The sequence below is a fragment of the Streptomyces sp. NPDC098101 genome (genome assembly GCF_044760185.1).
Classification (GTDB): Bacteria; Actinomycetota; Actinomycetes; order Streptomycetales; family Streptomycetaceae; genus Streptomyces.
In genome coordinates, this window is the sequence record NZ_JBIWAS010000003.1 from 956,874 (window position 1) to 1,014,544 (window position 57,671).

Below are 57,671 nucleotides of genomic sequence, written 5' to 3' on the forward strand. Positions count from 1 at the left end.
ACCACTCTGCTCGTGAGCGCCCTCGCCGCCGCGCTGCTCGCCCCGACCGCCGCCCGCGCGGAGCCCCGCGCCGGGGCCGTGGGACTCCATGCGGGCGGTGGCATCCCCGCCCTCACCGACGAGCACGGCCGCGTCCTCACCCTGCGCGGCTGGAACGTCGAGGACAAGGCGAACCGGGGCGACGCCGCCCTCTCCGCCGTCACCGAGAAGCACTTCCGCGACATGCGGGCCAAGGGCTTCAACTTCGCCCGCCTCCTGGTCTTCTGGGACGACCTGGAGCCCCGGCCCGGACGGTACAGCCAGACCTATCTGCGGAAGATCGAACGGATTCTGGACTGGGCCGAGAAGCACGACGTCAAGGTCCTCCTCGACGCCCATCAGGACGTCTTCGGGCCCGCGTTCGGCCACCGGGGCATCCCCGAGTGGGCGACCAGGACCGACGGGCTGCCCTTCACCCCGCGCCCGGACGACTGGTTCTCCGAGTACTTCGAGCCCGCCGTCCAGCGGGCCTTCACCCATCTGTACGAGGACGAGGACCTGAGGCGCGCCCAGGCCCGCATGTGGCGGGTGCTCGCCGACCGCTTCGACGACCATCCGGCCGTCCTCGGCTACGACCTGATCAACGAGCCGATGGGGGAGGTCCGGGAGGGCGAGGACCTGGCGACGGCGGCCCGGCGCATCGAACGGGACCAGCTCACCCCGCTCTACAACCGGCTCGCCGACGCGGTCCGCTCGGTCGACCGGGACGCCTGGATCTTCGTCGAGCCGACCCCCATCGTGGGGGAGGGGGTGCCCACCGGACTCGGGCGGATCGACGACCCGAAGGTCGTCTACGCCCCGCACTTCTACAACACCGCCATGGAGGCGGGCGCCGACTACGACCCCGCCGCCGGCTGGATCGAGAGCTACGAGCGGGCCGTCACCCGCTACCCCGAGCAGTACAAGGTGCCCGTGGTGGTGGGGGAGTGGGGGCCGCTCAACAACTCCCTGCCGAACATGAACCGCTTCTACCGCGACGCGATGTCCTCCCTCGGCCGCTACGGCTCCGGCTGGGCGGGCTACGTCTGGTGCTACGGCGGCGGCTACTGCGCGGTCGACGGCACCGGGACCTTCCGCGCCAACAAGGAGCTGACCGCCGAGCCGTACGCGGAGGCGGTCGCGGGCCGGGTCCGCTCCACGACGTACGACCCGGGGGCCGGGGTCTACCGCCTCACGTACGACGCCGCCGGGCGCCGCGGCTCCCGGGTCACCGAGCTCTCCCTGCCGCCCGGCGACTGGCGGGTGACGGCCCGCGGCGCGGCCCTCGTCCTCCGCAAGGACCGCGGCAGGACCTGGATCCTCGCGGCCCCGGACACCCGCGTCACGGTCACGGCCACCCGCGGCTGACGCCGGGGGAGGCGGGCGCGGAGGGGGGTGGGGCGGCGGGCGCCGGGCAGGACCCCGGTGTCAGCGGGGAGCCGGCCGCCCCGGCCCGTACGGGCGCCGGGCACCTGCCCGCACGAGCTGGGCCGTTGGCCGAGGGCCCTGAGCCCGTACGGGCCCGAGGGCTCTGGGCCCGTACGGGCCCGGAAGGTCCTGAGCCCGTGCGGGCCGGAAAGCCCTGAGCCCGTATGGGCCCAAGGGGCCCGAGCCCGTACAGGGCGGCCCCTACAGGCCGTTAGGCCCCCGTCCCCTCACGCCTTCCGTTCCGGGTGCAGCAGGTTCGTGACGTGGTGGGCCGCCGTCGAGAGGTGTCGGCGGGTCTCGGCGAGCTGTTCCGGGGTCACCCCGTGGTCGCGGGCCGCGTCCCGGATCTCGTCGCGGAAGCGGTCGAGGAGCCGGTCGAGGTCGCGGGCCGGGTCGCCCGAACCCTCCACGTCCCGCGCCCACTCCGGCGCCTCGGCCGGGGGCGCCGTGAACGGCGGCTCCCGGTCGGCGCCGGCGGCCTTCGGATGGGTCGTGCCCGTCACCAGGTCCCCGAGCTGGGCCGTGATGCCGGAGATCCCCTCCCAGACGCCCTTGGGCCAGTCGCCGCGCGAGAAGCGGTCCTGGACCTCCTCCTGCACCTGCTGGGCGATCCGCTGGAACTCCTTCGCCTGGCGGCGCGCGGACCGGGCCTCCTCGCGGGCCTCGCGGGCCTGCTGCTTCCACTCCTGTCCGACCCGGCGCAGCTCCTCCTTGGCGTCGGCGAACGAGGAGGGCTCCGCCGTCCGCGTCCGGCCCGCCGCCGCGCGCATCTCGCTGCGGACCCGGCCGGCCGCGCCGCGCACGTCGTCGCGGATCTCCGCCGCCAGCTCCGACACCGACTCGCGGATCTCCCGCTCCAGGTCGTCCAGCTCGGCCCCGCGCCCGTCCAGCTCGGCGCGGCCCGCGTCGGTGATCGAGTACACCTTCCGGCCGCCCTCGCTGGCGTGGGTGACGAGCCCCTCGGCCTCCAGCTTGGCCAGACGGGGGTAGACCGTCCCGGCGGAGGGCGCGTAGAGGCCCTGGAAGCGCTCCTCCAGGAGTCTGATCACCTCGTAGCCGTGGCGCGGGGCCTCGTCGAGCAGCTTGAGCAGATAGAGGCGCAGGCGGCCATGGGCGAAGACGGGCGGCATGTCAGAGCACCTTTCCGGTCGCGGAGGGGGCGGAGGAGGGGCCGGCGCCGGTGTCCTCGTCCGCCTCGGGGCGGCGGAGCAGGGCGATGGAGCCGGAGACGGTGGTGGCCTTGAGCGTGCCCCGGCCCGAACCGAGGGTGCCGGTGACGGTCTTGGTGCCCCACTGGCCCCCCACCCGGAGGTCCTCGAAGGCGTTCGACACGGAGCCGCTCGTGGTGCTCGCCTCGACCCGGGCGTCGGCCGGGTGCGGGAGCCGGATGGCGACCTCGCCGGAGACGCTGGTGAGCCGGATGTCGGCGGGCGGGCCGTCGAGCCCGGCCGGGTCCAGGTCGACGACCATGTCGCCGCTGACCGTCTCGGCCCGCACCGAGCCGCCGGCGCCCTCGATCACCGTCACGTCCCCGGTCACGGAGTTGGCCCGCAGGGCGCCCGTGACCGACTGGGCCTCCAGGTTTCCCGAGACGCTCTCGGCGCGGACCGGGCCGGAGAGCCCGAGCAGGGTGGTGTCGCCGCTGACGCCGCGCACCTCCGTACGCCCTCTGACGCCGGAGACGACGGCCTCGGCGCCGACCACGCCGACCTCGACGTCGGCACCCGCGGGGACGGCGACGGAGACGACGGCCCGGCGCCGGTACTCCTTGCGGTCGAACCACTTGAGGACGCTCTTCCACTGGAGGTCCTCGTACCCCACTGTCAGGGTGGAGCCGTCCTGCGAGACGACCAGCGGCGGGCCGTCGATCTCGGAGATCTCCACGCGGGCGGAACTCTCGTCCGTCCCCACCACGTTCACCGTGCCGTTGACGACGCGGATCCGCAGGCGCGTCACGGGGTCGGCCGGCGCGAGCTTCGTCGGCTCGGTGACGGACCACTCTGTCATGGTGCTGACCTCCCGTATCGGCAACGCAACATATCGCGTCTCTCGAACAACACGATATATCGCGGTTCGGTGAAGTCAACCCTGACTCGTCCCTGAGGCAAGGGGGGGCAATCACCCCCTTGTGTGGACAAATTGCCCTAGCGTAGGGGCATGAACGCGACATCCGGACCGAACCCCGTCGGGGCGCTGCTGCTCTGCCGCGCCGAGCCCCCGGCGGTCCGGCCGCCGGCCCGGCTGCTCGGGGAACACCTGCTCCTCGCCCCCGCCGGCACCGGCTGGAGCGTGCTCGTACCGGAGGGGAAGCCCTGGCTCCACGGCGGGGAGTCCGTCGAACAGGTCGTCACCGGCTGGGCCACCGCCCTCGCCGTCCCGGCCGCCACCTGGCCCGTCGTCGCGCTGTGGTGGGACCGCGACCGGGCCGGGCTCACCCTCGCGGCGGGCTTCCGCCGCACGGTCGGCTACACCTGGCTCGCGGACGGCACCCCCGTCGGCGAGGACGAGGCCATGCGCACCTTCGCCGCCCGGCTCGCCCTCGACCCCGTCCTCGACGTGCAGGCCCTCGAACCCCTCACCGGGCCCGACCCGGAGGCCGACGCGCACAGCCGGCTCGTCGGGGTCGTCGCGGTCCTCGCCCGCGCCGGGCTCGCGCTGCCCACCGGCCTCGCCCCCGGCGACAACGCCGACCGGCTCCGCTCCGTCGCCCTCGCCCAGGGCGCCGAACCGATCGAAGGAGCCGCCTGGAGGGACGCGGTCCGCGCCGAACTCGACGTGGTGGAGGAAGGGCCCCTCGGCCCGTACCTGCGCGGCCCCAGGGCGCGCGTGCTGGGCGGGGCGCAGCTCCTGGCGGGGGTGCCGCTGCTGCTCTGGGGCGCCGGCCGGCGCAGCGGCGGCTGGGCGACGGCCGGGGCCCTGCTCGTCGCGCACGGCGCGCTCGGACTCGCCTACGACCGGCTGCGGGAGCGGTGACCGCGGGCCGGGAGCCGTGAGCGGCGACCGTACGCCCGGGGGCGGCGCGCGTACGCCCGCGTCCTACTCCTCGTCGTCGTCCTCGTCGTCCAGACGGGCCAGCCAGGTCGCGAGGCGCTCGACCGGCACCTCGAAGTCGGGGTTGAGGTCGACGAACGTCCGCAGCTGCTCGGCGAGCCACTCGAAGGTGACCTCCTCCTCGCCTCGCCGCTTCTCCAGTTCCTCGATGCCACGGTCGGTGAAGTACATGCGATCAGGATAGGCCGTGTCCCCGGCGTGCCCCGCCGTCTCCTCCCGTCCCCTGTCGCCCGTCAGTCCCACCGATTAGCCTTCTGGATCCAACAACGCTTCGGGGAGCGGGGGCCGCTGTGGCGCAGGGGATCGCTCGGATTCGGCTGGACGACGGCACGCCCGTGTGGGCGCGGGTCGGGGACGCGGAGGAACTCGGCGGGGGCGGCGGGTTCCAGGACACCGGCGTCAGGGACCGGGTGGTCTCCATGGCCGGGGGACTCACGGACGTCGTGCGCGGGGTGGTCGGCTCGCTGCGCGCCGGGCTCGACCCCCAGGGACCCGTCGAGGTCGCCGTCAGCTTCGGCATCGAACTGACGGCGCAGTCCGGCAAGGTGATCGGCGTCCTCGCGGACGGGTCGGGCACGGCCTCCGTGAACGTCTCCCTCACCTGGACCGAACCGGGCCCCCGGCCCGCGCCGGACGAGACCACCGGCCTTGAAGCGGCCCCGACTCCTGACGTGGCTCCGGCTCCCGGCGCGGCTCCGACTCCCAACGTGGGCTCGACTTCCGGTACGGCCACGACTCCTGGCGCGGACTCGACTTCCGGCGCGGCCGCTACTCCTGGCGCCACCCCCGTGCCGGGCACTACCGCCGCCACCCCGGGCCCGGCCTCCGCCGCGAGCACCGCGCCCGCCCCCGCCCCCGCGTACCGGCCGCCCGTCGTGCCCCCGGTCCCCGCCTCGCCCCCCGTACCCCCCGCGCCCACCGTCCCGCCGGCGCGCGCCCCGCTCCCGGAGGGGGCCGCGCCGCCGCCCGGGAGCGGTCCGCACGCGCGCGTGGCGGACGACGGAGCCGCATGAGCGCCTTCGACGCTCTCGTGCGCCCCGCACTGGTACGCATCGCCGCTCCCGGCAGCGGGTATGACCCGCACGGCGACCGGTACTGGGGCACCGGCTTCTTCATCGCCCCCGGCTGGGTGCTGACCTGCGCCCATGTCGTGGCCGAGGGGGGAAGCGCGGTGTGGAGGAGCGAGCCGGTCGTCGGCGTCACCTGGGAGGACGGCAAGACCACCCGCGAGGCCACCGGCACCGTCGTGCTCGCCCTGCCCCGCCCCGAGCGGCCCGAGGACCCGCCCGACCGGTGGGCCTTCCCCGACGTCGCGCTCCTGCGCGTGCCCGGCACCCAGCAGGCGTCCTGCGTGCGCCTCGGCGAGCGCCCGCCCGTCCCGCCGACCGCCGTCGGCCTGCACGGCTGGTCCCGCGAGACCGGCGAACTCGGCGTCCGGCACGTCCAGGGGCAGCTGATCGGCAGCGACGGACAGGCCCTGATCACCGACTGGGTCATGCCCGTCGAGGGCTGCTCCGGCGGCCCCGTCGTCGACCTCGCCCAAGGGGCCGTCGTCGGCCTCAACAAGGGACGCGGACGCGACGGCGGGGCCGTCGTCCCCGTCACCGCCCTGCGCCGGCTCCACGACCTCCCCGGCGGCGGCGCGATGGGCGAGGCGCTGCGCGCCCACGACCGCCACCACCTCGCCCGCTACCGCTCCCTCGACGACCGGCCCGACTGGACCCGCGCCCAGCGGCTGCTGCCCGCCTCCCACGGCGTCAGCCCCGGCCTGCGCACCCAGCTGTACGGGCACTTCGCCGAACTCCCCGCGCCCACCGCCCCCGGCGAGGTCATGGACCTCATCGACCAGGTCAAGGCCTGGATCAGGGACGACGACCTGCCGGACGCCCTGGAGGACGACCCGCGCACCTGGAGCGAGGGCGCCGGACTCCTGCGCGGCCTGCGCGCGCCCCGCCGGGACGGCGTCCGCGACCTCGACCTCGACGCCGTCCTGCTGTACGCCGCCCACGTCGTCCGGCACGTCTCCGGGCGGTACGGCGAGCGGGCCGACACCGCCGCCCTCACCCGCTGGATCGTCGACGAGTCGGGCGACGCCGACCGCCACCTGAGGCGCGCGATCGACCGGCTGGTCGGCCCCGGCCGGGCCGCGCCCCTCTCCGTGCGCGAACCCCGCGCGCGTGCCGACGTCCTCCTGGAGATCGACACCCCCCGCTACGACCGGCGCTACCCCTGGCGGGTCAAGCTCCTCCTCGACGGGCACACGGTCAGCCCGCTCCACTGCGACGACCGGGGGGTCGAGCGGGCCCGGCTCCGGGAGACCCTGCGCGAACCGCTCGCGGACGCCCTCCGGCGCGGCGACAGCGGACCGCACCTGGCCGCCGTGGAGGCCGTGCTGCCCCGCGAACTCTTCGACGAACCTCTCGACACCTGGCGGCTCGAACCGCCCCAGGGACCCGAGGACACCTGGGCCGCCACCCTCGGCCAGCGCCGGATCGTCGTCATCCGCGACGCCCGCCGCCACGACCGCGAACCGGCCCCCGAATGGCGCGAGCGCTGGGAGGCGGGGGAGCGCGGACCGCTGCGCGCCGCCCCGCTGCGCGCCGAGGTGCCGGGCGCGGGCCCCGGCGCCCACACCGCGCGCGTGCGCCGGGAGACCTGGGCGGAGGCGTACGACCGGCTGCGCGACGCCGAGGGCGGCACCGTCCCCGTCTACTGCGGCCCGGTCGGCAGCGGCGACGGGCTCATGGCGATGAACGCCGCCCTCGCCGCCGGCCACCCCCTGGCCCTCTGGCGGACCGGCGCCCACGACCACACCGACTGCGCCGAGTTCCACGAGCGGGCCGACCGGCTGCTCGCGGACGCCGCCACCGCCTGGGGCGTGCGCGGCCCGGTCCGCTCCCTGCGCACCCGCGCCCCCGACCGGGCGGCCGGCCCCGAGGCGCGGGCCGCCTACGGCTGGGCCGAGACCATCGCCGTACTCCTCGACCCGCCCGACCGGCCCCCGCACGGCGGGCGCCTGGAGGCCCCGCCCCTGCTCGGGGAGGGGGAGCAGTGACCGCGGCGGCCACCGGGACGACGGCACCCCGATCCGGCCGGAACGGGCATCGGCGGCCCCCGCCCCCGGGCGGTATTTTCGACGGGCCCGGCACCGACACCACAGCCAGGAGGAGTCCCTCGTGAACGATTGGCGGATCTACCGTGGTGCCGGTCTCCCGCACGACGAGATACGGCGGCTGCCCGCCCCGCCGCCCTGGCGCGACTTTTCGGCCGGCGGCGCGGACGACACCCTGGCGGGCTCCGGCCGGAGGCTCGGCGTCCGCCGCCGGCTCGTCCAGAACCACCACCCCAGGCCCGCCGAGACCGACGCCGTCAACGCCGCCCTGTACCTGCGGCGCCCACTGCTCGTCACCGGGAACCCCGGCACCGGCAAGTCCACCCTCGCCCACGCCGTCGCCCACGAACTGGGCCTCGGGCGCGTGCTGCGCTGGCCCGTCGTCAGCCGCACCACCCTCCAGGACGGCCTCTACCGGTACGACGCCATCGGACGGCTCCAGGACGTCCAACTGGAGCGCGCCCGGCCCGACTCGACCGGCTCCGCCGCCGCGACCCCGGCCGGCATCGGCTCGTACATCCGGCTCGGACCGCTCGGCACCGCGCTGCTCCCCTCCGAGCAGCCCCGCGTGCTGCTCATCGACGAACTCGACAAGAGCGACCTCGACCTGCCGAACGACCTCCTGAACGCCCTGGAGGAGGGCGAGTTCGCCATCCCCGAGCTGGAGCGGCTCGCCGACCGGGAGCCCGTCGTGGAGGTCCTGAGCGACGACGGGCGCAAGGTGCGGATCTTCGGCGGCCGGGTCCGCTGCACCACCTTCCCCTTCATCGTCCTCACCTCCAACGGCGAACGGGACTTTCCCGCCGCCCTGTTGCGCCGCTGCATCCGCCTGGAGCTCGAACCGCCCGGCGAGGAGCAGCTCGGCGCCATGATCGAGGCCCACCTCGGGGCCGACGCCGCGACCGGCGAGGGCGAACGGGACCTCGTCCAGCGGTTCCTGAACCGCGAACCCGGCGAGGTGATCGCCACCGACCAGCTCCTCAACGCCCTCTACCTGACCCAGCACGCCTCCCGCGCCGAGCGGGTCACCAGGGAGCGCATCGCGGACATGCTCATGCAACCGCTCGACCAGCCGAGGTGAGGACCGGATGCACCGGCCGGACCGGCCGCACCTGGAGGAGCTCGCCCGCAGACTGAGGGCCGGCGGCCAGGACCCGACCGCCGAGGACCTCGCGGACGCCCTCTGGCTGGCCCGCTGGCTCCCCGGGCCCGAACCGGAGACCGGACCCCCGGGCACCGGCCCGCTCCCCGGGACCCCCGGGGACGGTGCCGACGACCGGGAAGCGGACCGGGAGCAGGACCAGAGTCAGGATCAGGACCCGGGCGGTTCCTTACGGGGCGGGGACGGGGGGGTACGGGAGGACGGCGACGCGGGCGCGGGTCCGGCCGGGGCCGCCCGGGAGTCCGTCTCCCTCCACATGCGCGCCGGAGCCCCCGGCGCGCGCGGCGGCGCGGGACGCACGGAGCGGGGCGCGGGGCTGCCCGTCCGCGCCCCCGGCGCCAACGCCCTGCCCGGCCTCCTCGGCCTCCAGAAGGCCCTCCGCCCCCTGCGGAACTACGCCCCCGCCCCGCCCCGGCCCGGCGAGGGCGTCCTCGACGAGGAGGCCACCGCCGAGCGCAGCGCCGCCGCCGGCATCCTCACCCCCGTCCTGCGCCCCGCCGCCGGCCACCGCCCCGACATCCAGCTCCTCATGGACACCGGCCCCGCCATGGGCGTCTGGAGCCGGATGGTCGAGGAACTCCGCCAGGCCTGCCAGCAGTCCGGCGCCTTCCGGGACGTCCAGGTGCACCGCCTGTACGACACCGGCGACGGGCCCCCGCTCGTCACCACCACCTCCGGCGCCGACGGCCGGCCCCGGCTGCGCCCCGTCGACCAGCTCCACGACCCCACGGGCCGCCGGCTCACCCTCGTCGTCAGCGACTGCGTCGGACCCCTCTGGCAGCGCGGCGCCGCCCAGCGCTTCCTGCTCCAGTGGCCCGGCCGCGCCCCGCTCGCCCTCGTCCAGCCCCTGCCGCCGCGCCTCTGGCCCCGGACCGCGCTCCCCGCCGAACCCGGCACCTTCCAGCGCTCCGCGACCCCCGGCGGGCACACCTCCTTCCGCTCCGACGACGAGCCCTGGGGCCCCCTCGTGCCCGGCCGCCGGGCCGTCCCCGTCCTCACCCCGACCCCCGAGGCCTTCGCCTCCTGGGTCCGCCTCCACACCGGCCACGGCGGCGACGCCGTCCGCGGCTGGGCCGCCCGGCTCGCCCCCGGACCGGCCGGACCCGCCGCCCCGCACGCCCCCCGGGCGCCCCGCGCCCCGCGCGCCGACGAGGAACTCCTCCGCGCCTTCCGGGCGGGCGCCTCGCCCGGTGCCCTCCGGCTCGCCGTCCACCTCGCCGCCGCGCCCCTGACCCTCCCCGTCATGCAGCTCGTCCAGCGCGCGATGCTGCCCGACACCGGCCCCATGGAGCTGGCCGAGGTCCTGCTCAGCGGACTCCTGCGGCGCCTCCCCGGCCCCACCCCGTACCCCTGCTTCAGCTATCCGCCGGGCGTCCAGCAGCACTTCCTCGGCTCGCTCGACCCCAGCGCCGCCGCCCTCGTCCTCAAACACTGCTCCGCCTACGTGGAGCGCAATTTCGGCCAGGGGATGCGCAACTTCCCGGCGCTCGCCGCCGCCCGCCTGGCCGGCGCGGAGGCCGGGGACGAACCGGAGTCCGGGAGCGCCGCGCCGCCCGACGCGACCGACGAACCCCTCGGGCCCGACAGCGCCGAGACCGAGCTCTTCGCCCGCATCCCCGCGCGCGTGCTCCGCTTCTACCACCCCGACCTCGTCACCCCCGACCCGCTCACCGAGGCCCGCCGCCTCCTCGCCCAGGGCCGGGGCCAGTCCGACCCCGCCCTCCTCGCCGGTGCCCGCGAACGCGCCGAGGCCGCCCTCCCGGCCGAACCCGTCGAGGCCCGGATCGTCCTCGCCCGCGCCCTCCACGCCGAGGCCGGCACCGCGGCCGCCCGGCGCTCCGACCGGCGCGCGGAACTCCTCGCCCGGGCCGCCGACACCCTCGTACGGGCCGGGGAACTGGCCGGGACCGGCGACGAGGCGTGGGCCGAGGCACGGCTGGAACTCGCCGTCGTCCACCACTCCCTGTGGCGCGACACCGACGACCCCGGCCACCTCGACGCCGCCCTCGACGCCCTCGCCGGACCCCCGGAGCACTGGCCCGAGACCACCCGCCACACCCTCCACCTGCGCCGGGGCCGCCTGCTCCTGGCCCGGGGCGACGGCGCGGCGGCCGCCGGGGAACTCACCGCCGCCCTCGGCCTCCGGGAGAGCGCCCCCGTCCTCCTCGACCTCGCCGACGCCCTGCGCCTCGCCGGAGCCGGACCCGACCGGATCGCCCCCGTCCTCGACCGCGCCGCGCCGCTCCTCGGCGACGGCCGCGCCCTGCGGCTCCGCCACACCACGGCCCGCGCCCGGCTGTACGACGCGGCCGGTGACGGGGCCGCCGCCGACGCGGCCTACGAGGAGGCCACCCTCCTCGCCCCCGCCGACAGCGGACAGCGCGGCCGGACCCTGCTCGCCTGGGGCGGCTCCCTGCTGCGCCGCGCCGCCGCCGGCACCGGCACGGCCCCCGTCGACCGGGCCGAAGGGGTCCTGCGCGAGGCCCTCACCCGGCTGCCCGCCGACGCGCCCGAACGGGCCGGGGCCCGGACCCTGATCGGCAGCGTGCTCGCGCTCCGCTTCCACCGCGCCGGGTTCCTGCCCGACCTCTTCGAGAGCCGCCACCTCCTGGAACAGGCCGTCCGCGGCACCGAGGAGCCGGGCGCGCGGGCCGAGGCGTGGCTGCAACTGGCCCGGGTGCGCCTGGAGCTGTCCGAAGTGGCCAGGGACGGCCTGATCGGCGCCGCGCTCACCGCCTACCGCAACGCCGAGGAGGACGCCCGCGCCGCCCACGGCGACGACCCGGGCTCGGTCACCGCCGCCCGCGCCCTGCACGGCCAGGGGGCCGTCCTGCTCCTGATGGGGCGCCCCGGCCGGGCCGGGACCGCGCTGCGCGCCGCCGCCGAGCGCTGGCGGCGGCTCACGGGCGGACCGGCGGAGGTGGACCGGGCCGACGTGGAGCGGACCAGGGCGCTGCTCGGGACGGCGGAGGCCGCGTACGACAACCCGGCCGTACGGCCGGACGAGCGGGAGCGGCGGGGCATCGCGCCCCCCTGGTGGACCTTGGCCGATTCGTTCGGGTGAGCGGCGTGACGACGGGGGGCGCACATGAGCGCAGTTGAGTCGAACGTGTTTCCGTCTTCCCGGCGTCGGGAAGAACCGCTCCGCCGCTACGACTGCGGGGGACGGGCGCCGGTGAGGAGGAGCCGAGGGTGTTCGAGCACACGGGGTGGACGAGTGGTGCCGGCCGGGACGCCGACCGCACGGCACACCTGCCGGACCGTCCCGTACGCCTGCCGGACGGCGCCGCACACCGGCCCGACCGCGTACTGCCGCCCTCGCCCGACCGCGCGACGCGCCTGCCCGACCGCCCCGCGCGGCTGCCCGATCGCCCCGCGCGGCTGCCCGATCTCGCCGCCGTCGACCTGCGCACCCTGCGCGTCCTGGACGACCCCGCGCTCGTGGCCGAGGTCGACCGCGTCCTCGGACGCGCGGCGGAACTGGGCGAGTCGTGGTTCTCCGACGAGGGCGCCGAGTGACCTGACCGGCACCGGCACCGGCACCCGCCGGACGGCTGGGTGGTTACCGGGGGCGCCGAGGATGCTGGAGGCCCTGAGGGAGCCAGGGGCGCTGGAGGTGCCGGGGACTCCGGGCACCCCGGACGCACCGGAAGCCCCGGATGTACTGAGGACGCCAAGGGCCCCGGAGACCCCGGACGCCCCGGAGACCTCAGGCCCCCCGAATTCCCCCACCGCCCCGAAAACCCCGCCCCACCCCCCGAGGAGGCGGCGGTGACCCACGCTCCCCCCTCCGCCGCCCTGCTCGGGCTGTTCGCGCGGACCCGGCCCACGCGGGACGGCGCCGTTCTGCTCCGTTCCGCGCTGCACGCGCGCCGGCTCGTTCTGCTCAAGGCGCTGCTCGTCCGGGTCCACCGGCACCGCGCGGAGCTCGGCGGCGGCGTGGGTGGCCGGTTCGAGGTCGCCTGGGACCTGCTCGAACGGGCGGAGCGGCGCGCCCCGTCCGCCGTCCGCGACCTCCTCGACTACCCCACCACCGGCGGCTGGCTCGCCGCCGCGCTCACCGCGCCGCCCGGCCCGGAACTCGACGCGCGGCTCGCCCACTTCGACGCCCTCGCCCTCACCGCCGCGCTGCGCGCGGGCTGCGCCCTGGACCTCACCGTGGCGACCCCGCACGGCACCCTGCCCCTCACCGGCCTCGGAAGGCTGCTGACCGGGGCGGACCGGGTCGCCGTGCGGACCACCGGCCGCCACGCGCGGCTCACCCCCGAGGGCGCCGGACCCGACCGGACCGTCCTGCTCCCGCGCGACCCCCGCTCCGGGAGCCCCGCCGGATCCGGCTGGAGCCCCGTGCTCCGGCTCCCCGGCGGGACCGCCGTCCTCGACGACCTCGACCCCTACCGGGTGCCGCGCGGCGGCATCGGCAACCCGCCCCGTACCGGCGTGGAGGCCGGACCCGCCGGGCGGGCCGTCTGGGCCGGGCAGTGGAGGGCGGCCCTCCGCCTCCTCGACGCCACCGACCCCGGCCGCGCCGGGGAGGTCCGGAGCCTCGTCCGGGTCCTGGTGCCGGTCGCCCACGCCGAGAAGGGGACCGGACCCTTCGGGGCCACCCTCCGCGCCGCCCCCGGCGCCGTCCTCGCCGCGCTGCCCGAAGGACCCCGCGAGATGGCCGAGGTCCTCGTCCACGAGACCCAGCACACCAAACTGGCCGCCGTCCACGAACTCGTACCGCTCCACACCGCCGGACCGGCCACCGTGCACCGGGTCGGCTGGCGCACCGACGCCCGCCCGATCGCCGGGGTCCTCCAGGGCGCCTACGCCCATCTCGCCCTCACCGACCTGTGGCGGCGCGCGGCCCGCTCGACCGGACTGCCCGCCCCCTGGCGCACGAGGGCCGGGCAGCAGTTCGAAAGATTCCACCATCAGGTGGGCCGGGCCCTCTCGGTCCTGCTTGAATCCGATGAACTGACCAACGCGGGAAGGGAGTTCGCCCGCCACATGCAGCAGCACCACGCGCGTCTTGGCGCCACGCCCCGAGCACTTCGGTGACACTAGGCACGCGCGTGACGACACCGCGTGGCGTGCGAGCGGACAGGGAGAGGTACACATGGCGGAACAGGCGCGGCCGACCGGGGGCGGAACCCCGCGCGGAAGCACGGCACCCGAACACGTCCTGGTGGTGTTCCCCGGATACCACCGGCCCTGGGCCACCTGGATCAGCCAGCGCCTCGACCTGCACGGGGTCCGCGCCACCCCGCACCGCTGGGACCCGCCCCGCGAGGTCCCCCTGGAGGACTCCCTCGGCGACCTGCTGCTCGCCCGCGGCCAGGTCCTCCTCGTCCTCAACGACTGGTTCTTCGAGCTCGGCCCCCGCCCCGCCGGGGAGTGGAACGACGTCCTGCGCGGCTTCGTCGCCGCCCACGCCGACCGCTTCGCCGCCGTCAACCTCACCAACCGGCCCCTGCTCCCGGCCACCGCCGTCCTGGAACCGGCCGGCCTGTGGGGCGTCGGCGAGGAAGAGGCGGAGGCCCGCCTCCTCGGCCGCCTCGGCATCGAACCCCGCCGCTCCGCCGGCCGCCGCATCCCGCCCGGCGCCCTCGCCCGCTACCCCGACACCCCGCCCGAGGTCTGGGGCGAGGTCCCGCGCCGCAACCCCCGGTTCACCGGCCGCGACGACCTCCTGACCGCACTGCAGGAACGGCTCATGGACGCCGAACGCGGCAACGCGGCCTGCACCCTCCTCGGCATGTCCGGCATCGGCAAGACCCAGATCGCCGCCGAGTACGCCCACCGCTTCAGCCCCGACTACGACGCCGTCTGGTGGGTCAGCTCCGACGACCGCAACGTCCAGCGCGACCGCTTCGGCGAACTCGCCGTCGAACTGGGCCTCCCCGTCGGCAACGAGCCCGGCGAACGCATCCGCGCGGTCCGCGACGCCCTGCGCCGCGGCGACCCGCACAGCCGCTGGCTGATCGTCTTCGACGGCTGGGACGACATCAGGGACGTCGGCGTCATGCTCCCGCACGGCCCCGGCCACGTCCTGATCACCTCCCGCAACCGCCTCTGGGGCGAACACACCGACCTCCTGGAGGTCGGCGGCTTCGCCCGCGCCGAGTCCACCGGCTACCTCATGCGCCGGGCCCCGCACATCACCGCCGCCGAGGCCGACGAGGTCGCCCACGAGTTCGGCGACGTCCCCCTGCCCCTCGTCCAGGCCGCCGCCTGGCTCGGCGAGTCCGGCATGGAGGCGCCCGAGTACCTCCGCATGGTCCGCGAGGGCCGCCTCTCCACCGTTGACGACCCCACCGGCGGCGAGGGGATGCCCAACGCCTCCCTCACCTCCTGGTCGATACTGATCAACCGGCTCCGCCGCGCCCAGCCGCAGGCCGTCGAGATCCTCAGCTTCTGCGCCTCCTTCGCCCCCGGCCGCATCCCCCTCGGCCTCGTGCGCGCCTATCCGCAGGCCGAACTGCCCGAGGACCTCCACTGGATGGTCAACGACCTGCCGGCCTGGACCCGGGCCCTCGACACCCTGGTCAACTACTCCGTCCTCACCCGGGAGACCCGAGGCCCCGTCAGCACCGACATGGGACCGCACCAGGAGTCCGTCCACATGCACCGCCTGGTGCACGACATCGTCTCCCGGCTCACCGACGGCACCCACCGCGCCGCCCACCGCAAGGCCGTCCGCACCCTGCTCGCCGAGGCCGACCCCGGCAACCCCATGGACAGCCGCAACTGGCCCCGCTACGCCGAACTCCTGCCGCACCTCGAACCCTCGGGCGCCCTGGAGAGCCGCGGCCCCCGCATCCAGAACGCCGTCCTCAACTGCCTGCGCTACTGCTACCGCAGCGGCGAGTTCAAGGCGGGCATCCGGCTCGCCGAGCGGATCCGGCTCAGCTGGAGCGGATTCATGGACCCGGTGGCCCCGCCGATGCTCACCCTCACCAGCCAGGAGGGCAACATCCTGCGCGCCGCCGGCCGGTTCCGCGAGGCCCACGTCCTCGACTCGTCCGCCCTCGAACGGCTCCGCGCGCAGACCCCGCGCAACGAGCACGCCGAACTCATCGCCCACAGCGCCGCCGCGAGCAACCTCCGCTACCTCGGCCAGTACACCGAGGCCGAGGAGCTCCAGCGCCGCCTCCTCGACGAGTCCCAGCGGATCCTGGGCGAGAACGAGTTCATGACCCTCCTCGCCCGCCACAACCTCGGCGTCAGCCTCCGCCTCCTCGGCCGCTACCAGGAGGCGTACGACCTCGACGCCGAGAACCTCGCCCGCCGCGAGACCGTCCTGCGCGCCCGCCACGCCAACACCCTCAACTCGGGCAGCGCCCTCGCCCACGACCTGCGCCTCCTCGGCCGCTACCGCGACGCCCTCGTGCGTCAGGAGGCCAGTGTCCGGCTGCACGTCCAGGTCCTCGGACCGCAGCACCCGCAGACCCTCTCGGCCCGCGCCCAGCTCGCGCTCTGCCGCCGCCGCGAGGGAGGCGCCCAGCAGGACATCGGGGCGCAGATGGCGGGCCTCCTCGAACAGATCGAGCAGGTGCACGGCCGGGAGCACCACACGACGCTCACCTTCATCAACAACTACGCCAACTACCTGCGCGAACACGGGGACCTCGACCACGCCCGCGAGCTGACCGCCGAGGCGGAGGCCGGATTCCGCTCGATCCTCGGCCCCGCCCACCCCGTCGCCACCGGCATGGTCGCCAACACCGGCCTCGTCCTGCAGGCCGCGGGCGACCGCTCCGGCGCCCTCGCCCTCCTGGAGTCCGCCCTCGGCGGCTTCACCGCCACCCTCGGCCCCGACCACCCCTGGGTCCTGGGCTGCGCGCTCAACGCCGCCGCCGCCCGCAACTTCAACGGGCGCGTCGGCGACGCCGTCGAGCTGAGCCGGGAGACGCTCCGCCGCGCCCGCCGGGTCCTCGGCGACGAGCACCCGCTGACCCTCTCCTGCCGGATCGCCCTCGCGGCCGACCTCCGGGGGGTCCGCGAGGTCGAGGAGGCGGGGAAGGTCGAGGAGGACGGCCTCCTGGCCCTCACCAGGACCCTCGGCGCGCAGCACCCGCACACCCTCTCCGCCCGCCAGCGCAACCGCCCCTACTGGGACTTCGAGGCCTACCTCGGCTGAGGACCCCACGAGGACCGGCGGAGGAAACGCCGGAGGCCCGGCACCCCCTCGGGGGTGCCGGGCCTCCGCCGTCACGCGCGAGCGGTACGGGGTCAGGCGTCGAAGACCTCGTTGACCAGCTGCTGCTGCTCCGCCTGGTGGCGCTTGGCCGAGCCGACCGCCGGGGAGGAGGAGTGCGGACGCGAGATCCGGCGCAGGCGCTCGCCCGCCGGGATGTCCGCGCCGACCGCCAGGTCCAGGTGGTCGATCAGGTTGAGCGCGATGAACGGCCAGGCACCCTGGTTCGCCGGCTCCTCCTGCGCCCAGATGTACTTCGCGGCGTTCGGGTACTTGGCGATCTCGGCCTGGAGCTCGGCACCCGGCAGCGGGTACAGGCGCTCCAGACGGATGATCGCGGTCTCCGTGTCACCGCGCTTCTGGCGCTCGGCCTCCAGGTCGTAGTAGACCTTGCCGGCGCAGAAGACGACCTTGCGGACGTTGGCCGGGTCGACTGTCGCGTCGCCGATCACCGGGCGGAAGCCGCCGGTGGTGAACTCCTCCACCGTGGACGCCGCCGCCTTCAGGCGCAGCATCGACTTCGGGGTGAAGACGATGAGCGGCTTGTGGTGCGGGTTGTGGACCTGCCAGCGCAGCAGGTGGAAGTAGTTCGACGGCAGCGTCGGCATGGCGACCGTCATGTTGTCCTGGGCGCACATCTGGAGGAAGCGCTCCGGGCGCGCGGACGAGTGGTCCGGGCCCTGGCCCTCGTAGCCGTGCGGCAGGAGCAGCGTGACGCCGGAGGTCTGGCCCCACTTCTGCTCGGCGGAGGAGATGAACTCGTCGACGACGGTCTGCGCGCCGTTGACGAAGTCGCCGAACTGGGCCTCCCAGACGACCAGGGCGTCCGGGCGGGCCAGCGAGTAGCCGTACTCGAAGCCCATCGCCGCGTACTCGCTGAGCAGCGAGTCGTAGACGTTGTAGTGGGCCTGGTCCTCGGCCAGGTAGAGCAGCGGGGTGTAGTCCTCGCCGGTCTCCTGGTCCACCAGGACCGCGTGGCGCTGGCCGAAGGTGCCGCGGCGGGAGTCCTGGCCGGAGAGCCGGACCGGGGTGCCCTCCATCAGCAGGGAGCCGATGGCGAGGGTCTCGCCGAAGCCCCAGTCGATGGTGCCGTCGTCGATGGACGCGGCGCGGCGCTGCATCTGCGGCAGCAGGCGCGGGTGGACGGTGATCCGGTCCGGGACGTTCACCTGGGACTCGGCGATCCGCTTCACGACCTCCTGGGAGACCGCGGTGGTGACGGAGACCGGGAACTCGGCCTGGGCGTCCGGGACGTGCACCGAGGACGGGGCGGCCGTGGTGGCCTCGCGGACCTCCGCGAACACCTTCTCCAGCTGGCCCTGGAAGTCCTGGAGCGACTGCTCCGCCTCTTCCAGGGTGATGTCGCCGCGACCGATGAGCGACTCGGTGTACAGCTTGCGCACCGAACGCTTCTTGTCGATCAGGTTGTACATCTGCGGGTTGGTGAACGAGGGGTTGTCGCCCTCGTTGTGACCGCGGCGGCGGTAGCAGATGAGGTCGATCACGACGTCCTTGTTGAACGTCTGGCGGAACTCGAAGGCGAGCCGCGCGACGCGGACCACGGCCTCCGGGTCGTCGCCGTTCACGTGGAAGATCGGCGCCTCGATCATGCGGGCCACGTCGGTCGCGTACATCGAGGAACGCGAGGACTCCGGGGCGGCGGTGAAGCCGACCTGGTTGTTGATGACGATGTGGACCGTGCCGCCGGTGCGGTAGCCCCGCAGCTGCGACATGTTCAGCGTCTCGGCGACGACGCCCTGGCCGGCGAAGGCCGCGTCGCCGTGGAGGGCGATCGGCAGGACGGTGAAGTCCGTGCCGCCCTTGTTGATGACGTCCTGCTTGGCGCGGACGACACCCTCCAGGACCGGGTCGACCGCCTCCAGGTGCGAGGGGTTGGCGACCAGGGAGACCTTGATCTGCTCGCCGTCCAGGCCCGTGAAGGTGCCCTCGGCGCCCAGGTGGTACTTGACGTCACCGGAGCCGTGCATCGACTTCGGGTCGAGGTTGCCCTCGAACTCGCGGAAGATCTGCGCGTACGACTTGCCGACGATGTTCGCCAGGACGTTCAGCCGGCCGCGGTGGGCCATGCCGATGACGACCTCGTCGAGGCGCGACTCGGCGGCCGAGTCGATGACCGCGTCGAGCAGCGGGATGACGGACTCGCCGCCCTCCAGGGAGAAGCGCTTCTGGCCGACGTACTTCGTCTGCAGGAAGGTCTCGAAGGCCTCGGCGGCGTTCAGCCGGCGCAGGATCCGCAGCTGCTCCTCGCGCTCCACGCGGGAGTGCGGGCGCTCGACGCGGTCCTGGATCCACTTGCGCTGCTTCGGGTCCTGGATGTGCATGAACTCGACGCCGGTGGTGCGGCAGTACGAGTCGCGCAGCACGCCGAGGATGTCGCGGAGCTTCATCATCGACTTGCCGGCGAAGCCGCCGACCGCGAACTCGCGCTCCAGGTCCCACAGGGTGAGGCCGTGCTCGGTGATGTCCAGGTCGGGGTGCTTGCGCTGCTTGTACTCCAGCGGGTCGGTGTCGGCCATGACGTGGCCGCGGACCCGGTAGGAGTGGATCAGCTCGAAGACGCGCGCGGCCTTGGTGACGTCGTCGTCGTGGGAGGCGTCGATGTCACGGAGCCAGCGGACCGGCTCGTAGGGGATGCGCAGGGCCTTGAAGATCTCGTCGTAGAAGCCCTCCTCGCCGAGGAGGAGGTTCGCGACGATCCGCAGGAACTCGCCGGAGGCGGCGCCCTGGATCACGCGGTGGTCGTACGTCGAGGTCAGAGTCATGACCTTGGAGATGCCCAGCTTGTTCAGGGTGTCCTGGGAGGTGCCCTGGAACTCGGCCGGGTAGTCCATCGAGCCGACGCCCATGATGACCGACTGCCCGGGCATCAGACGCGGCACGGAGTGGACCGTGCCGAGGCCGCCGGGGTTGGTCAGGGAGACGGTGACGCCGGAGAAGTCCTCCATCGTCAGCTTGCCCACGCGGGCGCGCTTGACGATGTCCTCGTACGCCTGCCAGAACTCGAAGAAGTTGAGCGTCTCGGCCTTCTTGATGCCCGCGACGACGAGCTGGCGGTCGCCGTTGGGCTTCACCAGGTCGATCGCGAGGCCGAAGTTCACGTGCTCCGGCTTGACCAGGGTCGGCTTGCCGTCCTTCTCCGCGAAGGAGTTGTTCATGGACGGCATGGCCTTGATCGCCTGCACCATCGCGTAGCCGATGAGGTGCGTGAAGGAGATCTTCCCGCCCCGGGCGCGCTTCAGGTGGTTGTTGATCACGATCCGGTTGTCGAAGAGCAGCTTCACCGGGACGGCGCGGACGGACGTGGCCGTCGGCACCTCCAGGGAGGCGTTCATGTTCTTCGCGACCGCGGCGGCGGGGCCGCGCAGCGTGATCAGCTCGGGACCGGCCGGGGCCTCGGTCGCCGGGGCGGCCTTGGCGGCGGGCTTCGCGGCGGCCGGAGCGGCCTGGGCGGCGGCCGGCTTGGCGGCCGCGGGGGCCGCCTTCACCGCGGCCGGGGCGGCGGGAGCCGCGGCCGGCTTCTGTGCGGCGGGAGCCGGAGCAGGGGCGGGCACGGAGGCCGGAGCGGCAGGCGCGGCCTGTGCGGGGCCCGTCTGCGGCGCGGCGGGGGCGCTCGGCGTGCTCTGGGTGGGCGCCGGGGCGGCCGGGGTCTCCGACGCTCCGGGCTTGTAGTCGGCGAAGAAGTCCCACCAGGCACGATCGACCGAATTCGGGTCCTGGAGGTACTGCTGGTAGATCTCGTCGACGAGCCACTCATTGGCACCGAAGGCGGTCGCAGGGTTCTGGCCCTGCCCGTCTTGGTCGGTCGGGGAGCTCGGGGTACTGGGGGACTGAGACGACACGGCGGCAACCGCCCTCTTCCGCTTCACAAGGTGATGGACAGCGGAAATAAAGGCTACGCCTGTCCGGCCGGGAGGTGCAGGCCGGGCACTCCAACGTCGCGCAAGTCACACTTGACGGGGTGTTTCGGAGCCGTGAATGGCGGGAAACAAGCGTGGTTCCGCTGGTGTGAGGGTACGGAAAAGCATCGGTACGGCCCCCTTCGGCCGCACCCCTGATCGCACCCCGTTCACGTGCGCGGAGGTCTCACCCCCGTACACGCAGAACGTGTTCTTCCGGTTCGAACCCTACGTCAATCCGTCGGTGGACGACTGCCCGGAAGAGTGACTCTGATGCGGCACCCGCGTGATGATTCGGCCACGCCGATCTCGCCGCCGTGCAGATCGACCGCCCAGCGGGCGATCGCGAGCCCGAGCCCCGTCCCGCCGTCGCTGCCCGGGCCCTGCCGGCGCGAGGCCGAGCCCCGGTTGAACCGCTGGAAGACCTTGTGCCGCTCCGACTCCGGGATGCCGGGTCCCTCGTCCTCGACCTCCAGCTCCAGGGAGTCCGGATACGGGCCGCGCCGGGCCCGCACGGTGACCCGGCCATGCGGCGGGGAGTGCTTCACCGCGTTGTCGATCAGGTTCGCCATCACCTGGTGCAGCCGCTCCGTGTCCGCGTGGGCGGCCAGCTCGGGCGGCGACACGTCCAGGTGCAGGTGCACGTCCGTGCGGTTGTGCAGGCCCGAGGTGGACGACAGGCCGCGCTGGGACGCGGCGAGGTTCGCCTCCCGCAGCACCCCCGACAGATACGGCCAGACCTCGAAACGGCTTCCCCGCAGGGCCACGACACCGTTGTCGAGGCGTGACAGGTCGAGGAGCGTCTCCACCAGCCGCCCGAGGCGCTCGGTCTGCTTCAGGGCCGACCGCATCGTCTCGGGATCGGCCTCCGAGACCCCGTCCACGACGTTCTCCAGGACGGCCCGCAGCGCGGCGATCGGGGTCCGCAGCTCGTGCGAGACGTTGGCCACCAGCTCCTTGCGGTGCCGGTCCACGGCCTCCAGGTCGTCCGCCATGCGGTTGATCGTGGAGGCGAGGTCGCCCAGCTCGTCCCGCCGGTCCGCGCCCCGCACCCGGCGGCTGAAGTCGCCGCGCGAGATCGTTCCGGCCACCGTGGTCATCTCGTCCAGCGGCGCGGTCAGGGACTGCGCGACGAACTGGGTGATGAGCAGGGTCGCGATCATCGCGAAGATCGTGATGTACCGGAACTCGGTGGACGTGCGGATCGCCACCAGGGCGAGGCAGGAGGTCAGCAGGACCGCCCCGACGACGAGGGCGCCGAGCTTGGTCTTGATGGAGATCACGATCCGGTGGCGCCGCCGCCGCCCGCCACGGGGCCCGCCGAACCCGCCGGGCCCGTCGGTCGTGCCCGCTCCTCCGAATCCCCCGAACCCGTCGGTCGTGCCCGTTCCTCCGGGCCCGCCGGATCTCCCGGGGCCGCCCGCCCCTCCCGGCCCGCCGGCTCCGCCCCGCGCCTCCGGCCGCTTCGGCTCCTCCGGCCCGCCGGGCCTGCGGGGACTCATGGCGCCGGGGTCTCCAGCGCGTAGCCGACGCCGTGGACCGTGCGGATCCGCTCGGCCCCGATCTTCCGGCGCAGCGCCTTGATGTGGCTGTCCACGGTCCGGGTGCCCGAGGCGTCCGCCCAGTCCCACACCTCGGCGAGCAGCTGCTCGCGGGAGAGGACCGCGCGGGGGGTGCTCGCCAGACAGACGAGGAGGTCGAACTCGGTCGGGGTCAGGTGCACGTCCTCGGTGCGGACCCGGACCCGCCGCTGGGCGTGGTCGATCTCCAGTTCGCCCAGGCGGAGGATGCCGCTGCGCGGGGTGACCGCCGCGAGCGCGGCCCGCTCGACCCGGCGGAGCAGCACGTGCACCCGGGCGGCCAGCTCGCGCATCGAGAACGGCTTCGTCATGTAGTCGTCCGCGCCGACGCCGAGCCCGACCAGCATGTCGGTCTCGTCGTCGCGGGCGGTCAGCATGAGGACCGGGACGGGCCGCTGGGCCTGGACCCTGCGGCACACCTCCAGGCCGTCGAAACCGGGCAGCATGATGTCCAGGACCATCAGGTCGGGCTGCCAGGCCTCGGCCGCGTCGACGGCGGCGGGGCCGTCGGTCGCGGTCTGCACGAGGAAGCCCTCGGCGCGCAGGCGGGCGGAGATCGCCTCCACGATCGTGGCGTCGTCCTCGACCACCAGGACGCGCCGCTGGGCCCCCGGAGTGGCCGCCGCACCGTGGTGAGTGGTGTGTGTCTGCTCCATTGCCCCGCCTCGCGTCGCCGATGTCGGTGCAGCAGCCTAGAGGTACCGGTGGTGTCCCGGCTATCCAGGAGTCAGCCGGGACGCACGGCGAGGTGGACCGCGTCCGGGACGCCCCGGGCAACGGGCACCTCTTCCGTCCGTACCCCGCTGAATCCGGCATTCCGCAAGGTTGCTTCGAAATCATCGGAGGGCCGCGCGGACCACACGGCGAGGATCCCGCCCGGGTTCAGCCGGGCCGCGCAGGCCGCCAACCCCTCGGCGGAGTAAAGGGATTCGTTGTCCTCGGTGACCGTCCAGTCGGGGCCGTTGTCGATGTCCAGGCAGAGGGCGTCGTAGGTGTCGGTCGAGGTGCGGACGTGCTCCACCAGGTCCGTGTGCAGGATCACGGTCCGGGGATCGGCGAGCGCGGCCCCGGAGACCGCGGCGAGCGGTCCCCGCCGGTGCCAGTCGATGATCGCCTCCTCGCGCTCGGCGACCACGATCCGGCCCCAGCGGGGGTCGGCGGCGGCGTGGGCGAGGGAGAAGCCGACGCCGAGCCCGCCGACGAGCACGGAGGCGCCGGCCCGGCGCTCCTCGGGGAGCGCGGCGAGGGCCGCGTCGATCAGGAGCCGCTCGGAACGCCCGTCGGAGGTGTCCATCAGGAAGGTGCCGTTGGCGATGATCTCGTAGTGCTCGTCGCGGCGGCGCAGGACGACCTCTCCGTGGGGTCCTTCGCGCCGGTCGAGGGTCACGGGTCCTGACATCGTCGGTCGCTCCGCTCTCGTCGTCTCGTCGGATGGTTCCCGCCATCCTCGCCGGACGGCCGTGACGACCACAAACGCGTTACGGGACCGGGCAGTCGTGGCCAGAGCCCCTTCCCGGAAGCCCCTCCTCCGCCCCCTCCACCCAGGCCCACCCCCACCCGGCCCCACCCCCGGGAGGCCACGCGCCGGACGCCCGGACCGCACCGCCCGGCGCCTTGTTCCGGCCTTTCGACGCCCGCCGGGTCCGCCGGGTCCGCCGGATCTGCTGGGTCCGCCGGGTCCGCCGGGTCCGGGCCCGCTTCAGCGTCCGCCGGGCCCGTGCCGGGCGCCCCGCCACGCGTACAGGGCCGTGCCCGCCGCGAAGGCGAGCGCCGCCGCCGTCCACGCCCCGCCCTGCGGGCCCGGCCGGGCCACCCAGGCCCACCAGTCCGCCGCGCCGCCCGCCCCGGCGGGGGCCGCCAGGGGGACCGCGCCCGCGTAGAGGGCGGGCGGGAGCCAGCTGAGGCGGGCGCCGAGGAGGACGGCGGAGGCCGCCGCGACGCCCACCAGGCCCAGCGTGTTCCGGACGGCCGCCGGAGCGCCGAACTCCGCCGGGTGGCCGGGCACGGCCAGGGCGAGCAGGAGCGCGGCGAGCGCGGCCGGGACGAGGAGGTGGGCGAGCCGGCGCGGCCACCACGCGCGGACCGCCGTCCGGTCCAGCTCGTCGCTCGGCGCGCGCAGGCAGGTGCCGACGGCGGCCGCCGCGAGCAGCGGGCCGAGGACGACGACCGGGAGCCGGTCCGAGGGGCCGGAACCGGGGATCGTTTCCAGCCATCGGGCCGTCCCCGCGGCGACCGCCGCCGTACCGGCGAGGGCGACGAGCGCGCCGGGCAGGGCGCGGGAGCGGGCGTAGAGGAGGAGGGGGGAGAGGGGCTTCACGGGATCGGCACCCCGTCCGGGTCGCAGGCGTCCGCCGCCAGGTAGCGGGTGAGGTAAGCGCGTTGCCCGGCGGGCGACTTGGCGCGGAGCCGGTCGATGTACGGCTGCGCGTCGGTGGTGGCGGGGCCGTAGTCCTCGGGGGTCGGCGCCAGCCATTCGATGACGGCGAGGTGGACGAGGCCCGCCCGCTCGGCGGCCGGGCCCGCGAGGGCGCCCGTCGTGCAGGTGGCCGAGAACAGCCAGGTCACCGCCGAGTTCCGGTACAGGTCGGGGCGGGTGAGCCGGCTGCGGGTCGCGTCCTCCCAGGGGTCGGGCAGCTCGACGTCACCGGGGCGCGTGGCCCCGTACGGTCCGGTCACCCAGCGGACGGGGGCGCCGGGCAGCCCCGCCAGGCGCGCGTTCAGCGGGGCGAGGGCCGCCGACACCTCCGGCAGCAGCTTCGCGTCCAGGGCCGTCACGCACACCCGCGGGACGCCGTCGTCGCAGACCGGCCGGGCCAGGGCCGGGTCCGGGCGCCACGGCCCCTCGTCCTCCGGCAGGCGCAGGATCAGGGACGCGGCGGCGACCGCGACGGCCAGCGGGACCAGGGCGAGCGGCCGCAGCCGGGCCGGGCGCAGGCCGTGCGCGAGGAGCGCGGCGAGCGCGAGCCCGGCCGTCCACGCCATGGACGCGGGGGCGTACCACCACACCGGCCGGTCCCAGGGGGAGGCGTGCTCGCCGGCCGGGCCGAGCCAGCGCGTGGAGTTCTCCGCGTACGCGGAGAAGAGGAGGACCACGTACCCCACGATCCCCAGGAGCGGGGCGGCGAGCCGCCACCGGACCAGGCGTCCGGCGACGTGGCCGAGGGCACCGGCGGCGGCGAGCGCGACCGCGTCGGCGGCGAGCAGTTCGAGGAAGGGGCGTCCGGCGGACACGTACGGCCAGGTGGAGAGCAGGCAGACGGCGTCGGCGAGGAGCAGTCCGGCGGCGGGCCAGAGGGCGGACGGTGAGACCGCGACGAGCAGGCGGCGCAGGGGAGGGCGGGGGACGGACTCCCACAGCTCGGCCGTGCCGCGCCGCCGGTCCCGGCCGCCCTGCCAACAGCCCGCCGCGAGGGCGAGGGGCACGCAGAACACGCCGACGGCGACGTGCAGCAGGTTCGTGGTGTCGGCCCACCGGCCCTGCCAGCCGCCCTTGCCGTACATCGTCACCAGGACGACCACCAGCACGGCGGCACCGGTCCAGGGCCCGAGCCCGCGCCGCAGCTCGGTCCGGAGCGGGGGGACGGCCGGGGGCCTTCCCGTACGGGGCGGGTCGAGGACGGCGGTCACGGGAGGGCCTTTCTCGTACGGGGACGGGGAGCGGGGACGGCGATCGGCGTACGGGACCGGGGCCGCCCCGTACGGGACGGGGCGCGGTCACCTGCGGGTTCTTCCCGGGCGGCGGCGACCGTCACCGGGGCGACCCCGCACGACCGGACGCGGGAGGCGGTCGTCACCGCAGGGCCCCCGTCCCCGCCCCCGTACGGGAGCGGTGGGCGCGCAGGGCGGCCGTGTAGCCGCGTTCCACCGCGCTCGTCGTGGGGTCGGCGGCCCCGTCCGGGGTCCCTCCGAGCGCCGTGAGTTCGGCCGTCGTGCCCCGGAAGGCGAGCCGGCCCGCCTCGAGCAGGGCGACCTCGGCGCAGGCCGCCGCCACGTCCTCGACCAGGTGCGTCGAGACGACCACCGTCGCCTCCGCGCCGAGCTCCCGCAGCAGGGCGCGGAAGTCGACGCGCTGCTCCGGGTCGAGCCCGGCGGTCGGCTCGTCGAGCAGCAGCAGGTCCGGGTCGTTCACGAGGGCCTGCGCGATGCCCGCGCGCCGGACCATCCCGCCCGACAGGGTCTTCATCCGGGCGTCGATCCGGTCGGCGAGCCCGACCCGCCGCACGGCCCGCTCCACGGCCGCCGGGGCCCGGTCGGACGGCAGTTCCTTGAGCCAGGCGACGTACTCGACGAACTCCCGGACGGTGAAGGCCGGGTAGTACCCGAACTCCTGCGGCAGGTAGCCGAGCCGGCGCCGGATCCCGGTGCGCTCGCGGTGGTCCGTGGCGTCGCCGCCGAGGAGCTCCACCCGGCCGGAGGAGGGGGCGGCGACGGTCGCGAGGACCCGTATGAGGGAGGTCTTCCCGGCCCCGTTGGGGCCGAGCAGACCGTGGACGCCGGGGCCGAGGGAGAGGTCGAGCGCGTCGAGGGCGAGGGTGCGGCGGTGCCGGACGGTCAGTCCGGACACCGCGACGGCGGTCGGCGGGTTCACCGGGTCTCCAGGTGGTCGAAGGAACGGCGGCGCAGGGCGAGGAGGGCCGCGCAGGCCAGCGCGGCGGCGGCCCAGACGCCCTGGACGGCGGGGCCCGTGACGTACGGGGCGACGCCGGCGGCGTCCGGGGCCCCGACGAGGGAGCGCGCGACGGCGAGCAGCCACCCGCCGCCGAGCGTCGCGGCCGCCGCCCGGCAGCCGACGAACGAGCCGAGCGCCAGCGCCGCCAGGGTCAGGGCGAGGCCCGGAAGCAGCCAGGCGGCGGCCCCCGGGGACCCGGCGGCGCGCGGCAGCAGGGCACCGCAGGCGGTCAGCAGGGGGACGCACACGGCGAGCACGGCGGCGGTGCGGGTGAGCAGCAGCCGCAGCCCGCCGGACGGGGTGGCGGCGGTGATCTCGTGCAGCGGGTCGGCGTGCCGTCCGTACGAGACGGCGACCCCGGCGAGCGGCAGGAGGGGGGAGACGGTGAGCAGCCAGCTCCGCGCGCCCTGGACCCCGGCCCCGTGGGCGAGCCCGAACGCCCCGCCGACGACGAGGACCACCGCCACCAGCCAGGAGCCGCGCAGCGCGGGCCCGGCGGACCACCAGAGCCGCGCCCGCCGCCCGAGGGGGCCCGGGGCGGGTGCCTCCGGGGCGTGTCCCAGCGAGGCCAGGAGTTCCGTCCGTACGGAGGCGAGGACCGGGCCCGCCGCCCCGGCCCGCACCGCCGCCGAGACGCGGACCGCGCAGGCCGGGCAGGACTCGACGTGCTTCTCCAGGGACCAGGCGTCGGTCTCGGGGACGGTGCCCGCCGCGTACCGGGCGGCCAGGTCTTCGGCGACGTGCCAGGAAGGCTCCGTGCGGCGGCTCGTGCGGCGGCTCACGCGGTGCCTCCCAGGGGGTGCGGGCCCCGGGCGCGTCCGGCGTCGAGGGCGGCGCGCAGCTCCCGGCGGGCGCGCAGGGCGCGGGTCTTGACGGTGCCCTCGGGTATGCCGAGCAGCCGGGCCGCCTCACGGGTCGTCAGGCCGTCGACGACGGTGGCGCGCAGGACCTCGGCGAGCTCGGGCGAGATCCGGTCCAGGGCGGCGCCGACCTCCCCGTACTCCAGGCCCGCGAGCACCCGGTCCTCGGCGGACGGGGCGGGAGCGGCGGGCTCCGGCGCGGCCGGGGCGCGTGCGGCGCGGGCCCCGGCCCGCCGCGCGTCCACCAGGCGCCGGGCGGCGATCACCCAGAGCCAGCCGCCCGCCTCGCCCCGGCCCCGGTGCCCGCCGGCCGAGCGCCAGACCGTGACGAAGGTGTCCTGGAGGACCTCCCGCACGGTCTCCTCGTCGGGGCAGCGCCGGGCGAGCCGGGCGTGCAGCCAGCCGGCGTGCCGGTCGTAGAGCACGGCGAGCGCCCCGGTGTCCCCCCGGGCCACCGCGCGCAGCAGCGCCGCGTCGTCCTCGTCGCCCCCGGAGGGGCCTCCCCCCGTGGGGCGCGACAGTCTCACGCCCTCTCTATCGCGGACGGGCCCCGGTTCGGTTCACGGTTCGGTTCACGGATCGGGAGACCGGGCGCCGGGGCGGCCTCAGGGACTCGTCGGCGGGCCGCCCTCCGGCAGGGCGTCGAAGACGCGCTGGAGCGCGGGCGGGCGGTCGCCGTCGCCCGCGACGACCACGCGGTGGCGGTAGGCCACCTCGTACTGGAAGCCGTCGGCGATCGGCCGTCCGGTCGGTCGCGCCGGTACGAGGGCGAACGCGGGGTCCTCCAGGGCCGCGCGCAGCTCGGCGGCCTCGGCGGGGGTCTGCCGGCCGGTCCGGGGCGGCTTGTCGCCGGATTGGACCGTCCACGCCCCGTCCCGGTGGACGACGAGCCGGTTCCGGACCCCGGCGAAACCGCCGGTCACGGTAACCCGGACGAGGACCTGGCCCGGCCGGGGGTCGTCCCTCGGGGCGCTCGGCCCGCCCGTGGTGCGGGGGGTGCCGGGTCCGGTCGTGGTGCCGGGGGTGCCGGGTCCGGTCGTCGGGCCCGACGCGCTCGGTCCGGCCGTGGTTCCGGGTGCGCCGGGTGCCGGGGGAGTGCCGGAGCCCGAGCCGCAGCCGGTCGCGCCGCCCGCCAGGACCGCCGCGAGCAGCACGGCCCCGCATCGTCTTCCCCGTCCGCCTCGTCTCGTGGGACTCATGGGAGGAGGATGCCCGGCGGGGCGCCTCCCCGCAGCCGGACGACGGGATTCCGCCGCCGTCCGGAGCGTCCGGGGCTCAGACCTCGCCCCGTACGATCCCGGTCAGCGGCCCCCGGTACTCCCAGCCCAGCGCGGCGTAGAGCCCTCGGCCGTCCGTGGTGGCGGAGAGCACTCCGGTCGCGGCGCCCGCCTGCGCGGCGGCGGCCTCCAGGGTGAGCACGACGTTCGCGCCGAGGCCCCGGCGCCGGTGCGCCGGGTCCGTCTCGATCTGGTCGGCGACGGCGGTGGCGCCGGTCGGGGCGATCTGCCCCCGGGCGGCGAGGGTGCCGTCCGGGGCGAGGATCCGGACCCGGACGACGCCGTCCCGGACCTCGACGTTCCGTGCGTACCCCTCGGGCGGCGCGGGGCGGGCGCCGGGGTCCAGCGGCTTGACCATCATGAAGCCGGGGTCGTCGGGGATCGTCCACCCCTCGGTGATCCACGGCGCCACCTCCTCGGCGTCCGCCATCACCTTGAGCCAGCTGTACGGCTCGGTGAGCCGCTCGCAGAGCGCGCCGACGGTGGCCGCGTCGGGCGCGGGCAGCACGTGCCGCAGGACGTGCCGGGGGAGGCCCACGTCGATCCGGTACCCCCACGGCTGGTCGACGGCGGCCGAGGTGCCCCGGGAGACGGTCCAGCCCTCCACCCACGCCGATGTAATGGCTCGCATATCCATGGAGGTATTACATCGGCTGTTCGGCGAGATGCGCGAGAGTGATCGCTCAGAGCGAACAGGCGTCCGGGAACATTCACGGGCTCACATGCATTGAGTCCGTACAGCTCAACTTGACTGCCGAAGGGGAGATCATGGCTTCTGAGTCCATGGCGTCCGCGCCGCTCACTCTGCCTGTGCTGCCGCTCGACGACGAGGTCGTGCTGCCCGGAATGGTGGTGCCGCTGGACCTGTCCGACAACGACGTACGGGCCGCCGTCGAGGCCGCCCAGGCCGCCGCACGGCCCGGAGAGGGGAAGCCGCGGGTGCTGCTCGTGCCCCGCGTCGACGGCACCTACGCCGCCACCGGCGTCCTCGGGACCGTCGAGCAGGTGGGACGCCTGTCCGACGGCGACCCGGGCGCGCTCGTGCGCGGCCGGGGCCGCGTCCGCATCGGTGCCGGGACGACCGGCCCCGGCGCCGCCCTGTGGGTCGAGGGCACCGCCGTCGAGGAGACCCTGCCCGACCCGCTGCCCGGCTCCGTGACCGAGCTGGTCAAGGAGTACAAGGCGCTGGCCACCACCTGGCTCAAGAAGCGCGGGGCCTGGCAGGTCGTCGACCGCGTCCAGCAGATCGACGGCGTCGGCGCCCTCGCCGACAACTCCGGCTACTCGCCCTTCCTGACCGTCGCCCAGCGGATCGAGCTCCTGGAGACCGCCGACCCGGTCGCCCGGCTGCGCCTGGCCACCGCCCGGCTCCGCGAGCACCTCGCCGAGCAGGACGTCGCCGAGACCATCGCCAAGGACGTCCAGGAGGGCGTCGACAAGCAGCAGCGCGAGTTCCTGCTCCGCCGCCAGCTCGAAGCCGTCCGCAAGGAGCTCCGCGACCTCAACGGCGAGGCCGAGGGCGACGAGTCCGACGACTACCGCGCCCGCGTGGAGGCCGCCGACCTGCCCGAGAAGGTGCGCGACGCCGCCCTCAAGGAGGTCGAGAAGCTGGAGCGGTCCAGCGACCAGTCCCCCGAGGGCTCCTGGATCCGCACCTGGCTCGACACGATCCTCGAACTGCCCTGGAACGAGCGGACCGAGGACCGGTACGACATCCGGGGCGCCCGCGCGGTGCTCGACGCCGAGCACGCCGGCCTGGACGACGTGAAGGAGCGGATCACCGAGTACCTGGCGGTGCGCAAGCGGCGCGCCGACCGGGGGCTCGGCGTGGTCGGCGGGCGCCGGGGCGGAGCCGTCCTCGCCCTCGTCGGCCCGCCCGGCGTCGGCAAGACCTCCCTCGGCGAGTCCGTCGCCCACGCGATGGGCCGCGAGTTCGTCCGGGTCGCCCTCGGCGGCGTCCGGGACGAGGCGGAGATCCGCGGCCACCGGCGCACGTACGTGGGCGCCCTGCCCGGCCGGATCGTCCGCGCGATCAAGGAGGCCGGGTCCATGAACCCGGTGGTCCTGCTCGACGAGATCGACAAGGTCGGCTCCGACTTCCGCGGCGACCCCGCGGCGGCGCTCCTCGAAGTCCTCGACCCGGCGCAGAACCACACCTTCCGCGACCACTACCTGGAGGTCGAGCTCGACCTCTCCGACGTGGTCTTCCTGGCCACCGCGAACGTCCTGGAGTCCATCCCGGAGGCCCTCCTCGACCGCATGGAACTGGTGCGGCTCGACGGCTACACCGAGGACGAGAAGGTCGTCATCGCCCGCGACCACCTGCTGCCCCGGCAGCTGGAGCGGGCGGGCCTGGAGCCCGGCGAGGTCGTCCTGGAGGAGGCGTCGCTGCGGAAGCTGGCCGGCGAGTACACCCGCGAGGCCGGCGTCCGCACCCTGGAGCGGGCGATCTCCCGGCTGCTGCGGAAGGTCGCGGCCCAGCACGAACTGGGCGACCGCGAGCTGCCGTTCACGGTCCGTCCGGAGGACCTGCGGGAGCTGATCGGACGTCCGCACCACGTGCCCGAGTCGGCGCAGGACCCGGCCGAGCGCCGGACGGCCGTGCCGGGCGTCGCCACCGGACTCGCGGTGACCGGCGCGGGCGGCGACGTCCTCTTCGTGGAGGCCTCCCTGGCCGACCCGGAGACCGGCGCCGCGGGGCTCACCCTCACCGGACAGCTGGGCGACGTGATGAAGGAGTCGGCGCGGATCGCGCTCTCCTTCCTCCGCTCGCACGGCGCGGAGCTGGAGCTGCCCGTCACCGGCCTCAAGGACCGGGGCGTGCACATCCACTTCCCGGCGGGCGCGGTCCCCAAGGACGGGCCGAGCGCGGGCATCACGATGACGACCGCCCTCGCCTCCCTGCTGAGCGGCCGGCTCGTCCGCACGGACGTGGCCATGACCGGCGAGGTCTCCCTCACCGGCCGGGTCCTGCCCATCGGCGGCGTGAAGCAGAAGCTGCTCGCCGCGCACCGGGCGGGCATCACCACGGTCGTGATCCCCAAGCGGAACGAGGCCGACCTGGACGACGTCCCGGCCGAGATCCTGGAGAAGCTGGAGGTCCACCCCGTGACGGACGTCCGGCAGGTCCTGGAGATCGCCCTCGCCCCGGCGGAGGTGCCGGTGGGCGTGGCCGCGTAACCCCTGGTCGAGAGCGGGGTGTTCCCTCGGGGGCACCCCGCTCCGGCACGTCCGGACGCCGGTCCGGGGGCGGCTCCGCGATGTCAGTCCCGGCTGTCATGATCGTACGCATGAACGAAGACGCCTTCTGGGCTCTCATCGACGAGTTGAGCGGCCGCCCCGGCACCCGGGACGAGCGGCTGGAGTGGCTGGAGGGGGAGCTGCTGCGGCGTCCGGCCGGGGAGAGCGTGGCGTTCCAGGTGCGCCTGGAGAAGGCGTGCGGGGCGGCCGACACGCACGCGCTGTGGAGGGCGGCGGACCTGATCGAGGGCGGCCGCTGCACCGACGACGGCTTCCACTACTTCACCCTCTGGCTGGTGGGCCAGGGACGGAAGGTGTACGCGTCGGTGCTCGCCGACCCGGACGCGCTGGCCGACGTGTCCGACGTGCGGGCGCTCGTGGGGCGGCACCACGGCGAGTGGGACGACGACGAGTGGCCCGAGTGGGAGGAGCTCGACTACGTCGCCCAGGACGCGTACGACGAGCTGACCGGCCAGGAGGACGACGACGGGGAGGAGTTCCTCGAAGCGGTGGAGGCCGCGGAGGACGAAGAGGACGAGGACGAGGGGGAAGAGGGCGAGGAGCGCGGGGCGGCCGGGCCGGAGGGGTTGGCCCTGCCCCGGCTCGCCGCCCTCTTCCCGCTCGGGCCGTCCGGCTCCTAGGTGCCGCCCGGACCGAGCGGGACCGGGCGGCGTCCCGGGGACGCGTGGGGGTGCGTCAGGAGGCGGACGTGTTCCGGCGGCGGCCCAGGAGCAGGCTGCCCGCCGCGAAGGCGGCGAGGGCGCCCGCGCCCGCGAGGGCCGGTACCAGGGGGGAGGAGGTGCCGGCGGCCTCGGCGGAGAGCGCCGGGGGCCGCTCGTCGCCGCCGTGGCCCGCGTGGCTCACGGTGGACAGGGCGGCGCCCGCCGCGATCTTCGCCTCGGTCGGGGCCTTCGCCGGGGTCGCGGCCTTGGCCGCCGTACCGCCGAAGGTGACGTCCGAGCAGCTGTAGAAGGCCTCGGGGCTGTCGTTGCGCTGCCACACCTTGTAGACGACGTGGCGGCCGGTGCGGGCCGGCAGGGTGCCGGTGAAGTTGTAGTAGCCGTCGGTGGCGGTGCGGGTGGTGTGGTGGACGGCGACCGGGGTGGCGTCCAGGTCCGACCACTTCAGGGGCTGGGTCGGGTCGAAGCCGGCCTTGGTGATGTAGACCGTCATGGTGCCCGAATGGGCCGCCGTCGCCCGGACCTTGAAGTCGAAGGAGCCGGCGGCGACCGCCGTCGCGGGCCAGTCGGTGCGCGCCCAGTCCAGGGCCCGGTACTTCTCGCGGTTCGCCGAGCAGAGCTTGCCGTCCGGGATGAGGGACCGGTGCTGTCCGTCCGCGTTGGCGATGTTGACCTCGTTCCAGTCGTAGAGCGGCTGGGTGCCGGAGTCGGCGACGAGGTCCTTGCACACCTGTGACCTGGGCGTCTCGGGGCCTTCGGCGTAACAGGCGGCCAACCGGCTCACGGGGTTGAAGACGGCCCCGTGGGCACTGGCCGCCGTGGGGGTGAGACCGACGAGCGCGGCGGCGGACAGGGCCGCGGCACCGGCGGCGGTGGCACGGCGGACGGAGGGCAGGGAGGACATGCGGGGGCTCTCTCTCGTGCGTGGGGGAGTACGGAACGAGCAACGCGCGCGGGGCGCCGGGAAGTTGAAACCCGGGCGACCGTCGTAGAGCCTCGCATTGGTCCATACCAATGAGCAAGGGGGTGGAGGAAAAACGGGTGCGGCCCCCGGGGCGCGTCGTGCGCCCGGGGGCCGCCGGGAGGGAGGGGCGACGGGGGCGACGGGGGCGTCAGCCGTTCGCGAGCGCCCGCACGCGCGAGAGGTCCCCGTTGAAGCGGTTGTGGTCGCCGACCGTCGGGCCGGTGGAGGTGTACTGCCACATCGTGTAGTACTCCCAGCCGGCCGGCAGCGTCCCCACGGCGGAGGCGTAGCGCGCGACCCACAGCGGGTTGGTCGCGCCGAAGCCGGCGTGGTTGCCGGTGCACTGGGTCCACCAGCTCGTCGCCGTGTAGATGACGGCGTCCCGCCCGGTCCGGGCCTTGTAGCGGTTCAGGAAGTCGCGGATCCAGGTCACCATCCCGGCCTGGGTCTTGCCGTAGCAGGTCGCGCCGTACGGGTTCCACTCGATGTCGAGCACGCCCGGCAGGGTCCTGCCGTCCTTCGACCAGCCGCCGCCGTTGTCGACGAAGTAGTCGGCCTGGGCCGCGCCGCCCGTGGTGTCCGGGGTGGCGAAGTGGTACGTGCCCCGGATCATGCCGACGTCGTACGAGCCGTTGTACTGCTGGGTGAAGGAGGTGTTCTTGTAGTAGGTGCCCTCCGTGGCCTTGACGTAGGCCCACCGGACGCCGCTGTTCCACAGCGTGGACCAGGCGACGTTCCCCTGGTGGCTGGAGACGTCCACGCCCTCCGTCTGGACGGCCCGGGTCGGCGCGCCGGGGGTGCCGTCGCGCCCGTCGTGCGCGAGGACGCCCATGCCCATGCTCGCGGTGCCGCGGGCGGGCGCCTTCCGGACGTCCGCGTCCGGGGCGGCTCCGGCGGGGCCCGCGAAGGGGAGGAGGAGGGCCAGGGCCGCGAGGGCGGCGCCGGCGAGGGTCGTTCCGGATCTGTGCACACGCATCGCGTGCCTCCGAAAGGCTCGTGGGGAGAGGGGGCGACACGTCCTGGTGTGGACATGTCAGTGGGGGTGGTGGAAACGACGCTACGCACGTAGACCCGCCCGTGGAAGGGGACCTGGTCGCCGCCGTTGGTCTACGCCTGCGAAATACTGGAAGAGCTGCGGAAACGGCCGCGACGGGAAGAAACTTTCAGCGGCCGAAAGGCCGCCGGTGTGGCGGAGACGCGCCACGGGAAACACGCGGGAGGCACTGACGTGCACGAAAGCGGTACGGCACGCGAAAGCGGGATTACCCCGCGGGCCCTACCCGGAACCGGGGCTGCCCTGCCGACCCCCGACGCGGACGGGGATACGCCCCCGACGCCGGGCAAGCCCGGAACCGCCTCGCCGTCCCCCGGCAGGTCCGGGGCCAAGCCTCCGGCACCGGGCGGCGCCCGAGCCGCCTGGCCGTCCCCCGGCGGGGCTGGAACCGTTCCATCAGCCCCCGCGGGCGGGGGCGGGGATACGTCTTCGGCACCGGGTGGGGCCAAAACCGCCCCACCGGCCCCTGGTGGCACCGGGGCCACGCCTCCGGCACCGGGCGGAGCCGGAACCGTCCCACCCGCCCCCGGCGGAGCCGGGACCCTCACCCCGCCCCCCGTGGACCGGGAGTTTCTCGCTCTCGAGCGTGAGCTGGCGGTGTTTCTGCGGCGGGCGCGGGCGCAGTCCGGGGAGATGGCGCGGGAGGTGCATCCCGAGTTGGAGCCCGCCGCCTATGGGCTGTTCGTGCGGCTCGACGACGCCGGGCCGCAGCGGGCGACCGAGCTCGCCGGGTACTTCGGCGTCGGCAAGGCGACCATGAGCCGCCAGCTCCGGGCGCTCGAAGACCTCGGTCTCGTCGCCCGCGACCCCGACCCCGCCGACGGCCGCGCCTCCCTCGTCCGCCTCACCGAGGAGGGCCGGAACCGCTTCCGCCGCGTCCGCGACGCCCGGCGCGAGCGCTACGTCCGCAAGCTCGCGGACTGGGACCGCGCGGAGGTCGCCGAGCTGGCCCGCCTCCTGAACCACTTCAACGTACGGGCGGAGGGCTGAGGGCTCAGCCCTCCGGCGGCCCCGGCTCCACGTACGCCGCCGTCGCGTCGTCGTGCAGCTTCCAGCGCCGTACGCCCCCCGCCGCCGCGTCCGCGACCTCCCGCTCCCGCACCCGCCGCAGCAGCCCGGCCGGCCCCTCCGCGCGCAGGACGCCGAAGCAGTCCGCCCAGTCGCCCTCGCCGAACAGGTCCACCCAGCGGCTCGCCCCGTCCGTGAGCGCCGCCAGGGCCCGCACCTCCGCGCGCGGCACCGTCCCGGTCACCGCCCGCTCCGCGACCGCCGGATCGGCCGCCGCCGTGAAGAAGCCGCCCTCCCGGTTCCGCAGCCGGTCCGTCGCCGCCACGGAGCGCAGCACCTCGGCCGGCACCCGGTCCAGCCGGTCGTCCAGCATCGCCCGTACCGCCCCGTCCGGCCCCTCCAGGAGGAGGACCGAGTCGGAGAGGACGAGGTGCTCGACCACCGCCCCGTCCCAGCGGGCGAGGACCACGGTTGCCTGAGGCGTCCTCACGTGAGAAAGGTCACAGCTCCCCCGATGGGCGTCCGCGGTGCGCCGGATTGCCAGGGAGAGGATCTCGGACAGGGGGACGTCCGGCCGGGAAGCGGACAGTTCGGTCAAAGCCCCGCCGAGCCGGGCGGCGAACCACGGCACGCCGTGCACACAACCGTCATCGCCGACGGGCGGCGTGACGCCGTCGAGGAGGACGAGCGTCCCCCTGCCCTCCGCCGCGAACAGGGCGGTGGCCGTCCAGTCCTCATTGGGGCGTTCGGGGCTGCCGGGAAGGGAGAGGACGTCGCTGCGCATGGAGCCCAGTGTGCCCGGACCCGCGCCCGTCCCCACCGGACCCTTCACCGGACCCGCGAATGACGGGAAAAGGCCTGTACCAACCGGGCGGACGCGGGGGAAGGAGCGGAACGGACGCCGTCGCGGACCTGCGGGCGGGCATCCTGCCAAAGGCCGCCCGGAAGATCCAACCGGGGCCGCTTCCGGGCCTTCGGACCCCGCCCGGGGAAGTTGTTCGCCAACTCGGGAGTGTTGTTCACTCGTTCGGGTGGCGGAGCGGCCGATGGCCGTCCCCTTCCCGGAAGCGCTGGAATGGTCGGAAGCCGTATCGGGGGTGGGGGCGCTCCATGTGACCGGCCGTCACCCCTGCTTGGTGGGTGGACGAGTCAAGAATGCGAGCACCGGTGCAGATGAAGCGGCCTCGGAGCAAGAACGGCACGCGGAGCCAGAACACCGGTGTACCGCCGGCCCCGGGCGCCGCCACGGCCCCCGCCGGAGGCGCGGCCGCCCCCGACCGCGCCCCGTCGTCCGCCCCGGCGCAGCCGCACGCCCCCGCGCAGCACCACGCCGCACCCGCCGGCCGCGCCAAGCGCGTCCGCAACCGCCTCGTCGCCGGCGTCGCCCTCGTGGGCGTCACCGTCCTCGCCGCCGGAGCCCCCGCGATCCTCGCCGCCTCCGCCGAGCTCACCGACTCCCAGCGCCTGGTCACCCTCGCCGAACTCGACCGCCAGGCCGTCACCCTCGCGCACTCCCTCGCCGACGAGCGCGACGAGGTCGTCGCGTACATCGCCGCCGGACGCGACGCCCAGACCGGCGACGCCGAGAAGAAGCGCAAGGTCACCACCGTCCGCTCCACCCGCGTCGACCGGCAGATCGACGAGATCCGCCCCGCCGCCTCCACGGAGCTCCGCCGCGACCTCGCCGGCGTCCCCTCCGTCCGCCGCGCCGCCCTCACCGGCAAGGGCACGGCCCTGGAGGCCCACAAGGCGTACTCGGACGTCATCGACAAGCTCCAGGCCCTCGCCGACGAGCTGGCCGACCGCACCCCGGCCCGCGCCGCCGACCCCTCGCTCACCGAGGCCACCCGCGCCCCCGCCGCCCTCGGCCGCGCCGTCGAACAGGCCTCCGCCACCCGCGGCCTGCTCCTCGCCGCGCTCGCCGTGCCGCAGCCCGAGCCCACCGGCGAGTTCCGCTACGACGCCACGACCGGCACCTACGTCCCCGAGGAGCCGAAGGGCACGGCGGAGGCGAACCGGACCCGCGACCGCCTCACCGCCGCCGCCCAGCAGGCCCGCGTCCGCGAACTCGCCGCCCTCGGCGACTTCGACCAGGCCGCCGGGGCCGCCGCCCGCGACTCGCTCGCCGGCACCGTCGCCGGACCCGACGTCAAGAGCGCCGAGCGCTCCCTCGCCTCCCTCACCGACCAGCCCCGGCTGACCGATGCCGAGCGCAAGACCGACCCGGCCGCCCTGGAGGCCGCGCTCTCCGCCCGCGTCGAGCAGATGCGCGGCGTCGAGTCCGCCCTCGCCGCCCAGCGCGTCGAACGCCTCTCCGCGCTCCGCGACGACGACGTCACCGCGCTCGAACTGCGCCTCGCCTTCCTCGGCGGCTGTCTCCTCGTCGCCGTCGGCGTCTCCACGTACGTCGCCCGCAGCCTCACCCGGCCGCTCGCCGTCCTGCGCATCGGCGCCGCCCGGCTCGCCGCCGCCCCCGAGCCGCAGACCGAGGAGCCGGTCCGCTTCACCGGCCGCAACGACGAGTTCGCCCAGGCCGTCCGCTCCCTCAACACCCTGCACGGCAAGCTCGCCGGCCTCGCCGCCCGCACCGGGCACCTCACCGCCGAGCGCACCGACCTCGCCGCCGACAAGGAGGCCCTCGCCGCCGAGCTGGCCGCTCAGCGCGCCGAGCTCCAGGGACAGGTCGCCCTCCTCACCGCCGAGCTCGAAAAGCTCCGCGGCACCGTCCGGCACACCTTCGTCAACCTCTCCCTGCGCAACCTCGGGCTCGTCGAGCGCCAGCTCGGCGTCATCGAGAAGCTGGAGGAGCGCGAGCAGGACCCGGACCGCCTCGGCACCCTCTTCAAGCTCGACCACATGGCCACCGTCATGCGCCGCCACAGCGAGAACCTCCTCGTCCTGGCCGGCCACGAGCACGTCCACGGCCACGCCGGGGCCGTCCCGCTCGTCGACGTGCTGCGCGCCGCCGTCAGCGAGATCGAGCGGTACGAGCGGGTCACCATCCAGTCCCTGCCGCCGCACGCCCAGATCGCCGGCTTCGCCGCGGACGACCTGAGCCACCTGGTCGCGGAACTCCTGGAGAACGCCACCTCCTTCTCGCCGCCCGACGCCGAGGTCCAGCTCTCCGGCTGGCTCCTGGAGACCGGCGAGGTGATGCTCTCCGTCCAGGACTCCGGCATCGGCATGACCCCCGCCCGCTTCGCCGAGCTGAACGCCCGCCTGGCCGAGGCCGACCCGGACGCCTTCGAGGGCGAGGGGCTCGGCATGAGGGTCGTCGCCCTCCTCGCCGCCCGCCACGGCGTCCGCGTCGAGCTGCGCGAGCAGCAGCCGGGCGGCACGGCGGCCGTCGTGGTCCTGCCGCTGCCCCTGCTGCCCACCGCCCCGCCGGCGGCCGTGACGGAGCCCGTACGGGTCCCGGGCACGGCCCCCGTCATCCAGCTGCCCGGCTCGGTCGCGGAGGCCAACTCCAACACCCTGCCCTCCCGCACCCGCGACCCGCTGGTGGAAGCGGCGGAACGCGCCTTCGCGGAGGCGGAGCCCTCCGGGGGACACCCGGACGGCACGGCGGAGGAGCCGTACGGGCCGGACGCCGTCTCCGAGCAGCCGTACGACCCGGAACCGCGGCGGACGGCGGAGGAGCCGTACGCCCCCGAACCGGAGCCCTCGCCCTCGGAGTCGTACGAACGAGAAGGAGGGGGCCACGCCCCGGAGTCCGTCTCCGAGACCACGCTCCAGGTCCGCCTCCCCGTCCCGCCGCCGGAGCCGGACGCCCACGAGCGCGCCGCCGACGCGGACGCCGACGCCACCCACCCCGCTCCGGCGGAGCCCGTCGCCGACCAGGCGGTTCCCGGACCGCGTGCCGGGCAGTGGGAACGGGTCACCGACAAGGGCCTGCCCAAGCGCACCCCCCAGGTGGTGCGCCAGGCCGGACCCGCCGCCGCTCCCCGCGGGGGCGGCGTGGACGCCGAGGCCCTGCGCCGCCGGCTCGGCGGCTTCCACCGGGGCGCCGAGGCCGGGCGCCGGGACGTGGAGGCGGAGATGGGCACGACGGGGATAGCGAACGCAAGCACTGCACGTACAGAGGAGAAGACGGGGGACACAGTCGAGGAGGCACGCAGTTGACCGCGACGGGAACGTTCGGACTGAGTACGGAAGCCCGCAACCTGCAATGGCTGCTGGGAAATCTGGTCGAGGAGGTGCCGGGGGTCCGCTCGGTCGCCGTCGTGTCCTCGGACGGCCTGATGCTGCTGTCCTCGGACCCCGCCACCCAGCAGGACACCACGGCCGCCGACGAAGCCGGCCGTCCCCAGGGGCCGCGCGGCTCCAGCGCCGACCTGGCCACCATCGTCTCCGGCATCGGCAGCCTCACCATCGGCGCCGCGCGCCTGATGGACGGCGGCGGGGTCAAGCAGACCATGGTGGCGATGGACGAGGGCAGCGTCTTCGTCATGTCGATCAGCGACGGCTCGCTGCTCGGCGTGCACGCCACGCCCGACTGCGACATGAGCGTCGTGGCGTACCACATGGCGCTCTTCGTGGGCCGCGCCGGTCACGTACTCACCCCCGAAGTCCGCAGCGAGCTGCGCAAATCGTTGGAGAGCCCCCAGTGACGGCCATGTCCTCGGTTCCTCACTCCTTCAAGCTGCCGGTACGGGGAGAGGGGCGCCGCCCCGCGCGCGTGCGCCCCTACTCGCTGACCGGCGGCCGTACCCGCTTCGGCCACGTCCTGCTCGTCGAGACCTTCGTGGCCGCGCTCGAAGCGCCCGCCGCGCGCAAGGTCCTGACGGACGGCGGGCCCGGCGCCCGCGGTCTGATGCCGGAGATGCGGGCCATCGTCGAGATCTGCCGCCGGATGCGGACGGTGGCGGAGATCTCGGCGCTTCTGAAGATGCCGTTGGGGGTCGTCCGGGTGCTCCTCAGCGACCTGGCCGACCAGGGAAAGATCCGTGTGTACGGGACCGGTCACGGCACCGGCCAGCCCGACCGCGCGCTCCTCGAAAGGGTGCTGAGTGGACTCCGTCGTCTCTGACGCCTCCGCCGTCTCCGGGACCGTCCCCGTCCCCGGAAGCGTCGCCGAAGCCGACCCCGCCGCCCCGGCGGCCGTCGGCATCCCCGCCCAGCCCCGCCCCGATCCGCTCGCACCGGACGCCGAGGACGGCGCGCAGGACTGGCAGCTCGACCACACCCGCGCCCCCACGGCGACGAAGATCGTCGTCGCGGGCGGCTTCGGCGTGGGCAAGACCACCTTCGTCCGCGCGGTCTCCGAGATCACCCCGCTCCAGACCGAGGCCCTGATGACCCGGGCGAGCGAGGACACCGACGACCTCACCGCCACCCCGGACAAGCTCACCACCACGGTGGCGATGGACTTCGGCCGGATCACGCTCGACGACGACCTGGTGCTCTACGTCTTCGGCACGCCGGGGCAGCAGCGCTTCTGGTTCATGTGGGACGACCTGGTGCGCGGGGCGATCGGGGCGATCGTGCTCGCCGACACCCGGCGCCTCACGGACTGCTTCCCGGCCCTCGACTACTTCGAGAGCTGCGGGCTCCCGTACATCGTGGCGGTCAACCACTTCGAGGGCAGCGAGCTGTTCGAGGCGGAGGACGTCAGGGAGGCGCTGACCGTGCCCCCGCACGTCCCCGTGGTGATCATGGACGCGCGCAAGCGCTACAGCGTCGTCGAGACCCTGCTGGCCATGGTCGCGCACTCCCTGGACGCCACCCCCGAATAGCCCGCCGCCCCCTCACTTACGCCACGCCAGGAGCACCACCCATGCGGAAGATACTCATAGTCGGGGCCGGACAGTCCGGTCTCCAGCTCGCCCTCGGACTGCAGTCCCGGGGGTACGAGGTCACCCTCATGTCGAACCGGACGGCGGACGAGATCCGCGCCGGCCGGGTCATGTCCACCCAGTGCATGTTCGACACCGCCCTCCAGCACGAGCGGGACCTCGGGCTCAACTTCTGGGAGTCCCAGGCGCCCCGCATCGAGGGCCTCGGCGTCTCCGTCGCGGGCCCCGACTCCTCCCGCCTCATCGACTGGGTCGGCAAGCTGGACGGGTACGCCCAGTCCGTCGACCAGCGGGTCAAGATGGCCGGCTGGATGGAGACCTTCGCCCAGCGCGGCGGCCAGCTCGTCATCCACGGCGCGGCCGTCGGGGACCTCGACTACTTCTCCCGCACCTACGACCTGGTGCTCGTCGCGGCCGGCAAGGGCGAGCTGGTCTCCATGTTCGAGCGGGACGCGTCCCGTTCCCCGCACACCGAGCCGCAGCGGGCGCTGGCCGTCGCGTACGTCCACGGCCTCGGCCCGCGCCCCGAGCACCCGGACTTCGACGCGGTCCGCTGCAACGTCGTGCCGGGCGTCGGCGAGCTGTTCGTCATGCCGACCCTCACCACCGGCGGCCGCGCCGACATCCTCTTCTGGGAGGGGATCCCCGGCGGCCCGCTCGACGTCTTCAAGGGCGTCAAGGACCCCTCCGAGCACCTGGCGCTCACGCTGGAGCTGATGGAGCGGTTCACGCCGTGGGAGTACGCGCGGGCCACCAAGGTCGAACTGACCGACGCGGGCGGCACCCTCGCCGGCCGCTACGCCCCGACCGTCCGCAACCCGGTCGGCCGGCTCCCCGGCGGCGGCCCGGTCCTCGGCGTCGCGGACGTCGTCGTCGCCAACGACCCGGTCACCGGCCAGGGCTCCAACTCGGCCGCCAAGTGCGCGGCCGCGTACCTCTCCTCGATCGTCGACCGGGGCGACGCGCCCTTCGACGAGGCCTGGATGCGCGCCACCTTCGACCGCTACTGGCAGACGGCCCGGCACGTCACCAAGTGGACGAACGCGATGCTGGCCCCGCCCCCGGAGCACGTCCTGAACCTCCTCGGCGCCGCCGGCCAACTCCCGCCCGCCGCCGACCGCTTCGCCAACGGCTTCAACGACCCCTCCGACTTCGAGAACTTCTTCTACGACCCGGAGAAGACGGGCGCGTACCTGGCGTCGCTGACGCAGGGCTGACAAGGACCGGCCACCGCCACGACCGCCGAAAACCGGTCGTGGCGGTGGCCTGTTCCGTTCGATCGTGCGGACATGTCCCTCTCGAACGCCCTCGCCTGGCGCGGGCGGTCGACCGGGTGGTTCAGGCGTGGTCGAAGCCCTCGTCCTCGCCCGTCCTCGCGCCCGCCGGGAGGTCCGGTGGGGCGTACGAGGTCAGGGCCGTGCCGTCCGGGTCCGGGCGTACGGCTCCGAGCAGGGGGTTCGCCGCGAGGGGGGAGACCTTCACCTTCGCGCCGGGGCGCGGGGCCTGGACCACCAGGCCCTCGCCCAGGTAGACCGCCACGTGGGTCGCGCCCGGGAAGTAGAGCACCAGGTCCCCGGGGCGCAGCTCGGAGAGGGCGACCCGGGGGAGCGTCGCCCACTGCTCCTGGCTGGTCCGGGGGATCTCGCGGCCCGCCGCCGCCCACGCCCGCTGCGTAAGCCCCGAGCAGTCGTACGCCTCCGGGCCCTCCGCCCCCCACTCGTACGGCTTGCCGATCTGCCCCACCGCGAACCGCAGGGCCTCCGCGCCCGCCCGGGACGGGGTGCGCGGGCCGTCCAGGACGCCGGAGTCCAGCAGTTCGCGCTGGGCGCCCGCCGTCTGGGTCCGCTCCAGTTCCGTGAGGCGGGTGAGCTGGGTCGGGGAGAGGCCGGCGAGGAGCTTCTCGACCTCCTTCAGTTTCGTCCGGACCTCGTCGCTCCGGGTGCGCTGTTCGGCGGTGAGGCGCCGCTGCCGGTCCAGGGCCTTGTGGGAGGCGCTCGCGAGGGCGTCGGCCCGGCGGGCGGCCGTTTCGAGCCGGGCGACGGCGCCGGCCCGGTCCCGGCCCTCCCGGGCCGCCAGCCGCTCCCGGTCCATCGCCGCCCGGGGGTCCGGGGCGAAGAGCACGTCCAGGTACGAGGAGAGCTCCGACCTGCCCTGGTACTGCGCCCGGGCGATCCGCCCCGCCTCGGCGCGCTCCCGGTCCAGGGCCCTGCGCGCGGTGGTGAGCCGGACCGCGAGGTCCTTCGCGTCGGCGGTCCGGAGCCGCAGCTGCTCCTCGGCCGCGTTGTACCGCTCGGTGGCCTCCTCGGCCTGCCGGTAGAGCGTGCGCAGCCGGGTGAGCAGGCCGGTGACCGAGGTTCCGCCGGGGGGTGCGAGGGCGGCGGCGTCGTCGGGTTCCGCGTCCTTCGGCTCGATGGAGGCCGTCGGTACGGGGACCTTCGGGTCCACCGGGCCCACCGGTTCCCGCTCCGGGTCCGGCCGGGCGACCGGGGCCCGGGCCGGAGGCTCCACGGGCGGGTCCGCCGGGTCGGCGCCCGCCGTGACCGGTCCCGTGAGCGCCGCCAGCGCGGCGAGGGCCCCCGTGCAGACCGTGCGCAGCAGCCTTCGTGACACGTCACCACCTCCATGGGGATGATGACGGTTCATTTCGTGTGATGAGAGGATGAGCGGGGCGCGTCCGGTGCCCTCACCCGGTCGGACTCATCCTGTCGGGCTCATTCGGGCGGGCTCGTTCGGGCAGGTTCATTCGGGCGGGCTCGTTCGGGTGGGTTCATCCGTCGGGCTCATTCGGCCGGACCGGAGCCGTCGGTCCTCCCGCCCGGCTTCGACCACGGCCACCTCAGCTCGCGCCGCTCCCGGCCCCCGGGGGCGTACGCGTAGACCCAGCCGCGCTGGAGGCCGAGCCGCTTCGTGTACCCGGCGGGCTCGCGCCGGTAGGCGTACACCGTCGGCGGGTTCCCGTCGTGCGCCGGGACCGGGACCTCGTACCACTTCGGCGGGTGGCCGGTCGGGCCGAGCAGGATCGGCAGGACCCGGCCGTCCAGGGGTCCGCCGCGGAAGGGGGTGTTCTCGCTTCTCACCCCTCCAGTCTCCCCCGCCGCTCCCGCGAAGGGCTCGCCGTCCCCCGCGCGGCTCACAGCAGGTGGGCCGCCTCGCTCACCACCGGGATCACCCGGCGGGCCAGGGCCGCCACCGGCCCCTCGGGCGCCTCCTGGGCGAGCAGCCGCCGGACGACCTCCATCGTCTCCGCGTCGCCCGCCGCCGTCGCGGCCAGCAGCGCGACCAGGTGGTCCACCATCCAGTCGCGCAGCTCCGCCGCCGGGGGCCGCTTCCCCTCGCCCAGCCAGATGAGCGAGGCGGCCTCCACGGCGGCGATCCACGTCCGGACCAGCATCCCGAGCCGGAGCCCCGGCCGCTCCACCCCGAGGTGGAGGAGGATCTGCTCGGCGGCGGCCCGCCGCACCTCGTCCACGATCGCCGTGGTCTGCGGGGTCTCGACCACGCTGCCGCCGCGCAGCAGGGCGCTGAACCCGGCGTCGTGCCCGTCCACGAAGGCCAGATAGCGGTCGAGCACCCGGCCGAGCCGCTCCGTGGGCGGCCCGTCCGGCGGCTCGGCGAAGCAGCGGTTCAGGGCGTCGGCGGAGGAGCGCAGGGCGGCCTCGTACAGCTGCTGCTTGCCGCCCGGGAAGTAGCGGTAGACGAGGGGCCGCGAGACGCCGGCCGCCTCGGCGACGTCGTCGAGGGAGACGTCCTCGGGCGGCCGGTGGGCGAAGAGCCCCAGGGCCGCGTCGAGCAGCTGGCCGCGCCGCTCCTCGACGCTGAGCCTGCGGTAGGCGGGCGTGGCGGGACTCGTCATGCCCCGCAGCGTAACCGCGCGCCTCCCCGGCCGGGCGCCCGGACCGGGCCCCTCAGGCCAGCAGCCCCGAGGACTTCCACAGCCGCCGGCCCGGGCCGCGCAGGATCCCCACGTCGTCCAGGAAGTCCGTCAGCCGCTTGGCGCCCGCCCGCATGACCTCCCGCCGGTGCCCGCTCGCCCGCACCTGGGCGACGGCCTCGCGCCGGTCCAGGCCCACCGCCTCGTACACCCCCGGGTTGACGAAGCAGACCGAGAAGACCCGGGCGGCCTCGCCGCAGCTCAGCCGGGTGAACTCCCGCTCCCAGCGCGGCGCGGTCACCATCTGGCGGCGCAGCTCCTCGCGGGCGTACCGCACGTGGCGGGCCTCCTCCACCACGTGGATCCGCGTCACCCCGCGCACCAGGGTCTGCACCCGCTCGTCCGGGAACGTCAGGCGCTGCATCCAGTCCAGGATCTCCTCGCCGAGCAGCGTCGAGGCGAAGGAGCCCGGGGTGGTGGAGACGGTCTTCAGGATCCGCGCGAGGTTGTGGTAGACCCGCGGCACCGGATACGCGGGGGTGCCGCCGCGCCGGATCAGCCGGGCGAACATCATCGAGTGCCGGCACTCGTCGGCGATCTCGGTCAGCGCGTACCGCACGTGATGGCTGGTCAGCGACTTGTCGTAGATGTGCCGGACGAGCAGCTGCATGAGGATGATCTCGAACCAGACGCCGAGGGAGGCGAGCGAGGCCGCCTCGTGCCGCGAGAGGTCGATCCGCTGCTCCTCGGACATCCGGCGCCACAGCGGGGTGTCGTAGAGGGAGACCAGCTCGGGCGGCCAGAACCACTTCCCCTCCTCGAAGGGCGCGTCCCAGTCCAGCTCGGTGTCGGGGTCGTACGAGTGCTTGCGCGAGGACTCCAGGAGGCGTTCGGCGACCTGCTCGCGGTCGCGCAGCGGCCCCAGCGCGTCCCGGACGAGGGTGAAGTCGGGCTCGTGGAAAGGGCTCATGTGGAGACACCTCGCAGTGCTCGCCGTCGCGTTGCCGTGGGTCGACTGTTATTGGACTGCTCGTCAGCAGCGCCGTCAATCCTTCGCGCACGACCCCGTCCGACTTGTTGACGGACCGTCAACAGCGTGTGAGCCTGCTGGGGCCGGACCGAAGCGGGTCGGCGGAAGGAGTCGTCCATGTCGACGCACGACCTCTACGCGAACGCCCCGGACGGAGCCGTCTGGGACGTGCCGGCCGCCGGCGCCGCCCGCTTCTCCTGGGACTACGACGACGGCCGCGACCGCCTCCTCGCCCTCTACCAGAAGGGCAAGGACAAGCAGTGGGACGGCGCCACCCGCATCGACTGGGACCTGGAGGTCGACCCGTACGACCCGCTCGGCACCCCGGACGAGGCCCTGGACCTGCACGGCACCCGCCACTGGGCCAAGCTGACCGACAAGGACCGGGGCGAGCTGCGCCGCCACTACTCCTCCTGGCAGTTCAGCCAGTTCCTCCACGGCGAGCAGGGCGCCATGATCTGCGCCGCCCGGATCGTGGAGTCCGTCCCCGACCTCGACGCCAAGTTCTACTCGGCCACCCAGACCATGGACGAGGCCCGGCACGCCGAGATCTACGGCCGCTTCCTCCACGAGAAGGTCGGGATGCTCTACCCGATCGACGACAACCTCAAGGGCCTCCTCGACGACACCCTGCGCGACTCCCGCTGGGACATGCCCTACCTCGGGATGCAGGTCCTCATCGAGGGCCTCGCCCTCGCCGCCTTCGGCATGATCCGCGACACCACCGACAAGCCGCTCCCCAAACAGATCCTCGCGTACGTGATGCAGGACGAGGCCCGGCACGTGGCCTTCGGCCGGATGGCCCTGCGCGACCACTACCGGCAGCTCTCGGACGCCGAGCTCCGCGAGCGCGAGGAGTTCGTCATCGAGGGCTGCCACCTGATGCGCGACCGGCTGCGCGCCACCGACGTCCTGGTGAACTTCGGCGTCGCACGCAAGGAGGCCGAGGAGCTGACCGAGCGCAGCGAGTTCCTCCGGCTCTTCCGCAAGCTGCTCTTCAGCCGGATCGTCCCCTGCGTCAAGGACATCGGCCTGTGGGGCCCGCGCCTCCAGAAGGCCTACCTGGACATGGGCGTCTTCGACCTCGGCGACTCCAACCTGGACCTGCTGATGGCCCAGGACGAGGAGCTCGCGGAACGGCTCGACGCGGAGCGCTTCGCTGCGGAGGAACGGGACCGGGCGGCGGAGGTGGCGGCGGCGATCGAGGCGGGCGGGATCGAGGCGGGATCGGAGTAGGGGCCTCCGGAGCCGGGCCCCCGCGTCCTGCCTCCGACCTCCTGCCTCCGCCCCTTCTTTCTACCCCCGCCTGTTCTACCCCCGCCCCTTCTACCTCCGCCCCTCCGTCTCCAGCCGCAGCGCCTCCTCCATCACCGCCCTCGCGATCGGCGCCGCGCTGCCGCCCCCGCTGATGTCCGTACGGGAGGCCTCCGCGTCCTCGACCACCACCGCCACCGCCACCGCCGGCCGGGCCGCTTCCTCGCCCTGCGCCCAGGCGATGAACCAGGCGTAGGGAGTGCCGGTGTTGCCGAAGCCGTGCTGGGCCGTACCGGTCTTGCCGCCGACCCGGGCCCCCGGGATCGCCGCGTTCGTCCCCGTCCCGTCCTCCACCGCCCGCACCATCAGCTCCTGGAGCCGGAGCGCCGTCGAGGGGTTCATCGCCTGCCGGTAGGCGCGGCGCGCGGTCCGCTCCACGGTCGCGCCGCCGGAGGTCGTCGTGCGGTCGACGAGGTGCGGGCGGGCGATCTCGCCGTTGTTGGCGACCGCCGCCGCCACCATCGCCATCTGGAGCGGGGTCGCCGTCGTGTCGAACTGCCCGATCGAGGACAGGGCCAGCTGGTCCGGGCTCATCTCCCGGTCGAAGGTGGACTTCGCCACCCACGACGGCACCCGCAGCCCCGTGTCGTTGAAGCCGAACCGTTCCACCGCGTCGACCATCCCCGTCAGGCCCACCTCCACCGCGAGCCCGGCCATCACCGTGTTGCACGACCACTGGAGCGCGTACGCGAGGGAGGCGTCGCCGCAGCCCTTCGCCTCGTTCGGCAGCACCTGCCGGGTGCCCGGCAGCACGAACGGGTCCGGGGTGTCCGTCGGCGCGTCCACGTCCCGCACCACGCCCGCGTCCAGGGCCGCCGCGGCCGTCACGACCTTGAACGTGGACCCCGGCGGGTACGTCTGCCGCAGCGCCCGGTTCAGCATCGGCCGGTCCGGCGCGGAGTTGAGCCGTTCCCAGGCCTCCTTGACCCCCGGGCCCGTCCCGGAGAGCACGCCCGGGTCGTACGAGGGCGAGCTGACGAGCGCCAGGATCCGGCCGGTGGCCGGCTCGACCGCCACCACCGCGCCCCGTTTTCCTTCGAGCCCCCGGAAGGCGGTCTCCTGCATCGGCGCCCGGATGGTGGTGATCACGTCGCCGCCGGGCTCCCGGCCCCGGGTGAGGCCGTTCAGGAGCGGCAGCGGCGCCAGCATCGGCTCCGTGCCCGCCAGGACCGCGTCCTCGGCGTCCTCGACGAGCGTCGTGCCGTACGTCTGGGAGGCGTGGCCGGTCAGCGGCGCGTACAACGGCCCCTGGCGGTAGGTCCGTTCCCAGCGCAGCTGCTGTCCGCTGTCCCGGGAGGCCGTCACCGGCTTCCCGTCGACGACGATCTCGCCGCGCGGCTGCGCGTACCGGCCGATCGCGATCCGCCGGTTGGCCGGGTCGTCGTCGAGCGACCCGGCCTCGACGACCATCACGCGGCCCGCGTTGACGAACAGTGCGGCCAGGAGGACGAGGCAGAGCGCGGCGGCGCGCCGGATGTAGCGGGTCACCGGACCTCCCCGGAGGAGCACCCGGCCGTACGCCCGGCCATGAACCCCATCGTCCGCCTGACCGTGTGCCCGCCCGTGAACCCCGTCGTCCGCCCGTTCACACGGCCCCCTCCTTGACCCGTGCGAGCTCCCCGGTGTCGGCCGACTCCGGCCGTGGCGCGCGGGCCGAGTCGCTGACCCGGACGAGGAGGGCGACGATCACCCAGTTGGTCACCACCGAGGAACCTCCCTGCGCCAGGAACGGCATCGCCATGCCGGTCAGCGGGATGAGCCCCATCACCCCGCCCGCGATCACGAAGACCTGGAGCGCCACGATCGAGGCGAGCCCGATCGCGAGGAGCCGCCCGAAGGGGTCGCGCAGCAGGAGGCCGGCGCGGTAGCCGCGGCCGACGAACAGCGCGTACAGCAGCAGGAGCGCGGTCAGGCCGACGAGTCCCAGCTCCTCGCCGGCCGTCGCCAGGATGAAGTCGGACTTGGCGGCGAAGCCGATGAGCACGGAGTGGCCGAGGCCGAGCCCCGTGCCGAGCATCCCGCCGGCCGCGAAGGCGAACAGGGACTGGGCGAGCTGCCCGGGCCCCTCGCCCGCCCGGATCGAGGCGAAGGGGTCGAGCCAGTCCTGGACCCGGCTGTGGACGTGCGGTTCGAGCGAGCCGACCAGGAAGGCGCCGGCGGAGGCGAGCACCAGGCCGACCGCGATCCAGCCGGTCCGGCCGGTCGCCACGTACAGCATGATCACGAAGAGGCCGAAGAAGAGCAGCGAGGTGCCGAGGTCCCGCTCCAGGACGAGGACGCCGACGCTCAGCAGCCAGATCGCGACGACGGGCCCGAGCACCCGGCCCGAGGGGAACTGGAACTTCCAGATCCGGCGGCCGGTGTGCGCGAGCGCGGTGCGGTTGGCGGCGAGGTACGCGGCGAAGAAGACCGCGAGCAGGATCTTGGCGAACTCGCCCGGCTGGAAGGAGAGCCCGCCGATCCTGATCCAGATCCTGGCGCCGTTCACGGCGGGGAAGAAGATCGGCAGGAGCATCAGGGCGAGCGCGGCGGCGACGGAGACGTACGCGTACCCCTGGAGGGAGCGGTGGTCGCGCAGCAGCAGCACCACCAGGATGAAGAGCGTCACCCCGAGCGCCGACCAGACCAGCTGGGTGGTCGCCGCCCGGTCGTACGGCGTCTCCAGGTCGAGCCGGTGGATCAGGGCCAGGCCCAGGCCGTTGAGCAGGACCGCGATCGGCAGCAGCAGCGGATCGGCGTACGGGGCGCCGAAGCGGACCGCGAGGTGGGCGACGAGCGCGAGCAGGCCGAGCCCGGCCCCGTAGCGGGCGGCGTCCGGCGGCACGGCGCCGCCGCGGGCGAGACCGACCGCGGCGTAGCCGTAGACGGCGATGAGGACGGCGCAGACGAGGAGGGAGAGTTCCACGCCGCGGCGCTTCGGGACGGGGACCCCGGGCGGGGGCGCGTCCGTTCGCGGTGCGGTCATGGAGCGCAACGTAGCAAGCGGTGCGCGCTATGTCCCTTTTGCGGGACGGTGTGCCGTCGCGCTCCTCCGGCGGCCCTGCCGCGCCCTCAAGCGCTCCCTTCCGGCCCCTCCGGCTCCGGATCGGACAGGTGTACGTACTCGGGGAGCCGCAGCCGGGCCTCGGCGCCCCCGCCGGGCGCCCCGGCGAAGACCAGCTCGGCGCCGATCACCTCCGCCTGCCCCACCGCGATGGTCAGCCCCAGGCCGTGCCCCTTGCCCCCGCTCTCGGTGCGGAACCGCTGGGGCCCGGACTCCAGCAGGTACGCGGGATACCCGGGCCCGTGGTCCCGCACGGTCACCACGGGGCCGTCCACCGTGACCACCACCGGGGGCGCCCCGTGCTTGTGGGCGTTGGCCACCAGATTGCCGAGGACCCGTTCCAGGCGCCGCCGGTCCGTCTCCACGGTGGCGTCCCGGACGACCCGCACCTCCGTCTCCGTGCCCGAGGCGCGGACCACCCGCCCGGCGAGCGGGCCGAGCTCGTGCGCCGCCAAGTCCACGGTCTCGTTGCGGGCGTCGAGCCGCGAGATCTCCAGGAGGTCCTCGGTGAGCGCGCGCATCGCCCGCACCCTGTCCCGTACGAGCTCCGAGGGGCGGCCCTCCGGCAGCAGTTCGGCCGCCGCCGTGAGCCCGGTCAGGGGGGTGCGCAGTTCGTGCGCCACGTCGGCGGTGAACCGCTGCTCGCTCTGCAGCTTCCGCTGGAGGGAGGAGGCCATGGTGTCGAGCGCGCCGGAGACGGTCGCCACCTCGTCCTGGGGGCGGGAGGGGTCCTTCGTCCTCGGGTCGTCCACGCGCGCGTCGAGGTCCCCGGCGCTGATCCGGCGGGCCACCCGCGCGGTGAGGTGCAGCCGGCGGGTGACCCGGGTGACGGCGAAGACGCCCACGACCAGGGTCGCCCCGATCGCCAGGACCGAGGAGCCGAGCAGCGAGCGGCCGAGCGCGTCGATCGTCCCGGCGCTCTGCGTGTAGTCGAGGCGCACGGCGAGGGCCCGGCCGTCGGCGGGGCCCGCCGCCCACATCGCCGGCCGGCCCCCGCGGTCCGCGACCACCGTGCCGCGCTCGCCGCGCAGGGCGAGGAGCCGCAGGGCGGCCGGGAGGTCCGGCGGGTCGATCCCCGCGAACCGGGGGAGCGGCTCGCCCGCCTCGTACAGGTCGGTGACCTCCCCGAGCCGGGCCAGCGCCTTCTCCCGGGCGTCGTGCACGGTCTGCCGGGTCACGGACACGTGGACGAGGGCGCCGAGCAGCGCGGCCAGGGCGCAGCACATCACCGCGATGAACACGGCGGCCTTCCAGGTGAGGGTCGCGGTCCACGCGGGCCGCACCACCCTCACGGGGCCTCCTCCGGAGGGGGCGGGGGTACGGGGTCCCCGGGCGCGGGGCCGGTGCCGGGGGGTCCCGTACCGGAAGGCCGGGTACCTTCGGGTCCGGTTCCGGAAGGCCCCGTCCCGGCAGGTCCCGTACCAGGGGACCCCGTCCCGGACGGCCGGGCGCTCGGGGGTCCGTCGCCGGGGCGGCCCGTGCGGACGATTTCGTCGCGGGTGGGCAACATGCTGCCCTGCCGCTCGTCCCAGGACCAGGCCGTGCGGTACTCGTACCCGGGGATGCCGGCCGAACCGACCCGCATGATCAGGTCGCGCCCGGCCAGTTCCACGCTGATGACCTGGTCCACGGTGGACATGATCCGGGTGAGGCCGCCCCGCTCGGCGCGGTAGACCCGTACGGCGACCTGCTGCTCGGGCATCCGGATCCCGACGATCAGCTCGTCACGCCCGTCGCCGGCGAGGTCCCGGTAGTACGGCCGCAGGACCGGACAGGCCCCCGGCTCGCGCACGCACGCCTCGACGGCCCGCGCGGTTTCCTCGTACAGCCCGTCCGCCCCGCTGCGCGCGTCCGGGTGGGCGCGCACCTCCGCGCGGACGACCTCCACCGCGTCGACGGAGCGGACGTCGCCGCCGGCGACCCGGATGCCGGGGACGCGCTGGATGTCGGACTCGCCGTAGTCGATCGGCGGATTCGTGGCGGGCGGCAGATCGGGCCAGAGCCGTACGGGCCCCACCGCCGGGCTCGTGGGCCCGGCGCTCTCCAGGCCGCCCGTACCGGCGGATCCGCACCCGGCGAGCACGGCGACGAACAGCGCGCACAGGACGCCGACGGCGCCGTGCACTCCGCGCGGTCCCACGTGGCCACCTGCTCCCGGTCGGTCTACGGGCCATCCCGCTCCCCGTAGACCTTATGCGGACCGAAGTCCTTTTTGTCTCCCGGGTGCCCCCACTGCTCCCGGGTGCCCCCCACCGCGAGCCCCCACCGCCGGGCGCCCCCGCTCAGTACGCTCCCCGCTCCATCCGGGCGAGGGCCGCCCGGCACAGGGTGAGCAGCTTCTCGTCGAGGTGCACGTCGTGCGTGCCCGAGACGCCCTCGCGGGCGTTGTGGCGGCGTCTGCGGGTCAGCTCGGTGAGGATCACCAGCTGGGCCCCCGAGGCCGCCGGGCCCATCTCCGCCAGGCACTCCGCGATGTCCACGCGCGCGTGCCGGTTCTCCTCCCAGGCGGCGAGCAGCACCGGAAGGGCCTCCTCCGTCCCGCCGGTCACCCGCCACAGGGCCGCGGCGGCACGGACCCGCACCCACAGGTCCCGCGAGGCGAGGGCGGGCCGCAGGGCCGGGGCCGAGGCGGCCGCCGCCGGGCCGATCTCGCCGAGGACCCGGGCGGCCGCGCACCGGTCCGCGTCCGGCAGACCCGGCCGCAGCCACCGCTCCAGGACCGGCAGCACCTCCGCCGGGTCCTCCCCGACCGCCCACAGGGCGCGCGCCGCCGCCGTGGAGACGGCGGCCGACTCGTCGGCCAGGAGCTCCCGCAGGTCCGGCACGGCCTCCCGGGCGGCGGGCCCGAAGGCCGCGAGGGCCCGCAGGGCGGCCTCCCGCACCCGGTCGCGCCGGTTCGCGGGCGCGCCGCGCAGCACCCGCAGCACCTCGGGAAGGGCCTGGGCGCCCCGGACGGCGGCCAGCGCGTAGAGCAGCGGGGCCGCCCGGTCGTACAGCAGCTCGTCCAGCTCGACCCGGGCGAGCCGGCGCCGGAGCGCGGGGGCGAGCATCGCGGCGGAGGGCCCGAGGCCGTCCGTGGCGTACAGCAGCTCCCGCCGCACCTCGCCCTCCTCCAGGGCGCGGGCGAGCAGCGGCACCGCGCGGACGTCCCCGGCGCGGGCGAGGGCGATCAGTGCCCCGTCCCGCCCGGACCGCCCGGCGGAACCGCACCCGCCGACCGGCCCCGGCCCCGGGGGAGCCGAGGCCAGGCGCGCCGCGAGCGCGTCGGCGGCGGGCGCGCCCAGCTCGAAGAGCCGCTCCAGGAAGGCGGAAGCGGCCTCCCGGAGGCGGGGCTCGGGATCCTGGAGCTGCTCGCCGACGAGCCGGACGACCTCCTCGTACCGCCCGCGCCAGACCCGTATCAGCCCTCCGCACAGCCAGATCGCGTCCGAGCGCTGCCACCGGTCGGGGCTGCGGAGCTGGGCGAGGACCAGCGCGATCCGGTCGTCGACGCGGTCGTCGAGCGCGGCGTGCAGGGTCCGCAGCAGCTCCTCGGTCCAGGGCGCGGGCCGCCCGGCCGCGTGCTCCTCCAGGAGCTCCCGCACCTGCCCGATGAGCGTCGGGGCGGCGCCCCGGGGCGCGTCGGACCCCGGCGCGGGGACGGACGCGGTCCTGATCTCCTCGAGGAGGGCCGTCACCCACGGCACGACGTCGTCGGGGATCTCGCCCGGCGCGCAGCGCGCCCGCTGCGCGAGGGCCGCGAGCCGGAGCCCCGGGTCCTGGGCGGCGCGGGCCAGCCAGCCGAGCCACTCGACGGTCTCGGCGCGCAGCGACGCGTGCCGCAGGGCGATCTGCCCGACGGCCGCCACCAGGGCGAGCCGCACCTCGGTGTCGCGCTCGACGGTGAGCCGCTCCCGCAGCAGGGTCAGCACCCGGGCGGGCTCGGGGTGCAGCGAGGCGAGCGCCCACGGCGCGGCGAGCCGCACCTCGGGGTCGGGGTCCGCGACGAGCTCCAGGAAGACGCCGGCCCCGGCGGCGATGGCGGCGGCGGCCATGGCGTAGTTGGCGGCCGGAATGAACTCCCCGTCCTCACAGGGGTGTTCGCTCATCTCCTCGTCGTCGTCCAGCTCGATCCCCCCGATGCTGGTGAGGAGTTCGACGATGCAGCCCCGGTCCTGGACCCCGGGATCGGCGACGAGTTCGAGGAGGAAGGGGATGCACGCGAGCGTCGAGTCGTAGACGTCGCCCTGGTGGTGCACCGCCCCGTACATGCCGTCGAGGGCCGTCTCCCGCTCGGCGGGATCGGCGGAGGCGAGTCCCCGGAGCAACTCCGGCACGTCGTCCGCGGGGCCGTACGCATGTCCCAGCGAGGCCCAGTCGACCTCCTCGATCCCCGTCAGCATGGCCATGCCGCCTTCCCCGTGAGCGCTGTACCAGGCAGCAAGTGTGCACCACAGGACGGACAACAAGGCCGTACCGCCGATACCCACCCCGAGGGACGGCCGCCTTCCGGTCTCTTTGCGCCATGTACGCTGCGGAGCAGGGCAGTTGCCCTGCGTACCCGCCTCCCGCTGCCCCGCCGCCCCCGGCCCGGACGCCGCTTCCTCCCCACCGCCCCGACCGGACCGCCGTCACCCGCGCGGGCGGTCGGCATCCCTGACCCGGGGTGCGCCCGCCGCCCGCTCCGGCGTGGAGACGGGGCGCCGGGAACCCCCGTACCGCTCCATACGTGGCGTGATGTCGTCCATGGGGAGAACGGCTCCGGGGGCGGGCCACAAGCGCGGGCCTCGACCCGAGGGACCGCCCGGCACCTCTCCCGTACTCGCCTGGCACCCGGCCGGCGCCCCTCCGGCATCCGCCCGTCTCTCGCCGGTCTCCTGCCGGTCTCTCGCCCGGCACTCGCCCGTCTCTCGCCCGGCCGAGTACCGTCGTCCGGGCGGAAGTTCACTTGACTTCCTCTCCGCGCGGCGGGTGATGATCGGGCCATGACCGCCTCATCCTCACCCTCGTCCCCCTCTCCCTCCCCCTCCTCGTCCTTCGACCCCAGGGCGCTGCTCGCCGAGAGCCGGCTCGGCGTCCTCGCGACCATCAAGGCGGACGGACGTCCGCAGCTCTCCCCCGTCCAGCCCTCCTACGACGAGGAGGCGGGCGTCGTCCGCGTGTCGACCACCGCCGGAACGGCCAAGACGGCGAACCTGCGGCGGGACCCCCGGGCCGCCCTGGAGGTCACCGGCCCCGACGGCCTGTCCTGGGCCACCGCCGAGGGCGTCGTCACGCTCACCGGCCCGGGGACCGACCCGCACGGCCCGGAGGTCGAGGCGCTGGTGGAGTACTACCGGGCCGCCGCGGGCGAGCACCCGGACTGGGACGAGTACCGGGCGGTGATGGTGTCCGACCGCCGGGTCCTCATCACCATGACCGTTGACCACGTGTACGGCGCGGACATCAGCTGACGGGCCGCGCCGGGGAGGCGCCGGAGCCCCCGGCCGACCGCTCCGCCGGGGCGGCCGGCCGCTTCCCCCGCGCCCGCGCCGACGCCGATCCGAAGGACTGGCGGTAGTCCGTGGGCGTCACCCCCACGTGCAGGGTGAAGTGGCGGCGCAGGTTGGCCGCCGTGCCCAGACCGCTGAACTCGCCGATCCGCTCGACCGGCAGGTCGGTCGTCTCCAGGAGCGTCCGCGCGTGCGCCAGGCGCAGGTTGAGCAGCCACTTGAGCGGGGTCATCCCGGTGGCGGCCCGCAGGCGCCGGAAGAAGGTGCGGGTGCTCATCCCGGCCCTCCCGGCCATGTCGTCGACGGTGAGGGGCTCGTCCAGGTGGCGGGCGGCCCAGTCCAGGACGGGCGCGAGGCTGTCGTCGTCGGTGACCGGGACGGAGAGGTCCACGAACTGCGCCTGGCCGCCCGGCCGGTGGCCGGAGACCACCAGACGGCGGGCGAGCTGATTGGCCACGTGGGCGCCCAGGTCGCTGCGGACGATGTGCAGGCACAGGTCGAGGCCGGCCGTCATGCCGGCGCTGGTCAGGACCCGCCCCTCGTCGACGTAGAGGACGCTGTCGTCGACCTCCACCCCGGGGTAACGGGCCGCCAGGTCGGCGGTGTTCATCCAGTGCGCGGCGGCCCGGCGGCCGTCGAGGAGTCCGGCCTCCGCGAGCGCGAACGCCCCGGTGCACAGCGAGACCACGCGGGCGCCGGAGGCGTGGGCGCGCCGCAGGGCGTCGGTGAACTCGGCCGGGAGGGAGGCCCCGTGGCGGGCGACGGCGTCCGGCACCGAGGGCACGATCACGGTGTCGGCGGTGACGAGGTCCTCGATCCCGTGGGAGGTGCGGACGGAGAAGCCCCGCGCCGGTTCCGCGGCGGAGGGAGGGGACACCGAGCAGACCCGCAGGTCGTACCAGGGATCGGCGAGGTCGGGCTGGGGATCGCCGAAGACCGCGT

46 protein-coding genes (2 of these 46 cut by a window edge) are annotated in these 57,671 nt (G+C 75.0%); 19 read left to right on the forward strand and 27 right to left on the reverse strand.

Translation table 11 applies throughout. The features are described from left to right. A protein-coding gene (locus tag ACIQVI_RS17435; protein ID WP_403596338.1) for a cellulase family glycosylhydrolase crosses the window boundary here: on the forward strand, nucleotides 1-1,386 show its 3' portion. 21 nt of this gene lie to the left of the window's left edge; 1,386 of the gene's 1,407 nt are visible here — the last part of the coding sequence; its start codon lies beyond the left edge, outside the window; its stop codon occupies nucleotides 1,384-1,386. Between the two features lie 287 nt (nucleotides 1,387-1,673). On the opposite strand, the gene ACIQVI_RS17440 is transcribed toward ACIQVI_RS17435, so the two are convergent. Both ACIQVI_RS17440 and ACIQVI_RS17445 read right to left on the reverse strand, forming a co-directional pair. Next, nucleotides 1,674-2,576: a helix-turn-helix transcriptional regulator gene (locus ACIQVI_RS17440; RefSeq protein WP_403596341.1), complete on the reverse strand. Its 903-nt coding sequence runs from the start codon at nucleotides 2,574-2,576 to the stop codon at nucleotides 1,674-1,676. A 1-nt stretch (nucleotide 2,577) separates the two neighbouring features. After that, the gene (locus ACIQVI_RS17445; protein WP_121829585.1) at nucleotides 2,578-3,453 is read right to left on the reverse strand and encodes a DUF4097 family beta strand repeat-containing protein; all 876 of its coding nucleotides are present in this window, start codon (nucleotides 3,451-3,453) and stop codon (nucleotides 2,578-2,580) included. A 150-nt stretch (nucleotides 3,454-3,603) separates the two neighbouring features. On the opposite strand from ACIQVI_RS17445, the gene ACIQVI_RS17450 reads away from it, so the two are divergent. Then, nucleotides 3,604-4,419 carry a hypothetical protein gene (locus ACIQVI_RS17450; RefSeq protein ID WP_351973687.1) on the forward strand — a complete coding sequence of 272 codons (816 nt, stop codon included), beginning with the start codon at nucleotides 3,604-3,606 and terminating at the stop codon, nucleotides 4,417-4,419. Between the two features lie 63 nt (nucleotides 4,420-4,482). Here the strand turns inward: ACIQVI_RS17450 and ACIQVI_RS17455 are convergent, their stop codons facing one another. Then, a complete protein-coding gene (locus tag ACIQVI_RS17455; RefSeq protein WP_037674049.1) occupies nucleotides 4,483-4,668 on the reverse strand; it encodes a DUF6104 family protein in 186 nt (61 codons plus the stop codon). Between the two features lie 119 nt (nucleotides 4,669-4,787). Here ACIQVI_RS17455 and ACIQVI_RS17460 point away from each other — a divergent pair, with 119 nt between their 5' ends. The 7 genes from ACIQVI_RS17460 to fxsT all read left to right on the forward strand — a co-directional run bounded on the left by ACIQVI_RS17460 (nucleotide 4,788) and on the right by fxsT (nucleotide 16,899). Then, entirely contained in the window at nucleotides 4,788-5,510 is a 723-nt protein-coding gene (locus tag ACIQVI_RS17460; protein ID WP_403596346.1) for a CU044_2847 family protein, read from the forward strand. After that, on the forward strand, nucleotides 5,507-7,552 hold the full coding sequence (locus tag ACIQVI_RS17465) for a trypsin-like peptidase domain-containing protein (RefSeq protein WP_403596349.1): 2,046 nt from the start codon (nucleotides 5,507-5,509) through the stop codon (nucleotides 7,550-7,552). The genes ACIQVI_RS17460 and ACIQVI_RS17465 overlap by 4 nt, the downstream gene beginning before the upstream one ends. 121 nt (nucleotides 7,553-7,673) lie before the next feature. Further along, a complete protein-coding gene (locus ACIQVI_RS17470) occupies nucleotides 7,674-8,690 on the forward strand; it encodes a MoxR family ATPase (protein WP_121833910.1) in 1,017 nt (338 codons plus the stop codon). A gap of 7 nt (nucleotides 8,691-8,697) precedes the next feature. Continuing rightward, the gene (locus tag ACIQVI_RS17475; RefSeq protein ID WP_403596353.1) at nucleotides 8,698-11,835 is read left to right on the forward strand and encodes an SAV_2336 N-terminal domain-related protein; all 3,138 of its coding nucleotides are present in this window, start codon (nucleotides 8,698-8,700) and stop codon (nucleotides 11,833-11,835) included. 128 nt (nucleotides 11,836-11,963) lie between these two features. Continuing rightward, entirely contained in the window at nucleotides 11,964-12,290 is a 327-nt protein-coding gene (locus ACIQVI_RS17480) for a hypothetical protein (protein WP_403596356.1), read from the forward strand. A 252-nt stretch (nucleotides 12,291-12,542) separates the two neighbouring features. After that, entirely contained in the window at nucleotides 12,543-13,817 is a 1,275-nt protein-coding gene (locus ACIQVI_RS17485; protein WP_403596359.1) for an aKG-HExxH-type peptide beta-hydroxylase, read from the forward strand. Between the two features lie 58 nt (nucleotides 13,818-13,875). Continuing rightward, nucleotides 13,876-16,899, forward strand: a complete 3,024-nt coding sequence (fxsT, locus tag ACIQVI_RS17490; protein ID WP_403596362.1) for an FxSxx-COOH system tetratricopeptide repeat protein — start codon at nucleotides 13,876-13,878, stop codon at nucleotides 16,897-16,899. Nucleotides 16,900-16,991: 92 nt separating this feature from the next. Here fxsT and ACIQVI_RS17495 read toward each other — a convergent pair whose 3' ends face one another. From ACIQVI_RS17495 to ACIQVI_RS17545, 11 genes are all read right to left on the reverse strand, one after another. Beyond that, nucleotides 16,992-20,816 carry a multifunctional oxoglutarate decarboxylase/oxoglutarate dehydrogenase thiamine pyrophosphate-binding subunit/dihydrolipoyllysine-residue succinyltransferase subunit gene (locus ACIQVI_RS17495; RefSeq protein WP_403596365.1) on the reverse strand — a complete coding sequence of 1,275 codons (3,825 nt, stop codon included), beginning with the start codon at nucleotides 20,814-20,816 and terminating at the stop codon, nucleotides 16,992-16,994. Nucleotides 20,817-21,106: 290 nt separating this feature from the next. Then, a complete protein-coding gene (locus ACIQVI_RS17500) occupies nucleotides 21,107-22,375 on the reverse strand; it encodes an ATP-binding protein (protein ID WP_403596368.1) in 1,269 nt (422 codons plus the stop codon). Further along, nucleotides 22,372-23,109, reverse strand: coding sequence for a response regulator transcription factor (locus ACIQVI_RS17505; protein ID WP_062752240.1), 738 nt, complete (start codon nucleotides 23,107-23,109; stop codon nucleotides 22,372-22,374). Before ACIQVI_RS17505 ends, ACIQVI_RS17500 begins: the two co-directional genes overlap by 4 nt. Before the next feature lie 71 nt (nucleotides 23,110-23,180). After that, the gene (locus ACIQVI_RS17510) at nucleotides 23,181-23,852 is read right to left on the reverse strand and encodes a spermidine synthase (protein ID WP_351970800.1); all 672 of its coding nucleotides are present in this window, start codon (nucleotides 23,850-23,852) and stop codon (nucleotides 23,181-23,183) included. A gap of 300 nt (nucleotides 23,853-24,152) precedes the next feature. Beyond that, nucleotides 24,153-24,770, reverse strand: a complete 618-nt coding sequence (locus tag ACIQVI_RS17515; protein WP_403596372.1) for a hypothetical protein — start codon at nucleotides 24,768-24,770, stop codon at nucleotides 24,153-24,155. Continuing rightward, a complete protein-coding gene (locus ACIQVI_RS17520) occupies nucleotides 24,767-26,080 on the reverse strand; it encodes a hypothetical protein (RefSeq protein ID WP_403596375.1) in 1,314 nt (437 codons plus the stop codon). The genes ACIQVI_RS17515 and ACIQVI_RS17520 overlap by 4 nt, the downstream gene beginning before the upstream one ends. A 163-nt stretch (nucleotides 26,081-26,243) precedes the next feature. Next, entirely contained in the window at nucleotides 26,244-27,041 is a 798-nt protein-coding gene (locus tag ACIQVI_RS17525; RefSeq protein WP_403596378.1) for an ABC transporter ATP-binding protein, read from the reverse strand. Beyond that, nucleotides 27,038-27,904, reverse strand: coding sequence for a zf-HC2 domain-containing protein (locus tag ACIQVI_RS17530; RefSeq protein WP_403596381.1), 867 nt, complete (start codon nucleotides 27,902-27,904; stop codon nucleotides 27,038-27,040). The genes ACIQVI_RS17525 and ACIQVI_RS17530 overlap by 4 nt, the downstream gene beginning before the upstream one ends. Beyond that, entirely contained in the window at nucleotides 27,901-28,509 is a 609-nt protein-coding gene (locus ACIQVI_RS17535) for an RNA polymerase sigma factor (protein ID WP_403596384.1), read from the reverse strand. Before ACIQVI_RS17535 ends, ACIQVI_RS17530 begins: the two co-directional genes overlap by 4 nt. Nucleotides 28,510-28,587: 78 nt before the next feature. After that, nucleotides 28,588-29,136 carry a hypothetical protein gene (locus ACIQVI_RS17540; protein WP_403596387.1) on the reverse strand — a complete coding sequence of 183 codons (549 nt, stop codon included), beginning with the start codon at nucleotides 29,134-29,136 and terminating at the stop codon, nucleotides 28,588-28,590. Nucleotides 29,137-29,257: 121 nt separating this feature from the next. Beyond that, complete coding sequence (locus ACIQVI_RS17545) at nucleotides 29,258-29,896, reverse strand: GNAT family N-acetyltransferase (RefSeq protein WP_403596390.1); 639 nt, start codon at nucleotides 29,894-29,896, stop codon at nucleotides 29,258-29,260. A gap of 131 nt (nucleotides 29,897-30,027) precedes the next feature. Here ACIQVI_RS17545 and lon point away from each other — a divergent pair, with 131 nt between their 5' ends. Together lon and ACIQVI_RS17555 are read left to right on the forward strand one after the other, a co-directional pair. Then, complete coding sequence (gene lon / locus ACIQVI_RS17550) at nucleotides 30,028-32,439, forward strand: endopeptidase La (RefSeq protein WP_351970792.1); 2,412 nt, start codon at nucleotides 30,028-30,030, stop codon at nucleotides 32,437-32,439. 110 nt (nucleotides 32,440-32,549) lie between these two features. After that, nucleotides 32,550-33,140 carry a DUF4240 domain-containing protein gene (locus ACIQVI_RS17555; RefSeq protein WP_403596393.1) on the forward strand — a complete coding sequence of 197 codons (591 nt, stop codon included), beginning with the start codon at nucleotides 32,550-32,552 and terminating at the stop codon, nucleotides 33,138-33,140. Nucleotides 33,141-33,195: 55 nt separating this feature from the next. Here the strand turns inward: ACIQVI_RS17555 and ACIQVI_RS17560 are convergent, their stop codons facing one another. After that, the gene (locus ACIQVI_RS17560) at nucleotides 33,196-34,074 is read right to left on the reverse strand and encodes a lytic polysaccharide monooxygenase (RefSeq protein WP_351970804.1); all 879 of its coding nucleotides are present in this window, start codon (nucleotides 34,072-34,074) and stop codon (nucleotides 33,196-33,198) included. 217 nt (nucleotides 34,075-34,291) lie between these two features. Further along, the gene (locus ACIQVI_RS17565; protein WP_403596396.1) at nucleotides 34,292-35,119 is read right to left on the reverse strand and encodes a lysozyme; all 828 of its coding nucleotides are present in this window, start codon (nucleotides 35,117-35,119) and stop codon (nucleotides 34,292-34,294) included. Nucleotides 35,120-35,755: 636 nt separating this feature from the next. On the opposite strand from ACIQVI_RS17565, the gene ACIQVI_RS17570 reads away from it, so the two are divergent. Next, nucleotides 35,756-36,187 carry a MarR family winged helix-turn-helix transcriptional regulator gene (locus ACIQVI_RS17570; protein ID WP_121830382.1) on the forward strand — a complete coding sequence of 144 codons (432 nt, stop codon included), beginning with the start codon at nucleotides 35,756-35,758 and terminating at the stop codon, nucleotides 36,185-36,187. A gap of 4 nt (nucleotides 36,188-36,191) precedes the next feature. Here ACIQVI_RS17570 and ACIQVI_RS17575 read toward each other — a convergent pair whose 3' ends face one another. Next, nucleotides 36,192-36,989, reverse strand: coding sequence for a hypothetical protein (locus ACIQVI_RS17575; protein WP_403596400.1), 798 nt, complete (start codon nucleotides 36,987-36,989; stop codon nucleotides 36,192-36,194). 371 nt (nucleotides 36,990-37,360) lie between these two features. Here ACIQVI_RS17575 and ACIQVI_RS17580 point away from each other — a divergent pair, with 371 nt between their 5' ends. The 5 genes from ACIQVI_RS17580 to ACIQVI_RS17600 all read left to right on the forward strand — a co-directional run bounded on the left by ACIQVI_RS17580 (nucleotide 37,361) and on the right by ACIQVI_RS17600 (nucleotide 43,217). Further along, the gene (locus ACIQVI_RS17580; protein WP_403596403.1) at nucleotides 37,361-40,327 is read left to right on the forward strand and encodes a nitrate- and nitrite sensing domain-containing protein; all 2,967 of its coding nucleotides are present in this window, start codon (nucleotides 37,361-37,363) and stop codon (nucleotides 40,325-40,327) included. Further along, complete coding sequence (locus tag ACIQVI_RS17585; protein WP_351970786.1) at nucleotides 40,324-40,815, forward strand: roadblock/LC7 domain-containing protein; 492 nt, start codon at nucleotides 40,324-40,326, stop codon at nucleotides 40,813-40,815. Before ACIQVI_RS17580 ends, ACIQVI_RS17585 begins: the two co-directional genes overlap by 4 nt. Before the next feature lie 5 nt (nucleotides 40,816-40,820). Next, nucleotides 40,821-41,234: a DUF742 domain-containing protein gene (locus ACIQVI_RS17590; RefSeq protein ID WP_121830398.1), complete on the forward strand. Its 414-nt coding sequence runs from the start codon at nucleotides 40,821-40,823 to the stop codon at nucleotides 41,232-41,234. Between the two features lie 79 nt (nucleotides 41,235-41,313). Further along, the gene (locus ACIQVI_RS17595) at nucleotides 41,314-41,940 is read left to right on the forward strand and encodes an ATP/GTP-binding protein (protein ID WP_351970803.1); all 627 of its coding nucleotides are present in this window, start codon (nucleotides 41,314-41,316) and stop codon (nucleotides 41,938-41,940) included. A 41-nt stretch (nucleotides 41,941-41,981) separates the two neighbouring features. After that, nucleotides 41,982-43,217 carry a styrene monooxygenase/indole monooxygenase family protein gene (locus ACIQVI_RS17600; RefSeq protein ID WP_403596408.1) on the forward strand — a complete coding sequence of 412 codons (1,236 nt, stop codon included), beginning with the start codon at nucleotides 41,982-41,984 and terminating at the stop codon, nucleotides 43,215-43,217. A gap of 121 nt (nucleotides 43,218-43,338) precedes the next feature. On the opposite strand, the gene ACIQVI_RS17605 is transcribed toward ACIQVI_RS17600, so the two are convergent. The 4 genes from ACIQVI_RS17605 to ACIQVI_RS17620 form a co-directional block, all read right to left on the reverse strand. Further along, nucleotides 43,339-44,610 (reverse strand): NlpC/P60 family protein, encoded by a 1,272-nt coding sequence (locus tag ACIQVI_RS17605; RefSeq protein ID WP_403596411.1) that lies wholly within the window; start codon nucleotides 44,608-44,610, stop codon nucleotides 43,339-43,341. 170 nt (nucleotides 44,611-44,780) lie between these two features. After that, entirely contained in the window at nucleotides 44,781-45,077 is a 297-nt protein-coding gene (locus tag ACIQVI_RS17610; RefSeq protein ID WP_403596414.1) for a hypothetical protein, read from the reverse strand. Nucleotides 45,078-45,130: 53 nt separating this feature from the next. Next, a complete protein-coding gene (locus tag ACIQVI_RS17615; protein ID WP_351973806.1) occupies nucleotides 45,131-45,853 on the reverse strand; it encodes a helix-turn-helix domain-containing protein in 723 nt (240 codons plus the stop codon). Nucleotides 45,854-45,905: 52 nt separating this feature from the next. Further along, nucleotides 45,906-46,841: a diiron oxygenase gene (locus tag ACIQVI_RS17620; protein WP_403596417.1), complete on the reverse strand. Its 936-nt coding sequence runs from the start codon at nucleotides 46,839-46,841 to the stop codon at nucleotides 45,906-45,908. A gap of 177 nt (nucleotides 46,842-47,018) precedes the next feature. Here ACIQVI_RS17620 and ACIQVI_RS17625 point away from each other — a divergent pair, with 177 nt between their 5' ends. After that, on the forward strand, nucleotides 47,019-48,137 hold the full coding sequence (locus tag ACIQVI_RS17625; RefSeq protein WP_403596420.1) for a ferritin-like domain-containing protein: 1,119 nt from the start codon (nucleotides 47,019-47,021) through the stop codon (nucleotides 48,135-48,137). A gap of 90 nt (nucleotides 48,138-48,227) precedes the next feature. Here ACIQVI_RS17625 and ACIQVI_RS17630 read toward each other — a convergent pair whose 3' ends face one another. The 5 genes from ACIQVI_RS17630 to ACIQVI_RS17650 all read right to left on the reverse strand — a co-directional run bounded on the left by ACIQVI_RS17630 (nucleotide 48,228) and on the right by ACIQVI_RS17650 (nucleotide 55,640). Next, a complete protein-coding gene (locus tag ACIQVI_RS17630; RefSeq protein ID WP_403596423.1) occupies nucleotides 48,228-49,703 on the reverse strand; it encodes a penicillin-binding transpeptidase domain-containing protein in 1,476 nt (491 codons plus the stop codon). A 97-nt stretch (nucleotides 49,704-49,800) separates the two neighbouring features. Then, a complete protein-coding gene (locus ACIQVI_RS17635) occupies nucleotides 49,801-51,180 on the reverse strand; it encodes an FtsW/RodA/SpoVE family cell cycle protein (RefSeq protein WP_403596426.1) in 1,380 nt (459 codons plus the stop codon). Nucleotides 51,181-51,266: 86 nt separating this feature from the next. Then, nucleotides 51,267-52,550: an ATP-binding protein gene (locus ACIQVI_RS17640; protein WP_403596429.1), complete on the reverse strand. Its 1,284-nt coding sequence runs from the start codon at nucleotides 52,548-52,550 to the stop codon at nucleotides 51,267-51,269. Beyond that, nucleotides 52,547-53,398, reverse strand: a complete 852-nt coding sequence (locus tag ACIQVI_RS17645; RefSeq protein WP_403596432.1) for a hypothetical protein — start codon at nucleotides 53,396-53,398, stop codon at nucleotides 52,547-52,549. Before ACIQVI_RS17645 ends, ACIQVI_RS17640 begins: the two co-directional genes overlap by 4 nt. 142 nt (nucleotides 53,399-53,540) lie before the next feature. Continuing rightward, complete coding sequence (locus tag ACIQVI_RS17650) at nucleotides 53,541-55,640, reverse strand: HEAT repeat domain-containing protein (RefSeq protein ID WP_351973694.1); 2,100 nt, start codon at nucleotides 55,638-55,640, stop codon at nucleotides 53,541-53,543. Between the two features lie 582 nt (nucleotides 55,641-56,222). Between ACIQVI_RS17650 and ACIQVI_RS17655 the strand changes: the two genes are divergently transcribed. Next, entirely contained in the window at nucleotides 56,223-56,690 is a 468-nt protein-coding gene (locus tag ACIQVI_RS17655) for a PPOX class F420-dependent oxidoreductase (RefSeq protein ID WP_351973692.1), read from the forward strand. On the opposite strand, the gene ACIQVI_RS17660 is transcribed toward ACIQVI_RS17655, so the two are convergent. Next, nucleotides 56,683-57,671: the 3' portion of a GlxA family transcriptional regulator gene (locus ACIQVI_RS17660; protein ID WP_403596435.1), read on the reverse strand. Its footprint extends 82 nt past the window's final position; the window shows 989 of its 1,071 coding nt (coding positions 83-1,071); the start codon falls outside the window, past its right edge; it ends in the stop codon at nucleotides 56,683-56,685. The two genes, ACIQVI_RS17655 and ACIQVI_RS17660, sit on opposite strands and share 8 nt — an antisense overlap.

Coding starts and splice junctions, on each gene's coding strand:
- ACIQVI_RS17440 (WP_403596341.1), bottom strand. CDS start 2,576: ATGCCGCCCGTCTTCGCCCATGGCCGCCTGCGCCTCTATCTGCTCAAG.
- ACIQVI_RS17445 (WP_121829585.1), bottom strand. CDS start 3,453: ATGACAGAGTGGTCCGTCACCGAGCCGACGAAGCTCGCGCCGGCCGAC.
- ACIQVI_RS17450 (WP_351973687.1), top strand. CDS start 3,604: ATGAACGCGACATCCGGACCGAACCCCGTCGGGGCGCTGCTGCTCTGC.
- ACIQVI_RS17455 (WP_037674049.1), bottom strand. CDS start 4,668: ATGTACTTCACCGACCGTGGCATCGAGGAACTGGAGAAGCGGCGAGGC.
- ACIQVI_RS17465 (WP_403596349.1), top strand. CDS start 5,507: ATGAGCGCCTTCGACGCTCTCGTGCGCCCCGCACTGGTACGCATCGCC.
- ACIQVI_RS17475 (WP_403596353.1), top strand. CDS start 8,698: ATGCACCGGCCGGACCGGCCGCACCTGGAGGAGCTCGCCCGCAGACTG.
- fxsT (WP_403596362.1), top strand. CDS start 13,876: ATGGCGGAACAGGCGCGGCCGACCGGGGGCGGAACCCCGCGCGGAAGC.
- ACIQVI_RS17500 (WP_403596368.1), bottom strand. CDS start 22,375: ATGAGTCCCCGCAGGCCCGGCGGGCCGGAGGAGCCGAAGCGGCCGGAG.
- ACIQVI_RS17505 (WP_062752240.1), bottom strand. CDS start 23,109: ATGGAGCAGACACACACCACTCACCACGGTGCGGCGGCCACTCCGGGG.
- ACIQVI_RS17510 (WP_351970800.1), bottom strand. CDS start 23,852: ATGTCAGGACCCGTGACCCTCGACCGGCGCGAAGGACCCCACGGAGAG.
- ACIQVI_RS17545 (WP_403596390.1), bottom strand. CDS start 29,896: ATGGATATGCGAGCCATTACATCGGCGTGGGTGGAGGGCTGGACCGTC.
- lon (WP_351970792.1), top strand. CDS start 30,028: ATGGCTTCTGAGTCCATGGCGTCCGCGCCGCTCACTCTGCCTGTGCTG.
- ACIQVI_RS17555 (WP_403596393.1), top strand. CDS start 32,550: ATGAACGAAGACGCCTTCTGGGCTCTCATCGACGAGTTGAGCGGCCGC.
- ACIQVI_RS17565 (WP_403596396.1), bottom strand. CDS start 35,119: ATGCGTGTGCACAGATCCGGAACGACCCTCGCCGGCGCCGCCCTCGCG.
- ACIQVI_RS17575 (WP_403596400.1), bottom strand. CDS start 36,989: ATGCGCAGCGACGTCCTCTCCCTTCCCGGCAGCCCCGAACGCCCCAAT.
- ACIQVI_RS17580 (WP_403596403.1), top strand. CDS start 37,361: ATGCGAGCACCGGTGCAGATGAAGCGGCCTCGGAGCAAGAACGGCACG.
- ACIQVI_RS17590 (WP_121830398.1), top strand. CDS start 40,821: ATGTCCTCGGTTCCTCACTCCTTCAAGCTGCCGGTACGGGGAGAGGGG.
- ACIQVI_RS17600 (WP_403596408.1), top strand. CDS start 41,982: ATGCGGAAGATACTCATAGTCGGGGCCGGACAGTCCGGTCTCCAGCTC.
- ACIQVI_RS17615 (WP_351973806.1), bottom strand. CDS start 45,853: ATGACGAGTCCCGCCACGCCCGCCTACCGCAGGCTCAGCGTCGAGGAG.
- ACIQVI_RS17620 (WP_403596417.1), bottom strand. CDS start 46,841: ATGAGCCCTTTCCACGAGCCCGACTTCACCCTCGTCCGGGACGCGCTG.
- ACIQVI_RS17625 (WP_403596420.1), top strand. CDS start 47,019: ATGTCGACGCACGACCTCTACGCGAACGCCCCGGACGGAGCCGTCTGG.
- ACIQVI_RS17635 (WP_403596426.1), bottom strand. CDS start 51,180: ATGACCGCACCGCGAACGGACGCGCCCCCGCCCGGGGTCCCCGTCCCG.
- ACIQVI_RS17650 (WP_351973694.1), bottom strand. CDS start 55,640: ATGCTGACGGGGATCGAGGAGGTCGACTGGGCCTCGCTGGGACATGCG.
- ACIQVI_RS17655 (WP_351973692.1), top strand. CDS start 56,223: ATGACCGCCTCATCCTCACCCTCGTCCCCCTCTCCCTCCCCCTCCTCG.